This is a genomic window from Paenibacillus lemnae (genome assembly GCF_012933385.1).
Taxonomy (GTDB): domain Bacteria; phylum Bacillota; class Bacilli; order Paenibacillales; family Paenibacillaceae; genus Paenibacillus_AQ; species Paenibacillus_AQ lemnae.
The window spans coordinates 57672-114018 of record NZ_JABBPN010000004.1 but is presented as its reverse complement, the minus strand read 5'-3'; the positions used below and the strand labels follow the sequence as shown (position 1 = coordinate 114018).

Annotated in this window: 63 protein-coding genes, 1 tRNA gene and 1 pseudogene (2 of these 65 only partly in view); 40 read left to right on the top strand and 25 right to left on the bottom strand. The window is 48.2% G+C overall.

Annotated elements, in window-relative coordinates:
- The 3 genes from HII30_RS06560 to HII30_RS06550 form a co-directional block, all read left to right on the top strand.
- Positions 1–496, top strand: the final stretch of a protein-coding gene (locus HII30_RS06560) for a helix-turn-helix domain-containing protein (RefSeq protein ID WP_169504225.1). Its footprint begins 1820 nt before the window's first position; 496 of the gene's 2316 nt are visible here — the last part of the coding sequence; its start codon lies off the left edge, out of view; it ends in the stop codon at positions 494–496.
- Positions 497–593: 97 nt separating this feature from the next.
- A complete protein-coding gene (locus HII30_RS06555; protein ID WP_169504224.1) occupies positions 594–1004 on the top strand; it encodes a hypothetical protein in 411 nt (136 codons plus the stop codon).
- Between the two features lie 184 nt (positions 1005–1188).
- Positions 1189–2799: a Na/Pi cotransporter family protein gene (locus tag HII30_RS06550; RefSeq protein WP_169504223.1), complete on the top strand. Its 1611-nt coding sequence runs from the start codon at positions 1189–1191 to the stop codon at positions 2797–2799.
- Positions 2800–2939: 140 nt separating this feature from the next.
- Here the strand turns inward: HII30_RS06550 and HII30_RS06545 are convergent, their stop codons facing one another.
- Complete coding sequence (locus HII30_RS06545; protein ID WP_169504222.1) at positions 2940–3359, bottom strand: S-layer homology domain-containing protein; 420 nt, start codon at positions 3357–3359, stop codon at positions 2940–2942.
- A 24-nt stretch (positions 3360–3383) separates the two neighbouring features.
- Positions 3384–3485: pseudogene (locus HII30_RS22000) on the bottom strand (hypothetical protein); the annotation flags it as partial.
- A 46-nt stretch (positions 3486–3531) separates the two neighbouring features.
- Between HII30_RS22000 and HII30_RS06535 the strand changes: the two are divergent.
- Positions 3532–4122, top strand: coding sequence for an ArpU family phage packaging/lysis transcriptional regulator (locus HII30_RS06535; protein WP_169504221.1), 591 nt, complete (start codon positions 3532–3534; stop codon positions 4120–4122).
- Here the strand turns inward: HII30_RS06535 and srtB are convergent.
- The gene (srtB, locus tag HII30_RS06530; RefSeq protein ID WP_169504220.1) at positions 4097–4876 is read right to left on the bottom strand and encodes a class B sortase; all 780 of its coding nucleotides are present in this window, start codon (positions 4874–4876) and stop codon (positions 4097–4099) included. The two genes, HII30_RS06535 and srtB, sit on opposite strands and share 26 nt — an antisense overlap.
- A gap of 93 nt (positions 4877–4969) precedes the next feature.
- Positions 4970–5587 carry a fasciclin domain-containing protein gene (locus HII30_RS06525; protein ID WP_169504219.1) on the bottom strand — a complete coding sequence of 206 codons (618 nt, stop codon included), beginning with the start codon at positions 5585–5587 and terminating at the stop codon, positions 4970–4972.
- 268 nt (positions 5588–5855) lie between these two features.
- Here HII30_RS06525 and HII30_RS06520 point away from each other — a divergent pair, with 268 nt between their 5' ends.
- Complete coding sequence (locus HII30_RS06520; protein ID WP_169504218.1) at positions 5856–6479, top strand: FMN-dependent NADH-azoreductase; 624 nt, start codon at positions 5856–5858, stop codon at positions 6477–6479.
- Positions 6480–6542: 63 nt separating this feature from the next.
- Here the strand turns inward: HII30_RS06520 and mgtE are convergent, their stop codons facing one another.
- Complete coding sequence (gene mgtE, locus HII30_RS06515; protein WP_169504217.1) at positions 6543–7898, bottom strand: magnesium transporter; 1356 nt, start codon at positions 7896–7898, stop codon at positions 6543–6545.
- A 133-nt stretch (positions 7899–8031) separates the two neighbouring features.
- Here mgtE and HII30_RS06510 point away from each other — a divergent pair, with 133 nt between their 5' ends.
- The 4 genes from HII30_RS06510 (at position 8032) to HII30_RS06495 (ending at position 12227) form a co-directional block, all read left to right on the top strand.
- Positions 8032–8760 carry an alpha/beta hydrolase gene (locus HII30_RS06510; protein WP_169504216.1) on the top strand — a complete coding sequence of 243 codons (729 nt, stop codon included), beginning with the start codon at positions 8032–8034 and terminating at the stop codon, positions 8758–8760.
- 140 nt (positions 8761–8900) lie between these two features.
- Positions 8901–9365, top strand: coding sequence for a small multi-drug export protein (locus HII30_RS06505; RefSeq protein ID WP_246246159.1), 465 nt, complete (start codon positions 8901–8903; stop codon positions 9363–9365).
- A gap of 517 nt (positions 9366–9882) precedes the next feature.
- Positions 9883–10848 carry a LacI family DNA-binding transcriptional regulator gene (locus HII30_RS06500; protein WP_169504215.1) on the top strand — a complete coding sequence of 322 codons (966 nt, stop codon included), beginning with the start codon at positions 9883–9885 and terminating at the stop codon, positions 10846–10848.
- Between the two features lie 65 nt (positions 10849–10913).
- Complete coding sequence (locus HII30_RS06495; protein ID WP_169504214.1) at positions 10914–12227, top strand: MFS transporter; 1314 nt, start codon at positions 10914–10916, stop codon at positions 12225–12227.
- Position 12228: 1 nt separating this feature from the next.
- Here HII30_RS06495 and HII30_RS06490 read toward each other — a convergent pair whose 3' ends face one another.
- Positions 12229–12810 carry an NAD(P)H-dependent oxidoreductase gene (locus tag HII30_RS06490; protein WP_169504213.1) on the bottom strand — a complete coding sequence of 194 codons (582 nt, stop codon included), beginning with the start codon at positions 12808–12810 and terminating at the stop codon, positions 12229–12231.
- Between the two features lie 144 nt (positions 12811–12954).
- Between HII30_RS06490 and HII30_RS06485 the strand changes: the two genes are divergently transcribed.
- Together HII30_RS06485 and HII30_RS06480 are read left to right on the top strand one after the other, a co-directional pair.
- Positions 12955–13974, top strand: coding sequence for an AraC family transcriptional regulator (locus tag HII30_RS06485; protein ID WP_169504212.1), 1020 nt, complete (start codon positions 12955–12957; stop codon positions 13972–13974).
- Positions 13975–14327: 353 nt separating this feature from the next.
- Positions 14328–15245 (top strand): aldo/keto reductase, encoded by a 918-nt coding sequence (locus HII30_RS06480; protein ID WP_169504211.1) that lies wholly within the window; start codon positions 14328–14330, stop codon positions 15243–15245.
- A gap of 10 nt (positions 15246–15255) precedes the next feature.
- Here HII30_RS06480 and HII30_RS06475 read toward each other — a convergent pair whose 3' ends face one another.
- From HII30_RS06475 to HII30_RS06460, 4 genes are all read right to left on the bottom strand, one after another.
- Positions 15256–15963 (bottom strand): G1 family glutamic endopeptidase, encoded by a 708-nt coding sequence (locus tag HII30_RS06475; protein ID WP_246246158.1) that lies wholly within the window; start codon positions 15961–15963, stop codon positions 15256–15258.
- Between the two features lie 196 nt (positions 15964–16159).
- Positions 16160–17020, bottom strand: coding sequence for a sugar phosphate isomerase/epimerase family protein (locus HII30_RS06470; RefSeq protein ID WP_169504210.1), 861 nt, complete (start codon positions 17018–17020; stop codon positions 16160–16162).
- A gap of 28 nt (positions 17021–17048) precedes the next feature.
- On the bottom strand, positions 17049–17927 hold the full coding sequence (locus tag HII30_RS06465; protein ID WP_169504209.1) for a sugar phosphate isomerase/epimerase family protein: 879 nt from the start codon (positions 17925–17927) through the stop codon (positions 17049–17051).
- Positions 17928–17942: 15 nt separating this feature from the next.
- Positions 17943–19004: a Gfo/Idh/MocA family protein gene (locus tag HII30_RS06460; RefSeq protein WP_169504208.1), complete on the bottom strand. Its 1062-nt coding sequence runs from the start codon at positions 19002–19004 to the stop codon at positions 17943–17945.
- Positions 19005–19135: 131 nt separating this feature from the next.
- Here HII30_RS06460 and HII30_RS06455 point away from each other — a divergent pair, with 131 nt between their 5' ends.
- From HII30_RS06455 to HII30_RS06430, 6 genes are all read left to right on the top strand, one after another.
- A complete protein-coding gene (locus HII30_RS06455) occupies positions 19136–19996 on the top strand; it encodes a helix-turn-helix domain-containing protein (protein ID WP_169504207.1) in 861 nt (286 codons plus the stop codon).
- 202 nt (positions 19997–20198) lie between these two features.
- Positions 20199–21875 carry an FAD-dependent oxidoreductase gene (locus tag HII30_RS06450; RefSeq protein ID WP_169504206.1) on the top strand — a complete coding sequence of 559 codons (1677 nt, stop codon included), beginning with the start codon at positions 20199–20201 and terminating at the stop codon, positions 21873–21875.
- A 162-nt stretch (positions 21876–22037) separates the two neighbouring features.
- Positions 22038–22829 carry an HAD-IIA family hydrolase gene (locus HII30_RS06445; protein WP_169504205.1) on the top strand — a complete coding sequence of 264 codons (792 nt, stop codon included), beginning with the start codon at positions 22038–22040 and terminating at the stop codon, positions 22827–22829.
- Positions 22830–22914: 85 nt separating this feature from the next.
- Positions 22915–23562, top strand: coding sequence for a glycerol-3-phosphate responsive antiterminator (locus HII30_RS06440; protein WP_169504204.1), 648 nt, complete (start codon positions 22915–22917; stop codon positions 23560–23562).
- A 49-nt stretch (positions 23563–23611) separates the two neighbouring features.
- Positions 23612–24301: an MgtC/SapB family protein gene (locus tag HII30_RS06435; RefSeq protein WP_169504203.1), complete on the top strand. Its 690-nt coding sequence runs from the start codon at positions 23612–23614 to the stop codon at positions 24299–24301.
- 115 nt (positions 24302–24416) lie between these two features.
- A tRNA-Leu gene (locus tag HII30_RS06430) sits at positions 24417–24500 on the top strand.
- A 61-nt stretch (positions 24501–24561) separates the two neighbouring features.
- Here HII30_RS06430 and HII30_RS06425 read toward each other — a convergent pair.
- The 3 genes from HII30_RS06425 to HII30_RS06415 all read right to left on the bottom strand — a co-directional run bounded on the left by HII30_RS06425 (position 24562) and on the right by HII30_RS06415 (position 26248).
- A complete protein-coding gene (locus tag HII30_RS06425) occupies positions 24562–25239 on the bottom strand; it encodes a universal stress protein (RefSeq protein ID WP_169504202.1) in 678 nt (225 codons plus the stop codon).
- A 96-nt stretch (positions 25240–25335) separates the two neighbouring features.
- Positions 25336–25521, bottom strand: a complete 186-nt coding sequence (locus HII30_RS06420; protein ID WP_169504201.1) for a hypothetical protein — start codon at positions 25519–25521, stop codon at positions 25336–25338.
- 112 nt (positions 25522–25633) lie between these two features.
- Entirely contained in the window at positions 25634–26248 is a 615-nt protein-coding gene (locus tag HII30_RS06415; RefSeq protein ID WP_169504200.1) for an XRE family transcriptional regulator, read from the bottom strand.
- Between the two features lie 441 nt (positions 26249–26689).
- Here HII30_RS06415 and HII30_RS06410 point away from each other — a divergent pair, with 441 nt between their 5' ends.
- The 5 genes from HII30_RS06410 (at position 26690) to HII30_RS06390 (ending at position 28700) form a co-directional block, all read left to right on the top strand.
- Positions 26690–26935: a YolD-like family protein gene (locus HII30_RS06410; protein ID WP_169504199.1), complete on the top strand. Its 246-nt coding sequence runs from the start codon at positions 26690–26692 to the stop codon at positions 26933–26935.
- 92 nt (positions 26936–27027) lie between these two features.
- A complete protein-coding gene (locus tag HII30_RS06405) occupies positions 27028–27315 on the top strand; it encodes a Dabb family protein (RefSeq protein WP_169504198.1) in 288 nt (95 codons plus the stop codon).
- Between the two features lie 11 nt (positions 27316–27326).
- On the top strand, positions 27327–27746 hold the full coding sequence (locus HII30_RS06400) for a DUF86 domain-containing protein (RefSeq protein WP_169504197.1): 420 nt from the start codon (positions 27327–27329) through the stop codon (positions 27744–27746).
- A 157-nt stretch (positions 27747–27903) separates the two neighbouring features.
- Positions 27904–28356, top strand: coding sequence for a DUF948 domain-containing protein (locus HII30_RS06395; RefSeq protein WP_169504196.1), 453 nt, complete (start codon positions 27904–27906; stop codon positions 28354–28356).
- Positions 28357–28376: 20 nt separating this feature from the next.
- On the top strand, positions 28377–28700 hold the full coding sequence (locus HII30_RS06390; RefSeq protein ID WP_169504195.1) for a YtxH domain-containing protein: 324 nt from the start codon (positions 28377–28379) through the stop codon (positions 28698–28700).
- Here HII30_RS06390 and HII30_RS06385 read toward each other — a convergent pair.
- Complete coding sequence (locus HII30_RS06385) at positions 28697–29776, bottom strand: nitric oxide synthase oxygenase (RefSeq protein ID WP_169504194.1); 1080 nt, start codon at positions 29774–29776, stop codon at positions 28697–28699. The two genes, HII30_RS06390 and HII30_RS06385, sit on opposite strands and share 4 nt — an antisense overlap.
- A gap of 258 nt (positions 29777–30034) precedes the next feature.
- On the opposite strand from HII30_RS06385, the gene racE reads away from it, so the two are divergent.
- The 6 genes from racE to HII30_RS06355 all read left to right on the top strand — a co-directional run bounded on the left by racE (position 30035) and on the right by HII30_RS06355 (position 33667).
- On the top strand, positions 30035–30841 hold the full coding sequence (racE, locus tag HII30_RS06380) for a glutamate racemase (RefSeq protein ID WP_169504193.1): 807 nt from the start codon (positions 30035–30037) through the stop codon (positions 30839–30841).
- A 225-nt stretch (positions 30842–31066) separates the two neighbouring features.
- Positions 31067–32269 (top strand): M14 family metallopeptidase, encoded by a 1203-nt coding sequence (locus HII30_RS06375; RefSeq protein WP_169504192.1) that lies wholly within the window; start codon positions 31067–31069, stop codon positions 32267–32269.
- A gap of 155 nt (positions 32270–32424) precedes the next feature.
- Entirely contained in the window at positions 32425–32703 is a 279-nt protein-coding gene (locus tag HII30_RS06370) for a hypothetical protein (protein ID WP_169504191.1), read from the top strand.
- Positions 32704–32738: 35 nt separating this feature from the next.
- Positions 32739–33041, top strand: a complete 303-nt coding sequence (locus tag HII30_RS06365; RefSeq protein ID WP_169504190.1) for an iron-sulfur cluster assembly accessory protein — start codon at positions 32739–32741, stop codon at positions 33039–33041.
- 27 nt (positions 33042–33068) lie between these two features.
- A complete protein-coding gene (locus HII30_RS06360) occupies positions 33069–33299 on the top strand; it encodes a YuzB family protein (protein ID WP_169504189.1) in 231 nt (76 codons plus the stop codon).
- 101 nt (positions 33300–33400) lie between these two features.
- Positions 33401–33667 (top strand): hypothetical protein, encoded by a 267-nt coding sequence (locus tag HII30_RS06355; protein WP_169504188.1) that lies wholly within the window; start codon positions 33401–33403, stop codon positions 33665–33667.
- Positions 33668–33765: 98 nt separating this feature from the next.
- On the opposite strand, the gene HII30_RS06350 is transcribed toward HII30_RS06355, so the two are convergent.
- Complete coding sequence (locus HII30_RS06350) at positions 33766–35769, bottom strand: LTA synthase family protein (protein WP_169504187.1); 2004 nt, start codon at positions 35767–35769, stop codon at positions 33766–33768.
- Between the two features lie 59 nt (positions 35770–35828).
- Positions 35829–36989, bottom strand: coding sequence for a THUMP domain-containing class I SAM-dependent RNA methyltransferase (locus HII30_RS06345; RefSeq protein ID WP_169504186.1), 1161 nt, complete (start codon positions 36987–36989; stop codon positions 35829–35831).
- A gap of 148 nt (positions 36990–37137) precedes the next feature.
- On the opposite strand from HII30_RS06345, the gene HII30_RS06340 reads away from it, so the two are divergent.
- On the top strand, positions 37138–37770 hold the full coding sequence (locus HII30_RS06340) for an O-methyltransferase (RefSeq protein ID WP_169504185.1): 633 nt from the start codon (positions 37138–37140) through the stop codon (positions 37768–37770).
- Positions 37771–37843: 73 nt separating this feature from the next.
- Here HII30_RS06340 and HII30_RS06335 read toward each other — a convergent pair whose 3' ends face one another.
- A complete protein-coding gene (locus tag HII30_RS06335; protein ID WP_169504184.1) occupies positions 37844–39055 on the bottom strand; it encodes an MFS transporter in 1212 nt (403 codons plus the stop codon).
- A 240-nt stretch (positions 39056–39295) separates the two neighbouring features.
- Here HII30_RS06335 and hemE point away from each other — a divergent pair, with 240 nt between their 5' ends.
- The 7 genes from hemE to HII30_RS21780 all read left to right on the top strand — a co-directional run bounded on the left by hemE (position 39296) and on the right by HII30_RS21780 (position 46114).
- Positions 39296–40339, top strand: a complete 1044-nt coding sequence (gene hemE / locus HII30_RS06330; protein ID WP_169504183.1) for a uroporphyrinogen decarboxylase — start codon at positions 39296–39298, stop codon at positions 40337–40339.
- Between the two features lie 38 nt (positions 40340–40377).
- The gene (gene hemH, locus HII30_RS06325; protein WP_169504354.1) at positions 40378–41316 is read left to right on the top strand and encodes a ferrochelatase; all 939 of its coding nucleotides are present in this window, start codon (positions 40378–40380) and stop codon (positions 41314–41316) included.
- Between the two features lie 275 nt (positions 41317–41591).
- Positions 41592–42371 carry a glycerophosphodiester phosphodiesterase gene (locus HII30_RS06320; RefSeq protein WP_169504182.1) on the top strand — a complete coding sequence of 260 codons (780 nt, stop codon included), beginning with the start codon at positions 41592–41594 and terminating at the stop codon, positions 42369–42371.
- The gene (locus HII30_RS06315; RefSeq protein WP_169504181.1) at positions 42368–42991 is read left to right on the top strand and encodes a fumarylacetoacetate hydrolase family protein; all 624 of its coding nucleotides are present in this window, start codon (positions 42368–42370) and stop codon (positions 42989–42991) included. Before HII30_RS06320 ends, HII30_RS06315 begins: the two co-directional genes overlap by 4 nt.
- Before the next feature lie 23 nt (positions 42992–43014).
- Entirely contained in the window at positions 43015–43815 is an 801-nt protein-coding gene (locus tag HII30_RS06310) for a DUF92 domain-containing protein (protein ID WP_169504180.1), read from the top strand.
- A 29-nt stretch (positions 43816–43844) separates the two neighbouring features.
- A complete protein-coding gene (locus HII30_RS06305) occupies positions 43845–45788 on the top strand; it encodes an ABC-F family ATP-binding cassette domain-containing protein (RefSeq protein ID WP_169504179.1) in 1944 nt (647 codons plus the stop codon).
- A 194-nt stretch (positions 45789–45982) separates the two neighbouring features.
- A complete protein-coding gene (locus HII30_RS21780) occupies positions 45983–46114 on the top strand; it encodes a hypothetical protein (RefSeq protein WP_281363442.1) in 132 nt (43 codons plus the stop codon).
- Between the two features lie 42 nt (positions 46115–46156).
- On the opposite strand, the gene HII30_RS06300 is transcribed toward HII30_RS21780, so the two are convergent.
- From HII30_RS06300 to HII30_RS06280, 5 genes are all read right to left on the bottom strand, one after another.
- Positions 46157–47191, bottom strand: a complete 1035-nt coding sequence (locus HII30_RS06300; protein ID WP_169504178.1) for a M20/M25/M40 family metallo-hydrolase — start codon at positions 47189–47191, stop codon at positions 46157–46159.
- 56 nt (positions 47192–47247) lie between these two features.
- Positions 47248–47634 (bottom strand): LapA family protein, encoded by a 387-nt coding sequence (locus HII30_RS06295; protein WP_169504177.1) that lies wholly within the window; start codon positions 47632–47634, stop codon positions 47248–47250.
- Between the two features lie 84 nt (positions 47635–47718).
- Positions 47719–49509, bottom strand: a complete 1791-nt coding sequence (pepF, locus tag HII30_RS06290; RefSeq protein WP_169504176.1) for an oligoendopeptidase F — start codon at positions 49507–49509, stop codon at positions 47719–47721.
- Between the two features lie 200 nt (positions 49510–49709).
- Positions 49710–49892 carry a hypothetical protein gene (locus tag HII30_RS06285; protein ID WP_169504175.1) on the bottom strand — a complete coding sequence of 61 codons (183 nt, stop codon included), beginning with the start codon at positions 49890–49892 and terminating at the stop codon, positions 49710–49712.
- A 5-nt stretch (positions 49893–49897) separates the two neighbouring features.
- A complete protein-coding gene (locus HII30_RS06280) occupies positions 49898–50131 on the bottom strand; it encodes a hypothetical protein (protein WP_169504174.1) in 234 nt (77 codons plus the stop codon).
- A 182-nt stretch (positions 50132–50313) separates the two neighbouring features.
- Between HII30_RS06280 and HII30_RS06275 the strand changes: the two genes are divergently transcribed.
- A complete protein-coding gene (locus HII30_RS06275) occupies positions 50314–50511 on the top strand; it encodes a cold shock domain-containing protein (RefSeq protein ID WP_169504173.1) in 198 nt (65 codons plus the stop codon).
- Positions 50512–51040: 529 nt separating this feature from the next.
- Here HII30_RS06275 and HII30_RS06270 read toward each other — a convergent pair.
- On the bottom strand, positions 51041–52201 hold the full coding sequence (locus HII30_RS06270) for an MFS transporter (RefSeq protein WP_246246157.1): 1161 nt from the start codon (positions 52199–52201) through the stop codon (positions 51041–51043).
- Between the two features lie 208 nt (positions 52202–52409).
- On the opposite strand from HII30_RS06270, the gene HII30_RS06265 reads away from it, so the two are divergent.
- From HII30_RS06265 to HII30_RS06255, 3 genes are read left to right on the top strand one after another with little or no spacing between them, the layout of a single operon-like run.
- Positions 52410–53492, top strand: a complete 1083-nt coding sequence (locus HII30_RS06265; RefSeq protein WP_169504172.1) for a tetraprenyl-beta-curcumene synthase family protein — start codon at positions 52410–52412, stop codon at positions 53490–53492.
- 21 nt (positions 53493–53513) lie between these two features.
- A complete protein-coding gene (gene pfkA / locus HII30_RS06260) occupies positions 53514–54485 on the top strand; it encodes a 6-phosphofructokinase (RefSeq protein ID WP_169504171.1) in 972 nt (323 codons plus the stop codon).
- Positions 54486–54502: 17 nt separating this feature from the next.
- A complete protein-coding gene (locus HII30_RS06255; protein ID WP_169504170.1) occupies positions 54503–54715 on the top strand; it encodes a DUF3906 family protein in 213 nt (70 codons plus the stop codon).
- A gap of 95 nt (positions 54716–54810) precedes the next feature.
- Here the strand turns inward: HII30_RS06255 and HII30_RS06250 are convergent, their stop codons facing one another.
- Together HII30_RS06250 and HII30_RS06245 are read right to left on the bottom strand one after the other, a co-directional pair.
- Positions 54811–56178 carry an MATE family efflux transporter gene (locus HII30_RS06250; protein ID WP_169504169.1) on the bottom strand — a complete coding sequence of 456 codons (1368 nt, stop codon included), beginning with the start codon at positions 56176–56178 and terminating at the stop codon, positions 54811–54813.
- Positions 56179–56257: 79 nt separating this feature from the next.
- A protein-coding gene (locus tag HII30_RS06245) for a putative glycoside hydrolase (protein WP_169504168.1) crosses the window boundary here: on the bottom strand, positions 56258–56347 show its 3' portion. The gene runs 1056 nt beyond the window's last position; the window shows 90 of its 1146 coding nt (coding positions 1057–1146); its start codon lies beyond the right edge, outside the window; its stop codon occupies positions 56258–56260.

The following is a 56347-nucleotide window of genomic DNA, read 5'->3' as shown; positions in this document are numbered from 1 at the left end:
AGCCACAGCGGCAGCTGAGATCGGTGTGGATCCAGGCCACCTCTTTCCTGAGCAGTCGCTTTATGAAAAACTCAACCAGTACGAGCGGTTAGAGCAGCTGGAGCATTACACCGCTGACACTATGAACAGTATCATCGAACTGATCCGGCAGAAGCGAAGCGGCCGTGAACGCAGTGAGGTCATTGACAAGGTGCTCCTTTACTTGCAGCAGTATTACATGCGCAACGATCTGTCTCTGAACCTGCTGGCCAGCGAGTTCGGCATCAGTGTGTCTCATTTGAGCAAACTGTTCAAGGAACAGACCGAATGTAATTTTATTGATTATTTAATGGAACTTAGGATGAATAAGGCTAAGGAACTGCTGTCCGGGAGCGAGGAGAAAATAAGAAGCATTGCAGATATGGTCGGATACTCCAATGTCAACAGTTTCGTAAGAATTTTCAAAAAAATAACAGGACTGACACCGACCGAATACAGGGCACGAAATAATTATTAATGTATAGTGTTTATACAAACATTATACAGGGTAATGGTAGTGGAGAAAGATGTATCTTTACATCTTAGAAATTCATGTCATGACAGGAGCTGATGATATGTCATCAACGAGAATTTTGGACAAAAACTACCGCATTATTGAAATTGTATGGGATCAAAAAGCGAAACCTGAAGATTTTCACAGAATCACAAGGGAAATTGAACAGTTGGCCAAACAGCTGAATGGAGCATTTGACGTTATTGTGGATATGCGAAACGTTAAAGCATTCATGCCAGAATCCCAAGCCGAACTTGTTGTACATCAAAAAGATGTCATGGGCTTTGGCATGCAGCGTGCTGCGGTCATCGTGGACGGAGCCATTACGAAAATGCAGTTGAAGCGTTCAGCCAAACAAGCAGAACATCATACGGAGACGCATTGGAACAGCTATGAAGAGGCTCTGAATTTCCTGAAAAGCAATCCACTTGATACATATAATGAAGTGCCCGATTACCATTACAGCCGATAAGAATCTCGATAATGATAAGATCTTAAGCCTGCTGATCTAAAATATCAGCGGCTTTTTTCATATTATGATGAAGCAGATTTGGTATCAAACAATATGTAAAAACTTAAGTAATTTATCTTCCCACTCGAATATGCTAAATTAGATGAGGCTAACTAAACCATCAACTAGAGGGGGATCTATAAAATTGGACTGGCAGGAGATATTGTTCAAATTTGTAGGGGGTCTCGGGATATTTCTCTTCGGGATTAAATACATGTCAGACGGTCTTCAAAAATCGGCTGGAGACAAAATGCGAGGGATTCTGGAGAAGTATACATCCAATCCAATTCTGGGCGTGCTTGTCGGCATTGTTGTGACCATATTGATTCAAACTTCCACCGGTACAACGGTCATGGCGATCGGCCTTGTGAATGCAGGACTCATGACGTTAAGACAAGCCATCGGCGTAGTCATGGGAGCCAACATTGGAACGACTATGACGGCCTTTATCGTGGGAATCAAGATTGAAGAATACGCACTGCCGATTATTGCCATAGGTGCTTTTTTTCTGTTCTTTTTGAGCAAGAAAAAATACCAGTATTTTGGACAAATCGTCTTCGGCTTCGGAACCTTGTTTCTCGGTCTCTCGACAATGGGAGGAGGCTTAAAGCCTCTTCGCGAACTGCCGGCATTTACGGATTTCATGGTTGATTTGTCACACCAGCCGGTACTTGGGCTGATCGTCGGGACAGTGTTCACAATGATTGTGCAGAGCTCCAGCGCCACCATCGGTATTCTGCAGACGATTGCGGACGAAGGAATGATCAATCTGAAGGCAGCCTTGCCAATCTTGTTCGGAGATAATATAGGCACGACAATTACTGCTGTGCTGGCATCCATCGGGGCTTCAGTAGCAGCCAAGCGGACCGCGCTTGTACACGTTATTTTTAATGTTGTCGGTGCCACCCTCTTTACACTGCTGTTAGTACCTGTTTTAAACCTTGTGCTCTGGCTTGGTGAAGATGTCAACATCCGGATGCAGATTGCTTATGCTCACGGGATGTTTAATACGCTGAATACGCTGATCTTCCTGCCGCTTATACCTGTGCTTGCCTGGATTGTGACAAAATTGATTCGGGGGAAAACAGAGGAACTTCAGTTTAAAGCGATTTACCTGGATGATCGCCTTCTTGCAACACCAGCCATGGCTCTTAGCCAAGCGCAGCATGAAATCGTAAGAATGGGTCAGTTTGCACATCAGTCTCTTCAGGATGCAACCGCTTGTTTTATTAACAAAGATAACAAATCAGCCGAAACGGCACTTCAGAAGGAAGAGCTTGTGAATGAACTGAATCGTAAAATTACCGATTATATTATGAAAATTCATCAAAAAGGTTTGTCTCCCGGCGAATCCGAGAAGGCTACGGGCTGGTTCCAAACGGTCAGTGATCTGGAGCGGATCGGCGATCATGCGGAAAATATTGTGGAGCTTGCAGAATTCCGGATGACGAACAAGCTGGATCTGTCTGCCGATGCGGAAGGTGAACTGAAAGAAATGATGAGTGTGGCGGATCAGGCTGTGACCAAAGCGCTGATTGCGCTAGAGCATCATGATACAGAGGCCGCGACAGAGGTATTATCCCTCGAAGCCAGACTGGACGAGCTGGAGGCAGAATACCGCAAGAATCACATTCAGCGTTTGAACCAGAATATGTGCTCCGGAGGTACAGGAACGATTTATCTGGATCTCTTGACCAATCTGGAACGGATCGGCGATCACAGTAAAAATATCGCACAGTTTATTTTGTGGAAGTAGAATATACTCCTTTCATAATGCCGCCCGCAGCTTTTGCTCGGGCGGTTTTGTGCTGCCAGAACGCAGAAGAAAAGCCCGGTCAGCTTCGTTGAGAAGTGAAAGGGCTTAATAGAATAGAATGATCCAGAGGACGATGTGGTTTAATTTATAAACTCCAGATGCTGCAGCATCCGTCTCAGAATGACCGCACATTGAGCACGAGTAGCCAGTCCTTTGGGAACAAAGCTTGCAGCTGTGATGCCTGTAATAATATGACTATTCAGCAGCAGGGCTGCTGGTTCTTCTGACCATGCTGACAGGTCCATGCGGTCAGAGAACCGGTTAAGAGCTGACAGATCAGAACTGCTGGATTTTCCGGCGAAGTGCATGGCACGGGCAATCATGGATACCATTTGTTCACGTGTGACTGGAGCGTTCGGCCTGAACGTCCCATCCGCAAAGCCTTGAACAAGTCCTGCTTGCTGTGCAGCTGCTGCAGACTCAGCGTACCAGGCTGTGGAAGGAGCATCAGTAAATACAAGATCCGTCGTTGTTCCGGTGGTGAGACCGAGTGACCGCACAAGGATGGCTGTGAACTCGGCACGCGTAATCTGATGATCCGGAGAAAAGGTCTGAGGCGATATCCCCTCCAGAATGAGCTTATTTCCCAGAAGATCAATATCTTTCTGTGCCCAGTGATCCTGAATATCTGAACAATCACTCTACAGCCCTGAGGAATTGGGTGCTCTATTGATGCAGCAGTGGCTTATCCTGATGACAAGCGGTTTGAGGGGGATGATGGTCACTTCTGATCCACAGTTGAATTCATTGCTGCCGGTTCTTGGGTTTAAAAAGATAGGGCATTTTAATTCTGGCCGCACTCAGGACGAGGAATTGACCGGTTGGGAACTGGATTTTCGGCAGACGTCTTTTCACGAGTGGATACAGATCATTATTCGGCAAACAGATCGGCCGTATGAGAGTCTGGCTGGAGCAACTCGTAGGCCGTATGTGAATGTGATCGACTTAAATGAAATGAAGCAGATTCTTTTACATCTGTTTGATACGGTTAAGCTTGAGCAGCTCGCTGTCGTGAAGAGGATGGACAGGTCAGGAAATGAACTGCAAAGAATGATACACGAGATTTTAATAGAGTCCTGCCCCAAGGAGCCGCTGTCAGCGCTGGAACAGCAGATTCTTAAAGAAAGTTATTTACAGCGAGGGAAAAATAAAAATCAGCTCTCACAGGACTTTCATATGAGCAGAACCACATTTTACCGTCATTCTCAGTCCGCATTACGTCATTTGGGGTATGTCCTTACCCAATTTTGCGGGCATGAATGACGAGCCTGGCATCTTCAAAGTCATACGCGCAGGTCGAGAGCGTCAATATTTGATCATCTTCACGAAGACTGACACCGGACGGAAATATAGATTTTTCCTGCAGCGTTGCAGCAAAGCTTCTAAAATCACGATTTGATCTGAAATGGGTCTGAATATAATAGAAGCTGGTGTCTGTTACATATACGGAGAATATTTCCCAACGGGATTCTTCATACAGTGTATTAAATGTAAAAACAGGATTACTGCGATAGAACGACTCATCCCGATATTTCTTGAGCTCTGTGAAGATCGTCCCGTCTTTTGTATAATGTCCATACAAGATAGTATGCCTGTCGGAAGCATCCGGGGCATTCCGGTAGTCCATAAATACCGAACCATTTTCATTTTTTTCCTTTTTTATACTGTGAGTGAGATAGTAGTCATTGTCCGTTGTTTGAGCAGCAGCATATTGAATGTTCGTGCCTGGTACATCCAGCCATCCAACAATCTCTTTATTCATCTCAAGAAGCGGGCTGAAACCAGGGAGAAGCAAAGGCTCATCACGTTTGGGCCGGTCTGCAGCCGGGGCAGATGAAATGGAAGGAGTCGGATTAGGAGCTTTCTGTGCCCGGTCATGTGCATCATAACGCTGCCGGATTTGTTCATGCTCTTTGGCAGCCTGCCGGCTCTCGTGCACATCATCAGCAATGGTATATATTGAAGCAAGAAATACGAAGCCGCAGATTGCTAGCAGCATTTTGCTGAGTCTACTCATCATCCTCCTCCCCTTGTTTATTTAATGTGATGTATTGAAATGAAGAAGGACCCAAGGACGGGCCCTTCAATCGCTGAAGATCGGTAGATGTAATTATGCGTTTTGTTTTCTTCTTGCTGCTAAGAAAATATAGGCACCAGCGGCGAGGGAACCGAAAGCAAGAACGATTGGAGTAGTCATTCCTTCAGCAGTACCGGTTTGAGGAATTGGTGCCATTTCAGCATCTGCAGGTGGCAGCAGAACAGTATCGATCACATGGATGACACCATTGGATGCTTCCACATCAGGAGTTACAATATTGGAGTCATTGATCATAGGTGAATCCAGAGAGATGACCGCTTGATCGCCATTCATCATGGTCACTTCCATACCATCAACGAGATCCGAAGATAATACCTTTCCTTCAGCAACATGATATAGGAGAATATCAGACAAATCTTCACGGGCCAGAAGCTCTTCTGCAGTTACGCCAAGCTCTGAGAGCAAGGCTGTGAATGCCTCATCGGTCGGAGCAAAAACAGTATAAGGACCTTCACCTTTTAACGCTTCAACAAGACCAGCTTCTTGAACAGCAGCTACCAGAGTATTGAAGTTACCGGCGGAGACGGCTGTGTCAACGATGTCAGTATCACCTTCGGCTGCATGAACACCAGCAGTAGTACCCAGCATAAGTGTGACCGTCAACATGAGAGCAGAGAACTTCTTTTTCATCTTCAATATTCCTCCTTGTTTTTGGTTGTATATGTTTTGTATAAAGAATGTATAACTTTGTAGAAGGTTTGTAAAGCTTTTTTTAAAAAAAAGCATATATTCTATATTTTTATTGAATTTCGTATCGATTTTGTATAATGTTTGGAGGATTTGGTTGTCAGATTCGGGTCTCAAGACATCATAATTTTAGGGTTGATAAAACCACGACTACTTTATATAATTAAGAAGCTTACTAAAAGTTAAAAAGAGACATATTGGAGGGAATCTTATGAGTACTGTATTATTTATCAAAGCAAATGATCGTGGGGAAGCAGCGGTCAGCGTCAAGCTGTATCAGGCTTTTCTGGACAGCTATAAAGAAAGTCACCCGGAAGATACCGTCATTGAACTGGACCTGTTCCAGGAAGAACTGCCATACATGAATGCCGATATGATCAACGGTAACTTTAAAGCTGCGCGCGGCATGGATTTGACTCCAGGAGAACAGGCAGCAGTAGCCGTGTCTGATAAATATGTAAATCAGTTTCTGGAAGCGGACAAGGTTGTTTTTGGTTTTCCGCTGTGGAACCTGACCATCCCGGCCGTGCTGCATACTTATATTGATTACATCTATCAAGCAGGTAAAACTTTTAAATACACGGAAACGGGTCTTGTTGGTCTGGTACCGGATAAAAAAGTAGCGCTGATCAACGCCCGCGGCGGCATTTACTCTGAAGGCCCTGCGGCTGCAAGCGAAATGTCTCTGAATTATGTCCGCAACGTCATGTCACTTTTCGGCATTCATAACTTTGAACTGATCGTTGTGGAAGGTCATAACCAGCTGCCGGATCAGGCTGAAGCCCTCATCGCTGATGGCGTTGAGCGTGCGAAGAAAGCTGCTGTTAACTTCTAATTAGATCATTACTACAAAACGCCAAACCCGGATTCTTGCAAAGGGTTTGGCGTTTTGTATGGTCTACAGATATGTAAGAAACGCAGTGGCGATTCCGAAATATATAAACAGGGATATAATATCGTTTATGGTTGTAATCAGAGGACCAGACGCGACAGCAGGATCAACCTTGAACTTGTACAGGAGCAGTGGTATAACCGTGCCGGCCATGGTTCCGACAATAAGTGTGGCTACAAGCGAACTGCCGATAACCAGACCTAAATAAAAGTTTTGCTGCCATACATAAGCGATGATGGTGATTAATATCCCACAGATCACACCGATGATGAGACCAACCTTCAGTTCCCTCAGCAGCAGTCTGGAGACGATAGACTTGTTCAGCGGCTTCGCGCTAAGACCCCGGACAATGACAGCCAGAGATTGAGTGCCCGTGTTTCCTGTCATTCCGGCGATCATGGGCATAAAGAAAGCCAGCGCGACGATGCGATCCAGCGTCTCCTCAAAACGGGAGATAATCGTTCCTGATACCAGTCCGATGAATAGAAGAAGAATGAGCCAAGGCAATCTTCGATAGGCTGCAGCGGCTGCAGGTGTATTAAAGTCGATCGATTTTCCGCTGGTGGCGTTCATTTTACGAATATCTTCTTCTGCTTCCTCAATCACGACATCCAGGATATCATCTACTGTAATAATACCCACCAGTGTCTGATCATCTTCTACGACCGGTATGGCAAGGAAATCATAAGTCTGGATAAGGAGTGCCACTTCTTCCTGATCCGCGTGCACGGGAACAGACAGGACTCTGGTATGCATAATGTCTACAATCATTTCTTCCGGTTCAGCCAAAATAAGAGAGCGGTAAGAAACGACGCCAACCAGCTTGCGATCTTCGTTAATGACGTATAGATAATTTATCGTTTCTGCAATGGCTGCATAACTTCTCAGTTTCTGTACAACATCGGCAACCGTATGATGTTCCCGAATCCAGACATAACGGTTCGTCATGATCCGGCCAGCCGTTTCAGGAGGATACTTCATAATGTTTTGTACGAATTGCGATTCTTCACCGCGCATGCCTTGAAGGAACTCGCTCTTTTGCTCTGGGGACAAATCATCAAGCAAAGCAGCGAGGTCGTCGTTATCCATCATATCCATGACGAGTGCTGTTCTTTCTTTGCTGAGCCGGGTCAAGACTTCTAATTGTTCCAGATGCACCATCTCTTGAATCATGTCGGCAAGCTGCTCATCGGGGAGATAGTCCAGCAGTCTGGATTGTTCCTCCTGTTCCAGCCCGGTAAAAATGATGCTAAGGTCATAGGGCCTGAAATGGCGGACAAATCGGCGAAACTCAGCTTGATTTTTAGTAACAAGCCCTTTTCTAAATTCCCGCAGCCATTCGTCCCGAGTTTGTTCTGTCATGCTGCGCTCCCCCTTTCTTGGTGTGCTGTTTAACTTTATTCATTCACCAAAAAGCGATCTTATAAAACAGACAGCAAGCAGGTCAGATTCGTTTGTATGAAACGATTTTACATAACGTATATAGGAGTGGATCATGTTGAAACCTTCCGTTAAGAAAAAATGGAAATGGGCGGTCATCATCATAGCCGTCATAATATTTGCAGCAGCTGCAGCATTTTTTATTTATGTGTCCGATTATTATCGTGGGAATGCTGAAGCACAATACGTCATTGAGCAGAGTGAGCGAGTAGAGGTTCAGGATGATATGTGGGTGTTTCGTCCAGAGAGCGGAAAATCTACGGATACAGGATTTATCTTTTATCCAGGAGGTAAAGTGGAGGCCATTGCATATGCGCCGCTGCTTCAGCAGCTTTCGGATCAGGGTGTGACGAGTGTTCTGGTGAAGATGCCTTTTAACCTCGCCGTTTTTGATCAAAATGCCGCTGAGAACGTGTATGATCTGCTTCCAGATATCCAAACCTGGTACATCGGCGGACATTCGCTGGGCGGAGCCATGGCGAGCAGTTATGTGAACAAGCATCCTGACCAGGCATCCGGTCTGATTATGCTTGGAGCGTATCCGGTTGGCGACAGCAGTCCGATCCCAAGTCTGGCCATTTACGGCAGTGAAGACGGGCTTCTGGATCATAGCAAGTTGGAGGGCACAGAGAATCAGCACGTCATTGAAGGCGGAAACCATGCCTACTTCGGCAGCTACGGAGAGCAGAAAGGCGATGGCACTGCAGCTATTTCACCAGAAGAGCAGCAGGCACAGACCGTGAAGGTGATCAGTTCCTTCATTTTGCAGCAGGAACAGAAATAAGCCTGAAAATCAGGCTTATTCGGATGGAATCCAAATAGCTGTACACCTGCTTTTATATTATTCAAAACTCCACTCAACATAGATCGTTTTTCTTCAGTAGGTTACAATGAAAGAAGTATGGGATCGGGAGGCGTTACATGATGAGTGTGTTATCAGAAATGTGGCAGTATATGGTGGTGTTTCTGCTTGGATCGATTCCATGGTTCGAGATTGCAACCGTCATCCCTTTGAGTATTCTGGCGGGGTTGAATCCCGTGTTGGTCGGCCTGCTTGCCTTCCTCGGTAATTTGCTGACCGTGTATCTTCTCGTTATATTCTTTGATAAAGTCCGGCAGTGGCGCAGTGCCAAGAAAGGTCAGAGTACGCAAAACTCGAAGCGGCGTGAACGGGGAACCGCAGTTTGGAACAAGTATGGCCTACCCGGTCTGTCTCTGCTTGGTCCGCTGATCATCGGCTCGCACATTGCTATATTTATAGGTATTCTGCTGGGTGCGAAAAAGCATCTTGCACTGCTGTGGATGACGGTAAGCCTTGCTATCTGGAGTGTGATTTTCACCATTTTATCGGTGTATGGTGTGGACTGGTTCCAGTCACTGCGAGGATAATACAGGTTTCGCAATGGATAGGGCTGCTCTTCTAGCAGCTTTTTTTGCTTGACAGGACAGACCAGCAGATCGTAAACTTTTCTCAAGCATTCACTTAAACGTATAAGTTTTATCATTAATCGTTTAAGTAATAGTATGAGTTTGATAAATGCAGATGAAAAAATGACAATCATCACCATTTCAAACGTGCATTCGAGATACTTGAACAATACCAGGGATGTATTTGTCTGGTTCCCTCCATCCTATGATGACGAAGTGAACTTCCATGGGGGGCCTGGTTACCTATCATCTGGGATCAAGAAATCCGCACGTCTATTCCAAGCTGGGCCTCACGGCGAAAACCTTCCTTACCGTGTGATCAAGTGGGATCAGGATATGAAGCTGGAATGCAGTGTGAAGGGATGGTCATCCTGACTGTCAGGTGCCTGGACGCTTCTTGTAGCGGCACGGGCGAAGGATATGATATCATCACTCCAAGCAGGGGAAGTACCTTTAGCATGTGATGAGGAGCCGGACAATGAGAAAAGCAACCATGAAAGATATCGCGCGTGAAGCCGGAGTATCGGTAGCCACCGTAAGTTATATTTTAAATAAGGTTAACAATCAGACCATTACCGAGGAAACCCGGCGCAGGGTGCTGGATGCAGCAGGAAAACTCAACTATGTTCCCAGCCTGACTGCTCGCTCGCTGGTGAAAGGAAAGTCCGGCATGCTGGGGCTTCTCTATAACCGGAGCGGCAAGGACGGTTTCTGGAAGCAGCTGTATTACGGCTATCTCAGTGAACGTATGGAAGACCTCTGCAAGCGGAAAGGATACCATTTGCTGGTGCTGGGTCTGGATGCTGACCAGCCGAATCTGGATATTGTTCAGCAGCGGGAGATTGACGGCGTTCTTCTGGTTGATGTTAAAAAAGAAGTGTTTCTGGATATATCCGTTCATTTTGATCGGGGTGTTCCTGTCGTGCTGATGGACAGTATGATTGATGATCCTTTATTTCATAAAATCATATTTGATTTTAAAACAGCATTTGAATCCTGGAGAAACAGGAACTCTCAATCAGGAGAGAAAGGCTTCCTGGTAATGAGCTCATATGTGAATGAGGGTATGGCCGAGGAAATCCGGCTGGCCGCGTCGATGGATCCGGATAAGGTATTTATTCTGGATGCCGATAACCAGAAAGAGTTGAATGACTTTCTTCAACAAAACCAAGGGAATCCCGGGGTCATTATCAATGAGTTTGCAGCGCTGCAGGTGTCTCGTGTGAGCCATCATAACAGTCATGACCTGACCGTTTTCTGTACGAGCGGATGTCCGGATGTGCTGCCGCCAGGTATGAAGACCTTGATGATGGAACACCCGCAGAAACACGTAGAGTCCGCTTTTCAAATCATGGAGTACTATATCAAATCGCGAAGAAAAGCAAGCGATCGCCTGGATGATGGCGGTCCATTTGAACAATATGTATCTATATCATTGGGCTGAGCCGACTGCTGTCGGCTTCTTTTATCGGTTAAACTTAAACGATTAAGCGAAAAGGGGAATGCGTCATGCAGAGTGAGTTAGGGCAGCAGCGACTGGAGAGCAGATCGCCATCCGTCCAGGGAAACTCTCTGAGGAGAAACAAACCATTTATGCTGCTGCTGACAGGATATACGTTAAGTGTGGCAGGGAATGGTTTTCATTCGATCGCGTTAAGTCTCTGGATTCTGGAGACTACAGGAAGTGCAAGAATGATGTCAGTCGTCATGGGCATCTATATGATCAGCTCTTTGTTGTTTGGTGCCGTCGCCGGCACCGTGGCAGATCGAAGCAACCGGATTACATTAATGACCACGGCTGATATCCTGCGGGCCCTGTTTACCATCGGGGTAGCTCTCTGTATCGGTTTGTCACCGGATTCCACAATGATTGTATTTGCACTTGTTGCCTTTACCGCCATCTCAGGCTTGTTTCATTCACCGGCGATGCAGGCGTCTATGGTGAAATTTGCCGGTACGGAGCAGATTCAGCGGTCCACCAGCCTGGTCAACATTATGGAGAATATCGCAAGAGTCAGCGGTTTGGCCCTGGGCGGTATTGCAATTACCTGGTTTGGCGGTGTCGCGGCTATTTTGGTAGACGGTTGTACATTCCTGATATCGGCACTGCTTATTTTTCTTGCAGGCCGAACGCTGAATGGCGCAAATGAAACAGTGGTACATGATGAAGTCTCTGAATCTTCCATAGAAGATGAGCAGCCAGCAGCAGAGCGCAGTAAATTTCTCTCCGATATCTGGAGCGGGATTTTATTTATCAAGAATGATCCGGTAGCCCGGGCCGTAATTATTTTGTCGCCATCCTTGATGCTGTTCTTTACCTCCTGCCTGATGCTGATTCAGGTGGTGGCTGTGAAGGTGTGGCAGGTGAATCCAGCCTCCTTTGGATTGATTGAAGCCTCTTTTCCGGTGGGCTATCTCGCAGGGTCTTTTCTGATTCTAACCCTGGATCACCGTCTGCAAAGACGCGGATGGTTCATCTTTGCCGGTATTTTTTTACTGGGGCCGACCTTCGTTCTGATGACCTTCAGCCGCCATCTTTTCCTATCTATAGGACTGATCTTTCTGGCTGGATTTATGTTTGCCTTTGCAACACTGCTGGTACAGATCATGCTTCGCCTTCGTGTGAAAACCGAAATGCTGGGCCGTGCCTTCGGCATCATTGGATCGCTGACAAGTGTGGTCCCGCCAGGCGGACTTGCGGTATCTGCGTATTGTGCGGATTATTTCGGACCTGCCTCGACGCTGATGGTCATCGGTGTGCTGTTGTCCGTTATCGGAATATTCACCTTTTTGTTTCTGAAACCGATTCGGGATTTCAATTAGGTTATTTAGCTGTTGCTCCAAGCCGCCCGATACGCTCCAGCCAAGCACTGCGCTGTTTCTCGGTTGACGGTTTGACCGGACCAATCTCGGTGATACGAACCGGATTTATGCCGCAAAATTGTAAAACATTGTTTTTCATGACCCGATAGCCCGCCTGTCTGTATACCAGACGGTTGTACCATGCAGGGGTGTCTGTCGTGATGATCAGCCGTGCGGATTTGCCGGCCAGAAGTTTATCCCATAGCTGAGAATGCTCCCGGTATTTAAACGCATAACCGGGCAGAAATACACGATCAATAAACCCTTTCATGATGGCGGGCATGGAACCCCACCAGGTCGGGTACACCCATACGAGATGATCAGCCCATGTGATCTGCTGCTGGGCATGAATCAGATCCACCTCCAGCTCAGTCCGCTGACGGTATCCAAACTGCAGGTTTGGATTGAAGTCTAGCTTGCCCAGATTCAATCTCCTCACCTCGATCCCTGCATTTCTCGAGCCGCTTTCATAAGCATCTCCAAGCGCTGTACAGAAGCTTTGTTCATCCGGATGTCCATTAATAATCAAAATATTGGTTTTCATATTCCCGCTCCTTCTATGATCCCGTTCAGGTATATAATGAAAGGGTTATGATATCTGAAACCAGCATATCGAAGGATCGGAGAGAATGAAATGATGGAACACGCAGCGAAATTGAGATTTTGCGCAGACGGGGGGAGAAGGCATTTGGACAGTCAGGGCATTGCTGTCTCGATGGTATATCCGGTTATGAAGGCTCTTGTTCACAAGGGATATGATGTAGAAGAATTTTTCGAGTTTGCGGGATTTGATGGGGAGGTCTTGCAAAATATGGAGGGAAGGCTGGACCGGTCTGATTTCGAAAAGCTGGTCACTGCAGCTGCCGCATACACGGGTGATGATCACTTCGGCCTGCATCAGGGCCAGATTATGGATTTCGAAGATATGGGGATTCTCGGTTATGTTATGCTGCATTCAAAGACCATTTCTGATGCCCTGAAATCTTATCAGCGGTACAACATGCTGCTGTGCAGCGGGTTTAATTTGGATTGGGAAGTGAGCGGCGAAAACTTGATGCTTCGACTTTTTCTTCAGTCCCCTGGAGGAACCCTGTCCAGGCATTGTGCTGAGGATATGGCCGGTTCTCTGTTCCACATGATATCCAGGCTGAGCAACCGGTCCATCTCTCTGCGGGACGTTTGGTTTTGCCATGAACAGCCGTCTGATATTGAGCCATATATGGGCATATTCGGACGGTATCCGGTATTCGGGACCGAATATCATGCATTATTTATGGATAAAGAAATTTTAAGTTACCCGGTCTTGTATTCCGATCCCAAGCTGCTTCAGATGTTCGAGAACATGGCGGAAGCCAGCCGCGGTGAACTTAATCATCAAAGACCATTTACAGAGCAGGTGTCCCTATGGATGAAGAAGTGTATCCCCTCGTATCTTCCAACTCTGCAGCAGACGGCTCAGCACTTTGCAATCAGTATGAGAACGCTGCAGCTGCGTTTGAGGGAGGAAGGAACCTCATTCCATGAACTGTCGGCAGCCGTCCGAAAAGAACTGGCAATCAGCTATTTGAAGGAGAGAGGGTATGCTGTTGGAGATATCGCTTACTTGCTTCATTTTTCCGAACCCAGTGCCTTTCATAATGCGTTCAAAAAGTGGACTGGAATGACACCGGGTCAATTTCGTGCAGCAGATAATCCTGTATATGATTGAGAACCATCTTCCGATCGCTGTTATCCCCGGATTGTTCGAATGTTTCTATTAAGGGTTAATCCGGTGATAGCTTATGCTTCTGATGCTAGCTTTCCTACGGAAAGCTTTGAGCGGACCGCTTCGCTTCTCCAGATTGGTTCTCACTCTTTCTATAATTGAGATAAAAACATTCCGATGAAATAATAATTCCTAGCATTTTGGAGGCAATAACGAATAACGGTCATAAGAACACTTGCCATCACAGTCATTCAGAATGGTAAAGTTTAACTTCAACGGTTTGCAAACGATTACAATATTAAGTAGTATATAGGCGTTACGAAATGAAATCATACTACACTTGAGGAGTGAGACAGATGAAATACAGAAGATTAGGCAGTACGGAGCTTAAAGTATCCGTTGTAGGTGTGGGTACCTGGCAGTTTGGCGGAGACTGGGGAAAGAATTTTGATCAGCAGGAAGTTGATGCTATTCTTGGCCGTTCCAAAGAGCTCGGCATCAATCTGATTGATACGGCAGAGTGCTACGGACCGCATCATATGTCCGAGAAATTTATAGGAGATTTTCTGGCAAGAGATAAGAGAGAGGACTGGGTCGTCGCGTCCAAATTTGGACATCAGTGGCATGACCACTGGGAGAACGCATGGGACGTTAACCAGATCCAGGTCCAGCTGGAAGAATCTTTGAAAGCGTTACAGACTGATTATATCGATCTCTATCAGTTCCACTCCGGATCCGATGAGGTATTTAATAACGATGCCTTGTGGACGATGCTGGACAAGCAGATGCAGGCTGGAAAAATACGTAATTTAGGCATTTCAATCGGCAGTAACCAGAACATTTACCAGACGAATAAAGCAAATGAGGTGAATGCTAAAGCTATACAGGTGGTGTATAACCGCCTGGATCAGGCGCCGGAAGAAGAAGTGCTTCCTTCCTGCCAGAGACAGGATCTTGGTGTCCTTGCCCGAGTCCCTCTTGCAAGTGGATATCTGAGCGGAAAATACAAGCCGGGAGCGGTGTTCAGCGATAATGTGCGCAAAGGACATGACCGGGAAGAGATTGATGCCAAGCTTCGTCTGGTGGAGGAGATCAAGCAGAAGGAAGTGCCGGGCGGCACAGGCATGGCAGAGTGGGCTCTGGCCTGGTGTCTGCAGCACCCGGCTGTCAGCTGTGTCATTCCTGGATGTAAAAGTGTAGAGCAGGTCGAAGACAACGCCAAGGCTGTGGAACTCGATCTCGTAAATGATTCTCATCCCGCTGCTTGGCGTTAAGCGCGGCGGTTTATCGAACAGGTATGCTGGTTCTTCGCACTACAAAGGCGTCTCCAGCACCAAGCGGCCGGGAAGGAACGGAGACGATGCGGTTGTTCTGAACCATGACAACAGCTTGAGCAGGCTTGAATCTCGGATTTTTCTTGTTTACTCTGCAGTTTCTAAAGGTCACCGGTGAGAATTTGGCAAGATCTGTCGTAATGTTATTAATAGAAGGCGCCTCGACAATCCATTCTGCTGACGAACCCGGGCCAGCGTAGCGCTGCAGTGTTTGGAACACCCAATTTTGCGTCAAGTTGCGAAGGGTGATCAGCCATTTTTGCGAAGAACGTTTCACGATAACAGCAGCCATTTGATCCCCAGGCCGAACCGGCTTGGGGATTCTTGTTTCTGCAGCCGGAAGAATCTCCCACCAGGCATAGTATTCGGGTTTTCCATGGACAAAATCATGAGCGGTACCGGTTTGGATCAGGCTGGTATTGCGGAATCCGTCAATGCCGATCCATGCAGAAGAATACGTGTCCCGAGATGTAGGTCTAACGAATGGAACGGTCCATGAGCCTTGAATACGTGTGAAAGCTCCTTTCTTGCCCGGTATCGCGTATCCGCTCCAATTGCTTGATAAAGTGACTGTATTTACACGACGTGTTCCATTTACCGGTTTTGATAGGATACAAGGCTTTTGCATCATCACTTCTCTATGAACTCCCATGTTCATCTTCACACCGCCTTTGCCAGAATACTATATTAGATGTGGTAGACAAGATTGTGCTTGGGTCGAGAAGGAAAAAGTAACAGTCAAGCAATGGAGTGGAGGCAGGCTGAGGGACAGCATACAAACAAGGGGCTGTACTGCCAGATCAACTCTGGCGGTACAGCCCCTTCATATTGTAAGGTTTCATGCTGCTAAAGTTTTATACTTCATCCCAAATGCGCTTTACATTGTCGAAGGCAATTTTGGTGCCTTTTGTACATTCTTCCATGCCTTCATATTCAATCGAAAGGAAGCCGTTATAGCCGGAAGATTTCACGCTGCGAATGATTTCATACATATCAAGGTCTCCATGGCCCGCAATCGCTCCGCGAAGATAGCTGCCTCCGGAGCTTTTAAACCAGCCTTCACCCGGATTGCGGGTAGACGGACGGATGTAGAAATCTTTTATATGAACCATGGATGCATAAGGCAGATTTTTCTTGACTGCAGAGAGCGGATCCTCATCCACACAGACGAAGTTGCCGACATCCAGGGTTGTTTTAAAGTTCGGCCGGTCGACCGCATGAATGACGCTCTGAACCCGGTCGCTGGCTTGAACATAGTATCCGTGATTTTCAAGACTCGTCGTAATATCAAACTGCTTCGCATGATCAGCGATGCGGCGGCAGGCAGCTGCGACCTTCTCCAGATCCTGATTGAAATTGGCGATGGAGGTGTCCGGGCGTGAGGCCACATCATGACGCATCAGCTTGGCGCCTAGACGGTGTACACGATCCACCTCTGCGATCACCCTTGCAATCTCTGCCTCATACTGTTCATCCGTTTCCGTAATAAAGTTGGCGCCGATAGCATAGTTGGAAATTTCAATGCCGGCCGATTTCGCCTTGTCAATGATCTGCTGCTCCAAATCCGGCTGGTCTTGAAAATTGTAACCGAGTCCTGGAACGATTTCGATATGTTCGCCCCCGATTTCAGCAACCCAGTCGATGACCTCCAAAATATTCATCCGTCCTGCATTCATAGCTTGAAACAAGCTGTATGAGCTGACTCCTAATTTCATGTGATGTTCTCCTCTCCGGATCAGGCAGTTATGCCTTGAAAGTTTTAATGAATTGTACGGCTTTGCGGATATCAGCTTCCGGCTGCTTATCGACTTCACGTTCAATGGTGAGATAACCGTTATAGCCGATCTCCTGAAGTGCAGCGAAGTACGCCGGGAAATCCACATCACCTTCGCCCAGTGCCAGTTCTTCAAAAGCGGCACCGGAAGAAGCCATCTCCGCGATTTTCTCATGATCCATGGCACCGTATCCGAGGAACCCGTATACGTCCCGCGGATCGACCGGACGCAGACGTCTGCCGTCTTTCACATGAGTGTGTACGAGATAATCCTTTAACAGCTTGACGCCTGCTACAGGATCGTCTCCAGTCACCATGACCATGTTTGCCGGATCAAAGTTGACGGATACGCCGTTCGTGCTCAGACTGTCCAGGAAGCTTTTCAGATGAGAGGCCGGCTCAGGTCCGGTTTCAATCGCAAAATAGGCATTCATGCTTTTGGCATACACGCCAAGCTCTTCACAAGCCTGCTGCATGGCACCATAGATCCGTCCGTTCTTATCATCGGGAACAATGCCAATGTGGGTGGTCACGACCGAACTGCCGAGCTCAAGCGCCAAATCCAGGATTCGCTTGGATTTCTCCACCTTACCGGGATTAGCTTCTCCATCCTGAAAGCCATGGCCAGCCAGATCGCCGCATAAAGCGGAAATTTCAAGTCCCAGTCCATCGATATAATCTCGAAGTTCCTTGCGGTTAGCGGGGGTCAGATTGGCAGGGTCCATCTCGCCGGAAACGGCATAAATCTGTACGCCGTCCGCACCAACCTCCTTGGCCTTGATCAGACCTTCACGAACACCGACGCCGAAGCTGTCTACAATAACACCGATCTTGTTGTTCAATGGCATGATTAGAGCTCCCCCTTAATCGAAGTGAATCTCGCGGCCTTCGGCAGCGGATTGGTAGACTGCATTCAGAATTTTGATCATCTCAACACCATCTTCGACCGGACTGTTCGTTTCAGTCAAGCCGAGACAGCTGTCCACGAAATGATTGATTTCGTTGTTAAACGCACCCTGGAATTCAAAGCCCGGAGAAGTGATTTGAGGATCAATATTGATCATTGTGTTGTGGCGTTCTGTCACGATGGCAAGTTTAGGCTCAATCTCTGCACCGCCTTTGTCACCGTAGATGTTCACTTGTGCCGAGTTGTCTTTTGCATGAAGCGTGAAGCTCACATCGACCATAAGGGATGCACCATTCTCGAAACGAATCAGCGCATTGGCCATGTCTTCGACAGTGTTGAGGGAAGCATCATAGTCAGCCGCTTTATAAAAGTCCAGATTCTCGATGTTGGAACGGTTGCCCAGCTTGTTGTATGTATTGCCGCTGACAGACTTCACCTTCGGCTTGCCCATGAGATACCAGCACAGGTCGATAACATGAACACCGATATCAATCAGCGGACCTCCGCCAGAGCGTTCTTTGTCAGCGAACCAGCCGCCAGGATTGCCAAGACGACGAATGAGACTAGCCTTTGCAAAATAAATCTGGCCTAAATCATCGGCATCGATGAATTTTTTTAGTACCCCGATGCTGGACGCGTGACGGCGCACATAGCCAACCTGCAGAAACTTTCCGGATTCCCGGACAGCCTGCTCAACCTGCAGTGCTTCATCCACCGTTTTGCAAAGCGGCTTCTCACAAAGAACGTTCTTTCCGGCACGCAGTGCGGCAATGCTGATTTCGGCATGAGAATTGTTCCAGGTACAAATGCTGACTGCTTCCACTTCGGAATTGCCGAGCAGTTTATTATAATCGGTATACACGTTTGGAATGTTGAATTTTTCAGCCTTTTGACGGGCTCTTTCTTCATTGAGGTCACAGATGGCCACCAACTGTACCTTTGGATTTGCTTTATAGGCCTGCAGGTGGGATTCGGAGATAGAGCCGCTTCCGATCAATCCAATTTTAACAATGCTCATCGGTACCTAACATCCTTTCATGATGTGCGCTGTGACAGGTGATCATTTCATAGAGTCATAGGCGCAGATATGTTATATTTGTTCAAACACTAATAACTTAGCACAGTTATTTTTGAGGGAGAATGTTCAGGATGACAAAATACATGGACTATATGATCAGTTCTCATCCCATCCGGGTGTTCAATCCCAAGATGGATTCCAGCAAACAAAAAATCAAGTCCCTGATGATGGTTAATGGCGGTCATCTGCCGGGAAGAACACCCCAGCGTCACCAGGCTGAGTTCCGCCACTGGGCGTTTGTGATGATTACAGGCGGCTCAGGCTATTACCAGGTGGATGATGGAGAGCCTCAAAAAGTGGAGGGAGGAAGCTGGTTTTGCCTGTTTCCGGGAGCCGTTTTCAACTACGGACCATATGAAGAAGGATACTGGGATGAATATTATTTCACCGTAGCCGGACACCGGATCGAAGAATGGCTGGAGAACTGGCTTCATCTTCCGGGTACTGTTAAGCATGCGGAATTCGATGATTCTCTGATACACCGGATGGAGCTGATGTTCAAGCTGATGGACAGCGGCGTTCCCAGCAACATGGACCGGGCGGTACTGATGCTCGAAGGCTTTTTATACGATTTGGTATGCCAGTCTGATCAGAGCGAAGAGAGCAATCGGGAGAGCTTTGCGCTGAAAGTCATCGGCGATATATCCCAGTCACTGCATTTGCGTCAGGAAGCGGCGGAGATGGCAGCCAGGCACCATATTTCCGTATCTACCCTGCGGAGAATCGTATATGAGTATACCGGCTATCCTTTAAACGAATTTCTTCACCGGCTTCGTGCTTCAGAGGCCCGAAATATACTGCTGAACACAGAGATGACTGTGAAAGAAGTAGGAGAAGCGCTGGGGTACAAGGATACTTTCTATTTTTCAAGAGTGTTCAAAAAAATAACGGGAATTTCGCCCCGAAGCTACCGAAATCAAGTGGGGCAATAATACAATGCGCTCCATGCAGCAGGTGGACTTCTATTCCTTATAGGCATATAATGGCTGTAATATGACTTAGCACAAAGTGGCGGAGATGACGGAGACCTCTTGGGCTGGTACATACTGTGTTTGCAGTGTGTATCCAGCTGAGGGGGTTTTTTTGTATCCAAAAACGTTATCTTCTCCCCGTGCCGGAAAAGGAGGAAGGTCAGTGGGAACCAGATTTTCAGCACAGGACCGAACATTATGGCTTGAGGAGATGTCTGAACAGAAGCTGGACCTCCTCGTTATTGGAAGCGGAGTAACCGCTGCATGTACAGCATGGGATGCCAGTACCCGCGGTATGACAACCGGTTTGATTGCAGAAGAGGATTTTGCCGTGGAGTATGACGGGCGGCCGCCGGAACTGCTTCATGGCAGTTTGCGTTATATGAAGCAGGAAGATTTCCGAACAGTTCGCGATTCCTCCGCCGAGATGAAATTTCTGCAGCATGCGGCTCCTCACCTGCTGGATCCGGTTCCGGTGCTTGTTCCTGTCTATACCAAAGGGTTTCGGAATTACTGGGCAAATACAGCTGGGTTAAATATGTACGATCGGCTGGCCCGGGTCAAAAGCAGCGAGCGCCGGAGGATGATACGAAGAGATGAAGCATTAGACATGGAGCCGCTCCTGAAGAAAAAAGGATTAATATGTGCGGAATTTTACAATGATTACATGATCAGTGAAGCCCGTTTGGCTGTGGAACTGCTGAAAAGCGCCAGGGATCACGGAGCCATGATCATAAACTATGCCGAGGTGAATCAGTGGCTTTCGTGGGGAGGCAAGCTTTCCGGCGTAACCGTCACCGACCGTCTAAGCGGAAAATCTTATGCCATATCTGCTTCACACATTATCGATGCCAGGGAGTCACATCCGGAAGAAGGACGGGGTGGTGACGGTTCTGAATGGAATCAAGCAGCTTATGCCTGTCGATCTGTGCATATGGTGTTAGACAGCCGGCAGCTGCCGGTTCATCAAGCGTGTTATTACAAGATGCCGGATCAGGATATGCTAAGTGTCATCCCTCGATCCGGGAAAGTGATTGTCAGTACCCAGGTCACCTCCGATGTTTCGAATAGTAGTGAATATCCTGGATTATCCGAAGCGGAACTGCAGATGCTCATCAATAAAGTTCATCATGCCTTTAAGGATATTCAACTTCAATCTTCCGAAGTGGAATCCTGCTGGGCAGCAGTCAGAAACGTCAGGAGCTCCCCCGTTGACGAAGGTTCAGGCAAGGGGAGAGATATCTTAACGTCAGAAGACAACAGCAGGATTATTGTGTCGTGTGACCGTGCAGCAGGTTTTCGCAAACATGCAGAGGCGGCGGTCAATCTAGTTGCAGAACGCCTTCAGGAAGAAAACAGAACGATTTATCCGCCTTGTACCACCGACAGACGAAGCCTAAGTGGAAGTATACCGGAAGGCAGTCTGCATGCAGATTATTATGCCTTTAAAAAAGCGGTCATTAAGCAGGGTCGCAGGCTTGGTATCCATATTGATGTGAGTCTGGAGCTGCTGGGCCGCTATGGTTCTGGTACAGAAGAACTTTTCCGAAATATGGAACGAGAAGGTTCAGTTAAATCGGCAGAACAACGCCTCCTTGAGGCAGAGCTTCACTATGCCGTACATCATGAAATGACGACATCGGCAGCTGATTTTCTGCTTCGCAGAAGTCTCTGGATGCGATATAACCGGCATAAGGCAGAACAGCTGATGAATAGCATTTTACAGAGGATGCGTGAGCTGTTGGATTGGGATCAAGATGAGCTGCACCGGCAGAGGGAACTCCTGCAGAATAGCATGCAAATGCTTTGGATGGAGAAAAAAGTGTTGTCAAAGCCTTAAACAGCAGGTAGTATACAGGTATAAGTTTTAGAGCGGGTAGAGATGATGAGAAGCCCTTCGAACTAAAACGCTTTCTTTGTGATGGAAAGCGTTTTAGCGTCGGAGGTCTTCTCTTTTTTTTATCCCTTGCTGTATGATAATGTCTGGTAAAGGAGAGAAGGAATGGATTTATTTGCAGGGTACATCTTTGACCTTGACGGCACAATTTATTTGGGTGACCATCCCATCGAAGGAGCTGTAGAGACCATACGTTATCTACAGTCACTGGACAAGAAACTGTTATTTCTGACGAACAAGACCATCGACTCCCGCGAGAATTATTTGAAAAAGCTGCAAGGTTTTGGTCTGGATCTGGAGCTTGTGCATATTCTGAACCCGGCGCTGGTCACGATTCATTATCTTCAAAAAAATCATCCTGATGCACACGTTTATGTGATCGGTGAGGATGTACTAAAAGACGAATTTCTCCGAAGCGGGATACAGTTTGCATCTTCACCTGAAGAAACAGATGTCGTTGTCGTATCGTGGGACCGGAACTTTCACTATAAACATCTGAATTTTGCGTTCCGGGCTATCAAGCAAGGAGCCGCTGTGATTGCAACGCATCCTGACCGGACATGTCCGATGCCGGAGGGTGAAGTGCCGGATGTGGCAGGCATGATCGGGGCAATCGAAGGAACTACAGGCATTACAGTGGATATCATTATGGGGAAGCCTTCTGTGCATACTGTGCTGGCTGCTTTGGATATTCTTCAGGTTCAGGCGGAAGATTGTCTCATGTCGGGGGACCGGCTGGAAACGGATATTCTGATGGGCGTCAATGCGGGAATGAATACGGCGCTGGTGCTGACCGGGGTGACTCGCGCCGAGGAAGTGCAGCATGCTTCTGTTCGTCCGGATTTTGTAATGACTTCGGTTCACGATATTTATCTGCAAAGCCATCAGCTGTCTTGACATGAAATACGGATAAGATCATTGTGGAAAACAAATACGCCGTTTCAACAGGAGAACTGGAGAAGTTGATTCCGGCGATGAGGTGATGAAGATGAAAAACAGTGTTAAACATAATGTTAACGGTGCTCAGAGAATTTCTTACTGCCTGAAACGCAGACCGATTATCACATCTTTGATGAATGCAGAGGAACTGCCTTCAGTGCTGGAGTCGGAATCCAATATCGTATTTATTCTGAAAACAGATATTTTTGTCATTGAATCCATTGTGGAGCAGATCCGGGAGGCCGGAAAGCTTTCCTTTGTTCACTTTGATCTGATCGAAGGGATTGGCAAAGACAAGACGGCAGTGGCGTATTTGGCAGAGAAGGTGGGCATAGACGGCATTGTGACGACAAAAAACACAGCAATTATCGAAGCCAAGAAACAGGGTTTGCTGACGATTCAAAGATTGTTCGTCTTCGATTCTGTTTCCCTGGATAATGGCATTAAAATGACCAAAGCCTCGGATCCCGATGCGATTGAAGTGCTGCCCGGCATGGTATGCAGACGCATTATGGACCGTATCCGCACAGAGGTGGATGTTCCGGTCATCGCAGGCGGATTAATGGTGGATTTTGAAGATTTTGATACAGCCTTAAAAAGCGGGGTCATTGGAATCTCCACATCCAGCAAAGAATTGTGGCGCTGGCAGGATGAGCAGACCATGAGCAGTCCATCTAAAGCATCTATGTAAGGAGGGGATCCATCTGTATACAGAACTTATTCATCTGGATACCGGCACGATGCTGATCAGATTACTGCTGGCAGCGCTTCTGGGCGGTCTGATCGGCTGGGAACGGGAACGGCGGAACAAGCAGGCGGGACTCAAGACACATCTTCTTGTAGCGGTAGGATCAACACTCATTATGCTGACCTCCATATACGGTTTTGATAACGCTCTCATTAACCATCCCAATGCCCGTTTCGATCCGGCAAGGCTGTCGGCCCAAGTTGTAAGCGGCATCGGCTTTTTGGGAGCGGGAGCGATTTTGCGAAGATCCAATCATATCATTTCCGGCTTGACGACCGCGGCAACACTTTGGGTAGCTGCTGGCATTGGTTTAAGCGTAGGATCCGGATTTTATGGTCCTGCAGTTCTCACGACTTCGATTGTATTGATCAGCACGCTGGTGCTGAATCGACTGGAGTCTAAATTTCTGTTCATTCGAAAATCAGGCCAACTGAAAATTACGATAGAAACCGCGGATCGTCCGGTGGAAGTAGGCACTATTACAGCACTGCTGCACAAAGCCAATATGTCTGTGGATCAGATGATTGTTAAAGATGATATTCAGGAAGGCGATACCTCCAAAATTTCTATGGAATTTCGTGTGTATTCCCACAACAGCAAGGGAATCGATACCTTGTTCGAACGTTTGTGGAAAGTGGACGGCATACGGCAGGTGCATATGAAATGGAGAGAAAAAGATTGATGTAATACATGTAGAAAAAAACTCTTGCACTGAATTTATGAATCAGATATACTCTTAATTACGGTGATTGAAACCACCTGATATCTTCATCTTTATTGAAGAAGATACATAGTATGCGGTCGTGGCGGAATTGGCAGACGCGCACGGTTCAGGTCCGTGTGGGCTAACCCCCGTGGAGGTTCGAGTCCTCTCGACCGCATTCCTTTTAATAAAAAACCTCTTGGATTTGTCTGTAATGACAATTCAAGAGGTTTTTTATGTCATGGGGAGAAAGTTTCCGATAGTTTACGAGTTACCGTACCATCGAATATTTGATATTTGGTGACTTTGCCGGGTTCAGTCACTTTGAATACACCATTGTTAAAGTCCGTGTAAATGCTTTGAAAAAACAGTCCTTGTACAGCATCCTTCGCGGGAGGATCAAATTGTAATATGTCTTGTTCTCCATCTTTCACGAGATAGGCTTGAACTCCGGGCTCGTAATCCTCCTGCTGCAGCGGAATTTCACGTTGAACTGCTACAACATGAATGTCCACATGTTCAATTTCACGGAGAATGCCGTTGATGATTGAATCTCCTGCGATTTCTTCCCACCGGCTTCGGGCAGATTGTCCGATGACAATCTGGGTCACCTGCTTCTCCTTTGCAGCTTCTGCTATCGTTTTGGCTACATTGCGAGAACGATTCTTTGCAACGAGAAATTCGGCTTGAATTTTCTTTGACAATGACTCCCATAGAGACATGTTGGTTTCCCTGGCTTCACTGTACTGGTTATCATCCTGGGCATCAACGGTTAGAATTGTGAGTGAAGCTTGAAAGGCATTAGCCAGTTCCCATCCTCGCCGGATCAGTCTTTCAGAGTTGGGTCCGTATGACACACAGACGAGTATGCTCTCCTGGCGAGGGCTTGGATTTAAGCGGTTTTGATCATCCTGCATGCGGGTTCATCTCCTTTCGAATAAAAGATAGGATTACCTCAAATGAACCATCTTGAATCTGTTGTAACTTGCTTGAGTTAAGTTTGTTTGCGGCGTTTACGATATCTTCTGTGAACGGCGGCTCCATAAAGCATATCCCAGTCCGGCTGACATGCCAAGCATGCCAAATATGCTGACGCTCCATACCAAATCATAGGACTGCCAGTTCCAAAGAAATCCGATGCCGCTTCCGAATGTTGTACCGGCCAGCAGCCCGAGAGATAGTCCAATATCCTTCTCCATCTTACCGTTCTCTCCTTTGCAGGGATGTTGAACATTGTATTCCCTTACCTTGCCCCAATTATAACAAAAAGCTCCAGCATGCAGCACGAAGCGGCATCCTGGAGCTTATAATTTATGACTGAGCTTTGATCTGATGATCTGTTTTTAAAATACAGTCTGCAAACAAAACAGATCGTGGAATCCTGAAGAAGGATTCGGCTTTTTCCTGAAAAGCATTGGAAGGCAGAGTTCCCTGATGCAGCCACTTCCGGAGTGTGCCCGGATGAACGCCGATCCAGCGGCTGACATCACTTACAGACAGGTCGTGGACCATGCACAAGCCGGTCAAAATCCGGTTGCTGACGGGCGAACGTGTCAGTGTCCTTTTCATAAAGCGTGAAGGTTCCGGCTGGCAGATTAATGGCGACTTCTCGAGAAGTTCCTCGCGAAACAGAATATGACGAGGGTAACCAAGAAAATTGCACGCTTTTTCCAAGTTGTTTTTGCCGGGAATACGACCCTCATAGACCCATGCGCTCACACTTCGTGAGGAGACGCCAAGCTCCTCCGCCAGTTGGGACAGCTTGATATCGTTGGCCATCAGGATGGCAAGCAGTACGCGGTTGCGAATCTGACAACGGGTGGGTTTACGGAAACGTTTTACGCGTACGCCTTTCCCCAGATATTTTCGGTTGATCAGGGACCACGCCTCGATTGAATGTTTTTCTTGCTGTGGTTGTGTAGGCATAATTCCTCCGACTTTTTTTACCACAATACTACATTATTCGACAATGTACTTTCAATAGGCACTCCTTATCATTTGTTTCCAATGCAGTTATTTGTTATTGCATGGATGTGTAGTCCAAAATAGGCAGATGGATTTAAAGTTCGTTTATATATATTATAGTGAAAGGTTTATACTCGTATTCAAAAAAACAACGATTAAAATCCGTATAAAATTAAAGTTATAAGTGTTTATCATTCGTTAGTGACAACTTTTTAATAACGGACACAAAGAATACACATGCTTATCAAATTCCGGCTCGATAAGTAAAAAAGACTGCATTTATTGTCGAAATTATTGTACGCGATACCGGAGTAGCGTATCATGTTTAAAGCGATGATTAAAAAATGATATCAGAATGATACGTTTAATTAAGAGTGCACACCTATACAGGAGGATTACTGCGTGGCTAAATCAAAAGTACCAAAGAGACCTACCAGAGACGAGTTTGTGCTTGAAGAGCTCGGAAATCAGCTTACAGAAGCCTATAATGAGAAGTCAGAGATTGTGCTCTCAGTTTGGGCTTGGGAAGAAACCGTGACGGGAATGATCGTCACCATGGACCCAAGAACAGGCAGGGTACACTTACAAACCGATGAGGGGCTGATTAAGGTTCCCTTTATGGATATTATGCAGGTGAATTATCCTTAAGGATTCAAGCCGTTCCTAGCAATTTCTTTTTTTTCTCGAGAGAGGTATGATAGAACAGATCGTTAAATCAATCCGTAACGGAGGAATGACTTTTGATTAAACACATCGTATTTTTCAAACTTAAAGAGCCTACTGAAGAAAACATTGACCGTACGGTACAAGTATTAAAAAATATGGAAGGACAGATTCCACAGCTTCTTTCCCTGGAAGTCGGAGCCGATGTCATCCGTTCAGAGCGTTCGTATGACCTGGCTTTGATCGTTGAGGTGGAGTCCCTTGAAGAATTGCAGGCTTATCAGGTTCATCCGGTGCACCAGGAAGTGATTAAATACATCAACGAAGTGAAGGATCACACCCTCGCCGTTGATTTCGAGAAGTAGGCGGTGATCTTTTGTATTATGTAAATCAGGAACAGATTGAACGAAGACTGAACGCGATACCGGACATTGCCGCAGGCTTGCGACATGCTGAAGCTTCATGGGATGGGGGCGTCGGATGCGGTTTTATTCAAGAACGTGCGCTCCATTTGGGGATTGAAGTGGTTACAGATGTCGGAAGCTATCTGATTGACGGTTTTATTATGCGCGATGCCAGCAGTTATGAAGATATCTTGGACATTATCCACGAAGAAAAGGTGATGTCCGCTGCAAATCATGAAGTGCTTACCCGGCTGGTCCGGCTCCGCAAACCGCTGGTTCAGGAGTACTTTGACTGGGAGCGCCAAAGTCTTCACCCGCTGACGGTCGAGCTGCCCGTCGTATTGGAGACATTCGCAGCCGAGGTTAGAGACTATCTGAAACGGGAACTGTAAGCGGCTGTTGAGAGAACAATATTCTAAAGTCTTGACGCAAGGAAACTGGCGTCAAGGCTTTTTTGCATTTGCAGTGTCAGGTCAAGCCCGCCCTGCTTATAATGCAGTATGCGACTAGGCATTAGCCCGGTCAGCCGGATGCAGGGGAGTGAGAAGTATGACAGAATGGAGCACGGCAGTGATCCTGATCAGTGTTCTGGTTATGGCAGCGGCGGTAACCGGCTTGTGTCTGACATGCTGGCGCATGGTTATGAAAGCGCAAGCCGCACTTGTCAATATGGAAGCCGATTACAAGCAGCTGTCCAAACAAGCCGTCCAGGTGCTGGAGCAGGTTTCACTGACCTTGGAGACGGTGCAGCGTCCGCTTGCAGCCGGGGAATTCATTGCGTCTCATGTTCAGGAAGTCGTTCAGGCAGCTTCCAGGACAGCGGAAGCCATGTCCGCCGTCAGCCAAACCGCAGCCAAGGCAGCTGTGGAACATCTGGAGCGCGCCAGGCTGGACAATGAACGAACCATGGGCGAGGTGTTTCGCTGGGTTGATGCGGGAATGACATTTTGGCATGCATGGAATCAACGCTCACCGAAGTCCGGCGGCGGGCGAGCCGAGTAATCGAAGAGGAGAGATGGGACATGAAAGAAAGAAACAAAGGACTGTTATGGGGAGCATTGATCGGAAGTATTGCGGGTTCTGTAACGGCGCTTCTGCTGGCACCAAAGTCTGGACGTGAACTGCGCAGTGATATTGCTGCTGGAGCGCGTCAGGTCGGCGAGAAGGTACAGGAAGCCGCTGAACGGGTTGGCGAGCAGGGCGTGAATCTGATCGGGGTCATGACAGACCGTGCTGAGGGAGTTATTTCAGACATTCAATCCTGGCGCCAGCAGAAAGAAAGCTGGCTTGCGGATGAAGCCGCCGCTGCCCGCGTATCTTCTGCTGAAGCTGCTGATCAGGATTAATCTTTATACCGGAAGGCCGGACTAAGCATTTCATTGTCGTAGGATGAATGAAAAATGTGGGTAGCTGCCGGAGACATAGGTGGAATAAGCCAGCTCCAATCGCCTGTCACGTTCCGGCCGGAACGGTATTCCCGGTCTTCAAAAGACCGGAACTGCATCGCTGCCGTATGATGATCAACGATGCTGACACCGGCTTGCTTGAAAGAATAAAGCACAGCCGTATTTAACTCAAGCAGGGCACGGTCACGCCAAAGGCTGCTTTCCCGGCTGCGGTCTAATCCAAGATGATCTGCAATGACCGGCAGCTTGTTGAAGCGGAAGCTGTCTGCCAGGTTTCTTGACCCAATTTCTGTGCCCATGTACCATCCGTTAAAAGGAGCAGCAGGGTAAGTTATACCTCCAATTTCGAGATTCATATCGGATATGATCGGAACCGCGTACCATTGCAGCTGCATGCTTTCAAAATCAGGAATGTGAGGGTGCGCCAGGGAGATTTGAAGGATGGATTCCTCGGGAATCGGAAACCATGCCGGCCGGCGGTCTCCCTGTTGTATGACAAGAGGCAGGATATCATACTCACCGCCAGTCCCGCTCCATCCTAATGATTGGCACAGGGAAGTGAACTCAAGGGAAGCGGGGTCTCCGGTAATGCCATCTCTTCCTTCATATCCGGCATATCGGATAAGCTGGTGATTCCTAATTACCAGATGCTCCTTCTGGGGATGCTTCGGACCAAACACAGTAATGGTCGGGATAATTTTCCCGCTATTAGTGGCTTTATTCACATGTTGGATCAGCAGCCGGGCAGCTTGCCCGGCTGTTTCGGCATGCCTTGCGTCGGTTACCCGCAGCTTATCCCAGAACAGTCTGCCGATGCATCGGTTGCTGTTCCGCCAGGCCATTTTGGCACCATGCTCCAGTTCCTCGTATGTATGTACATAAGTCCCGCTGTCCATGATTTCGGCAGTGATTTCGTCTATTCTGTGCTGAATGTCATCTGACGTTTTGTCAAGCTCGGTATAACACTGCAGGATAAACCGTTCAGCACTTTGTTTTAATTCCAGGTTGACTGACATGATTTACGCTCCACCTGTCTTTCTTTTGTCCATCAAGATTGTTTACTAAATTACAGTATAAGCTAAAAATGCACAGCTTCTGAGAGAATAGACCTAACGAATTTGTGGACATTTCACGTATAGTGAAGGTATACCGGCTGTTGCCCAAGTTGAAGAAGGGAATAAATTGGGGTAAGATTTAGGTACGTTTCTCAGTGAAACGACATATGGTAACACTGTTAGTATATGAATTTATGACAAGAAGGAAGCGGTGTGTTCGTGCAGCAAGCAATCGCAATACTAGACTCGGGTGTCGGCGGCTTGACCGTTGCCAAAGAAGTGATGAGGCAGCTCCCCAGAGAGAAGGTCATTTACTTCGGAGATACCGCCCGTGCACCCTACGGACCCCGTACGCCGGAAGAAGTCCGCGACTTTACAGAACAAATTGTAGACTATTTGCTTCAGTATAATCCTAAAATGATCGTCATTGCCTGCAATACGGCGACCGCGGCGGCGCTTGATTATATTTCAGACAAGGTAAGTATTCCCGTCATTGGCGTCATTCATCCCGGTGCCCGTGCAGCAATCAGTGCTACCAAGACCGGGCATGTCGGTGTCATCGGTACGGTCGGCACCGTCAGCAGCGGTGCATATACAGCTGCTTTGAAACAGCTGTCTCCATTTGTAGAGGTTCAGAGCCGGGCCTGTCCGACTCTGGTACCTCTAGTAGAGCAAGGCTTGTTCCGAACGGCGAAATCTTTTGATATTGTTCGCGAAGCGCTTCACGGGATGAGGCCGGAAGAGATTGATTGTCTTATTTTAGGATGCACTCATTATCCGTTTCTCATGGATACCATTCAGCAGGTTATGGGGCCTAGAGTCAAGCTGATCAGCTCAGCCGACGAGACAGCCAGAGAAATCAGTACGATTTTATACGACAAGGGACAGCTTGCGAGCAGCGAGGATCTGCCCGTGCACCAGTTTTTCTGTACAGGTGACTCTGTCATGTTTCAAAGTATTGCCACAGAATGGCTGGGGGAACATATCAAGCGGACGCCAGTCGTATGGCAGATTACGAAGCTGTAGCTCCTTTAAACGAATTAGGGAAGCATAAAGGCATGGTGGAGTCAGGGAGATCATCCCGGCACTGCCATGTCTTTGCTTTTCGGCAAAGACGAGCGGCGAGGTAGCAGCGCTTGCAAGTTCGGAGCGTCTTACAAAGGACACATGTGGTACAACCCGGTCTACATATATATCTAGCGTAATGGAAAAATGCAAGGCAGACCTCAGCTGCCGGAAAGGACAACATCCATGCGTCAGTATATTGTAAATCCCGGGGATACCCTATTACGCATAGCGGTCCGATTCGGACTGGCCAAGGAGCAGCTGCTGACAGCCAATCCTTGGGCAGCCCATCAGTCATATCTCAAGCCGGGACAGATCCTATTCCTGCCTGCAGCGTTTCGGAGAAGATATATCATCATGGAGGGGGACACGCCGGATTCTGTAGCCCATGCTTTTGGTTTCAAGCCCACTGCGCTTGAGGAAATTAATCCGGGATTGTCCTTATACCGCTTTACGCCAGGAAATACAATCGCTCTCCCGCCTGCAGATCCAAAATACAAAATCAACCTGCAGGGAGAATACGGGCCGGATGAACTCTTACAGCATCTGCAGCAGCTGAAAAAAGAATATCCATTTCTTGAAACGTCTGAAATTGGATATAGTGTGCTCGGTAAACCGATTCAGGCAGTTAAAATAGGGACCGGTCAGCGAACCCTGCACGTTCATGCTGCCCTGCATGCGAACGAATGGATGACCACCCCGTGCCTGCTGCGTTTTCTGGAACAATACGCTGCCGCCTGGAGCACAGGCACCTGTCTCTACGGTCATGATGTAAGCTCATGGTACCGGCAGTATTCTCTCTGGCTTGTGCCTATGGTTAATCCGGATGGTGTTGAGCTTGTACAATTAGGTGCTGATCCAAGACACAGCATGTACGACAATCTGTCATCGTGGAACGGAGACCGCGAGGACTTTCGGCGCTGGAAGGCTAATATCCGAGGAGTGGATCTCGGGGATCAGTTCCCTGCTCACTGGGATGAAGAAGTACGGCGCAGAGGGAAAAGCGCTCCTTGCCCTCAGGATTATCCCGGCCATGCTCCGCTCTGTGAGCCGGAAGCGCAGGCGCTTGCAGAACACACGATCAACATTCAGCCTGAACGTGTCATCTCACTGCACAGTCAGGGGCAGGAAATATACTGGAATTACAGAGATTTTGAGCCAGAGGAAAGTGAAGGCTGGGCGATCCGGCTGGGCCAGGCTGCAAGCTATAGGCCAGTCAAGCTGTCCGGCAGCGATGCAGGATACAAAGACTGGTTCATACAGCAGTTCCGCAAACCGGGATTTACAGTAGAAATCGGACGAGGCATCAATCCGCTGCCACTGGACGATTTTGAGGATACAGCGTACGAAACGGGTATGATATTAGCTGCTTTTATGTCCCTTTCGTGAAAATGCATGAAACGTTTTCTGTAATATCGCGTAAACTATACGTGACCGCTGCCGGTTTGAAGGTTGATAAGCTTGCGGCGGTCCTCTGATTATCGGGTAATGATATACATCACATCTGGAAAGACATAATACGCTCCTGAAAGGAGAACAACAAAATGAAATGGAGAAGACTGCTGTCACTTCGCCGCTGGTCCCATGTCCTGAAAAAAGTATCGGGCTACCTTACTTCCCCGCGCGTTGAAATGAGGGACAAGCTGCTCTTCGTGATCCCTGCTGCGCTGTACTGGGTGCTGCCGGATCTGATGCCATTTGTTCCTATAGATGATATCGGGGTCACCATGCTCCTCATGAACTTTTTTGTGGGCCGGGTGGAACGCAAATATCCGGAACTGGCCTTGCGAAAACAACCGGTCAGGAATACAATTAAACATTGAATGAATGACTTCACTTCACAGGAGATGAACAAATCATGAAATGCAAAATTACTCGCAATGCGGCGAAAGTGATAAAGAGAGAATTGGATAAGGAAGAGAACCAGGGCAAGAAGCTTCGCGTTATTATCACACATGCCCACGGCGATCATGCTCATTACGGTCTGGATTTGGACACGCCTGGAGAACAGGATGAGGTCGTGGCCACAGATAAAGAGATCGATGTGATTCTGGAAGCTGGACAAGACCTGCTGGATGGTGTCAAGATCGATTACCTGTACCTTCCTGAAGAAGGTTTTGTCATCACCAATCCGTCCAAAGGAAATCACGGCGACCATTAGGTCGATCCGTCAAGAGGCTTTAACACCATGACAAACGATATACGTGTCTGTGAAAAATGTAAGGGAACATCGCTAAAAACCGTCATTCCCAAGTTGAAGAAGCTTGCGCCGGATGCCGACATCAAAGTCGGCTGCAAATCCTACTGCGGCCCCTGCAAGAAGAGGGCCTTCGTCTATGTCAACGGACGCTATATCAGCGCACCTACAGAAGATGAAGCATTGGCAAAAGCGCAGGCGTTCATTAAGCAGCCATCCTGATTTCCAGTGTTTTACCCGTCTTTCGTGTGAATAGTAACGGTGTAAGGAATCCATCCTATACAAGCACCAGGTCACTTCACTCATCGAAGGGAGACGGTACAATGAACAGTCATGATTCCAGTCTTCAAAGAAATAATGCGGCCAACAGTGCGCTGGATTCTATCGAAAAGCTTCACCGTTCGGTATCCTCAGCGCTGTCCCATCCTACGGAGAAGCTGATTGCCCAGGCTCAAAACTCGCTGACCCATACAGAACAAGCGGTTTTTCAGGCTGAACAGCATGCCAATCGTAATGCAGTGGAATTGGCCGAGGAGCTGCTCGGTGAAGAGAAGAGCCGACTGTCCAGGCTGTCTTCCAAGAGAAAGTAAGCAGGTCCTGTGCCACAAAAAAGCGTCCCCCGGTTTTGATACCGGCGGGACGCTTTTTGTGTGGAAAACGGTGCTGCTTCAGCAGGATAAGCAATCTCTTATTCCTGGCTATCCTGTAAAGCGGATTCCCTGAATGCTGCAAGCAAATCATAAGTAACGACCTGATCCGAAATGTTCAGCATCTGCCTGCTCTTTTCATGTCCTGCAGCACAGGCTAAGGTGTCGGTGGGCTGCCGATCCTTGAGGCTGTAGCAGGCACCTGATTCGAAGCTCCCTGTTTCGGAAGGAATAAAGAATACCTGATCATCTGAGAATGCACCGCTGCGCAGAGGGACAAGCCTGTTCTTCTTGGATGTTAAACTGCTGCCCATCAGGTCATACGGCTCGGTTGAAATCCCCAGCAAGTGATAGAGGGTAGGGGCCGTATGCATCATACCCGCAGGTTCTTCATAAGTCCCTGCCAACCCGTCATCCGGCAGATGAATCAGCATCGGAACCTGATGCATGATCTGCTCCATATCCAGATCGGACAGTGGGCGTCCATAAAACTGCTCATAAAAGGCTCGGTCCGTAATCGAGTTATCGTGGTCGCCATATATGACCAATATGGAGTTGTCCCACAGCCCCTGAGCCTTCAACTGATCCATCATTTGACCCAGCGCCTTATCAGCATAGTGGACAGACTGCAGATAGTCCCCGAATATATTGCCGCTAAATGCTCCGGCATCCAGCTCCCGGTATTCCTGGGGGAGACTATAGGGATGATGGCTGCTTAGCGTGATGAGGAACGAGTAGAAGGGCTGTGGAGTCTCCTTCATGTAATCCAGTGATTGTCGGAAGAAGGAGGCATCGCTGATCGACCAGCCGATTTTCTCGTCCTGTTCAAAATCCTTTTTACTGTAAAAACGGTCATACTCCATTTCCGTGTACACGACCTGCCGGTTCCAGAAGCTGCTGTCATAAGAGTGATATACATTGGCGGCATATCCGTTCTTCTTCAGGATAGATGGCATGCTGTCATAGGTATGAGAAGGGAAGCGGGTGAATACCGATCCGGCTGGCAGAGGGAGCAGTGATGTCTGTGTCACAAAATCTGCATCTGAGGTCCGGCCCAGCGCGGTTTGATGATAGAAATTGGAAAAGTACATGCTTTTGTCCATCAGTGCGTTCAGATTTGGTGTAATTGGCTGCCCATTCAGTTCTTTACCTATGACAAAATTCATGAGTGCCTCAACCTGAACGATGATCACATTAATGTCTTTGAATCTGCCGAACGTGTCATCTTTGTCCAGCGCGATGCGTTCCTTCCGCTTGTCATCAAACCAGGCCTGCACCTGGTCAATCTCACTTTGTGGAAAGGAGGGGCGGATGCCAAAATGATCTTTGGCATACCGATAGGTATCATATCCGTGAAACCCGATCAGACCGGTGACATTGTACAAGGAGAGGTTCCACCAGTTTCCATCAAATAGACCGATGGCCCATGTCTTGGACTGCCATTTAATCGGCAGAAAGGTCAGAAGGGATCCCATCACCAGAGCAAAAAGGCCAATTGCCAGGCGCTTTTTGAACGGTTTTTTATGCTGGGTTTGGGCTGAATACATCGATGTTCCAATCCCAGAATGCTTACTTCGCCGACTCCGGATCAGAAGGGATACACTCCAGGGGATGACGACAATCCAGTCTAGAAAGAACCACAAATCCTGGATATGAATCAAGGAGCGAATGCTGTCTCCGAGCGAGCCGACCTGACCTGCCTGCATCAGAATCGGAACGGTAATGAAATCTTCAAAGTACCGGTAAAATACAAGATCCGCATATATGATTCCTGTCACCAGCAAATTCAGTGCAGCCAACGAAGCGATCGTCCCCTTCCTGGGCAGCCATAATGTCCAGAAGGATACCAGCAGCAGGCTGCCGATGGTCACAATATAATCCACCGGATTCATATCAATATTGACCACGTTCAGGCTGTAGTGAAAGACGACGAGTTTGAAAAGCATAATCAATATAAACAACAGATATGTGGAAAACGGGGTTCTAAACCACCTGCCCAGTTTTTTTCGCAGTCCCGGCTGCTGTCTGGTGTCATAGAACTGCATAAAGCCTGCCTCCTTATCCATTTACATGAAAGAGCCGCCTGTGGCGGCGGCTCATCTTCTTAATCCTTGAGTGCTTCTGCCGCACGAGGGCGTGGTGGAAGCGGGCCAAGATACTGGTAATATTGACACTCGATCCGGCCGTTGAACAGCTTGCGCCGTTTATCTGCCTTGCGTCCAAAATAATGCTCGAACTGCTTCGATGGACTTAAAGCAAAGAAAGACCAGGAAGGCAGCTGTGCAGACATCCGTCCGAACTGGCGTACAAGACGCTCTACTTCTTCCTTCTCACTCAGACGCTCACCGTATGGCGGATTCGTGATGATGCAGCCAAACTCTCCTTCAGGAAGCGCTTTGGAAGCAGGGAGAACGCGGAAGTCGATTTCTCTGGCGAGACCGGCGCTTTTGGCGGCGGCTTTTGCCACTTCGATCGCTTTCGGGTCAATATCACTGCCTGCCAGTTGGAGAGGCGTATCATCTTTAACTGAATCAAAGGCTTCCTCCCTTGCTTCATTCCAGCGTTCGCTGCCGATGATATCCCAGTGTTCGGAAGGGAATGAACGGCGAAGGCCGGGCGCAATGTTCCAGGCTATCATGGCTGCCTCAATCAGAATGGTGCCGGATCCGCAGCATGGATCGTACAGCGGACGGTGCCCGCCCCAGCGGCTCAGTTGAATCAGGGCAGATGCCATGGTTTCTTTTAATGGAGCTTCAGTAACCATTTTGCGGTAACCCCGCTTGTGCAGGGCGGCTCCTGTCGTATCCAGGGTCAGTAAGGCCCGGTCATTCATCAGGCTGACCTCGATCCGGTACAGCGGACCGTCTTCCGGGAACCATTCCGTATGATACGAAAGCTTCAATTTTTCGACGATCGCTTTTTTTACGATGCCTTGGGAAGCCGGAACACTGCTAAGCTGGGATTTCTGGGAACGGCCTTCCACGGGGAATTCCCCGTCAGCAGGAATCCACTGCTCCCAAGGCAGCGCTTTGGTGCCCTCAAACAGTTCATCGAAGGTTCGGGCGTCAAACTCTCCCATTTTGACCAGAATACGATCCGAGGTTCGCAGCCAGAAATTGCATCGGCAGATATCAATCAGGTCTCCAGCGAACGTGACTCTCCCGTTCTCGGTCTGAAGATCGGTATAGCCCAGTTCCTTTAACTCACGGGCGACAACGGCTTCGAGCCCCATGGGCGCAGTCGCGATTAATTGTAATTGTGGCATGAACGTGATTCAACTCCATATCTAGGTATAAGCAATAGTATAGGCAATAGTATAGGGTATTGTACAAGGCAAGACAATTATCTTATCATATAGCGGAACAGAAACATTTCCGGTATACGATCAGATGTACGTTATGGGAGGAACATGAATGGATCATTCACAAGAAGATTATGTAAACCGCTTGTTCGCGGAAGACGATACACTGCTGCAGGTCAGAGCCAACATTGTGAAGCTTGGCATGAGAGATATTTCGGTAGCACCTGCATACGGCCGGCTCCTAACCCTGCTTGTTCAAACTTCGAGAGCAAGAGAAGTCCTCGAAATCGGAGCATTAGGAGGATACAGCGGAATTTGTTTATGCCGCGGCCTGGAAGAGGGAGGGCGTCTCACTTCTCTGGAACTGAAGGAAGATTATGCTGCGCTTGCCGGCACACATATTTCAGAAGCGGGTTATGGAGACAAGGTTGAATTCCGAACCGGGCCGGCCGCAGACAGTCTGGAGCAGTTGAAGAAGGACGGGCGCAGGTTTGACTTTTTCTTCATTGATGCAGATAAAGAAAATTATCCGGTATACCTGGAATATGCGATTCAGCTGGCGAACCCGGGAGCTTTGATCGCAGGTGACAACTGTTTTCTCAGAGGACGTACCCTCGATCTGGACAAGAATGGGCCATCGGTTCAGGCTGTTCGCCGATTTAATGAGATTATCGCATCAGACCCCCGTTTAGTCAGTACGATGCTGCCTTCTTATGACGGTTTAGTGCTCGCCAGAGTGAAATAATGTCTCACAACAGCAAAATAGGGCCGCTCCTTTAAGATCCAAGATCTTTGGGAACGGCCCTTCAGCACTTTTGTCACCTGAATTTTATCGCACGCCCGCCACCGTAAAGCTTCAGCCTCACCCAGACCATATTGATCAGAAGCAGACTGCCAGAGACGATAAACAAACCTTCGATGCCGATGAAACCGGCCATAAAGCCGCCAATGACAGCACCAAGCATGTTGCCGAGCGCTAGAGCGCTGGTATTAAAACCGAATGCCCGGCTTTCCATCCCATCTGGTGTATAAGAACGGATCAAGGCGTTTACGCTGGGAAGCAGCCCGCCCATAAAGACGCCCATCATGAAGCGGATGATTACCAGCTGCCAGACATCGGTCACAAAAGCTTGCGGGATCAGCGTCAAGCCGGTTCCGATGAGAGCAAATGTCAGAACCCGGTTCGCCCCGACCTTGTCACTCAGACGGCCAAGAAGCGGGGAAGCAATCATGTTGGACAATCCGGTTACTGCAATAACCATACCGGCCCATAACGCAATATCGACGCTCGTGCCATGCAGCTTCTGCACATAAAGCGGCAGCAGGGACATGGGGCTGATCATGGCAAATTGCAGAAGAAAAGTAACGGTAAACAATGCCGGCAGCTGGGGTGTATGGTTCAGCTCTTTTAAGCCGGCCAGAACGGACGCCTGCGGTACTGCCATGGCTTCCTCGCGGTCAAAGGTTTCCTTGACGAGAAACAAAGCAAGCAAGGATGCAGCGAAAATCAACGTCCCTGTAATGAAGAAAATCGGACGGAAGCCGACCCAGTCTGCCATAAGACCGCCGATCAGAGGCCCGAGTATGGTTCCGGCGACCTGGCCGGACTGCATCGTCCCCATTGCGAAACCCATACGGTTCTTTGGCGTCGTGCCGGACACCAGCGAGATTGCCGCTGGATTAAAACCGGAGATGGTACCGTTCAGCAGTCTGAGTACAAGCAGATGCCACGGGTGAGTAGCAAAGCCCATACAGGCGATGACAAGGGCCATTCCGAAGCCGGAACGAAGCAGCATCAGCTTGCGGCCGTATTTATCGGCAACCTTGCCCCAGATGGGCTGGAAAATAAAAGAGGTCAAAAAATTGGCGGCAAAAATAAAGCCTGCCCAGATTCCGATCTCACGCGTGCCGGTAACCCCCAGGTCCTGTGCAAGGTACAGGGTCAGGAAGGGAGTGATCATCGTCATCCCTGCATTAACCAGGAACTGTCCGAACCAAAGTACAATGAGATTTACTTTCCACGGAGACAACGGCCTTCACTTCCTTTCTAAGGTGTCCGGTCTAAATAGAGCGTGAATACATAAATACGCAAAAAATTGCCATTCTTTCACTATACCATATTTGACGTATGCCTGCGCCTCCGGCAGTGTCACAGGATTGTCATGTGATCTTCATGTGATGCCGGGGTCAGGAGGTTGTTACGACCATTTAAAAAGGGCATAATAACATATACAGGTAACTTTTCTTATAGACGATTTGGAGGCCTAATCATGACTTACAATGATCAGTTTATCCGAGCTTGCCGAAAGCAGGAAGTAAGCCGGATCCCCGTCTGGTACATGCGGCAGGCTGGCCGCTACGATCCGGAATACCGTAAAATTAAAGAAAAATATTCACTGCTCGAAATTTGCAAACAGCCTGAACTGGCTGCAGAGGTTACATTGATGCCTGTCCGCAAGCTGGGAGTGGATGCTGCGATCCTGTACTCGGATATTATGAATCCGGTTGCTTCGATCGGCATCGATTTTGATATTGTGAAAAATATCGGTCCGGTCATTGATAATCCCATTTCAACAGCTGCCGATGTTGAGAGGCTGACTCCGATTGATGTGGAAGGCGATCTTGGACACGTCCTTGAGACGATACGGATTTTGGACCGGGAGCTGGACGTTCCGTTAATTACCTTTGCCGGTGCTCCATTTACCATTGCCAGCTATTTGATTGAAGGAAGGCCTTCCAGGAATTACATAAAGACCAAGGGAATGATGTACAGTGAACCGAAGGTGTGGTATGCACTCATGGACAAACTGGGTGACATGGTCATCACGTATCTGCGGGCTCATACCAACAACGGCGGCAAGGCATTCCAGCTGTTTGACAGCTGGGCCGGCGCGCTGTCACCCAAAGACTTTGAAATCTATGTCCTGCCTACCATTACCCGTATTTTTGCCGAACTGCAGGATTTGGATGTACCGAAAATTTATTTTCCTGGTGTCAGCTCCGGTGAGCTTCTTCCCGTCCTGTCTCATCTGCAGGCCGATGTGATCGGCCTGGACTGGAGAGTCTCCATCGCGGAAGGGCGCCGGCGCCTGAATGGCAAATACGCCGTACAGGGAAACCTCGATCCTACTGTGCTGACAGGACCGATGGAGGTTATCAAGCAGTATGCCAAGGAAATCATCGATCAAGGCATTCAGGAACCGGGGTATATATTCAATCTGGGTCACGGTTTGTTCCCCGAAGCGTCTCTGGACAAGCTGAGGGAGCTGACGGAATATATTCATATCTATTCCGAGCAGGCGCTTAAAGCGTAAATTGACAGGAAAATAATGAATAACCAGAGGTGAATGGAATGAAAATTGGTGTACTGGTCATGTCCTATGGAACGCCGCAGAGCATGGAAGATGTTGAAGCATATTACACACATATCCGGCGGGGGAACAAGCCTACGGAAGAGCAGCTGAAAGAACTGACTGATCGCTATGATGCGATTGTAGGCGGTGTCTTTCCGCTGCGGGAGAATACAGACCGTCAGGTATCGACACTGCAGGAGACACTCAACCGCGATTCCCGCGCACAAGGTGTGGAGTTTGTATGTTATCAGGGACTGAAGCATGCGTCACCGTTTATTGAAGATGGCGTAGAACAGATGGTGAAGGACGGCATTACCCAGGCGGTAGGCATCGTTCTGGCACCTCATTACTCTACGATGAGTGTAGGCACCTATATCAAGCGGGCTCAGGAGAAAGCGGAGGAGACCGGCCTCAAGATTGCATTTGTGGAAAGTTATCATATGCATCCGGTATTCATTGATCTGCTTGCGAGCCGTGTCAGCGCAGTGCTGGATCAATTTCAGGAAGCAGGAGCTTTGCGCGAGAATGTGCGTGTCTTGTTCAGCGCACACAGTCTGCCGGAGCGTATTTTGTCGATGGGGGATCCTTATCAGGATCAGCTTTTGGAAACCTCGAAAGCTGTTGCTGAGAAAGCAGGCATCGGGAAGTGGCAGTTTACCTGGCAGAGCGCAGGACGTACGCATGAGCCTTGGCTCGGACCGGACATTCTGGACACGCTGCAGGATTTGAAACAGGAGCAGGTCGAGGATATCCTGGTGGCACCGATCGGGTTTGTGTCTGATCATTTGGAAGTGCTCTATGATTTGGACATTGAAGCCGTGTCGACAGCCAAAGAAATGGACATGCGGCTGATGCGGACACAATCTCTGAACAGTGACCCGAAGTACATGGAAACACTGGCCGACTGCGTGATCACACTTTGGCAGCAGAACAAGTAATAAAACAGATAGTAAGGACTGAGCCCTCCGGAATGCCGGGGGGTTCTACTTTTGCACAAATTCTTGGTATAATATGAGAAGTTGAGCCGGTGAGGTATATCATACCGGAGAAAAAGGGGTGACACGATGTACCCGTCCAGAACCGAGAGGAAAAAAGTGAAGGACCAGCAAAAGCAAAGCCGGTGGCTTACTTTTTGGAGTATTGCGAATATTTCACTTATCGCTGTAGTTGCCGGTCTGCTTGTCTATTATCTGAACAACCAGGAGGTCCTACCATGAACAATTTATGTGTGGCTCACCGTGGTTTTTCAGCCAAGGCACCTGAAAACACCCGGGCAGCCTTCAAAATGGCAATGGATGTTCCATATGTCAACTGGCTGGAGATTGATGTTCAGCTGACAAGGGATGGTGTGCCTGTTGTTATCCATGATTTTAGTGTGGACCGGACGACAACCGGCAAAGGCAAGGTTAAGGATCTGACCTGGCAGGAAATACGCGCGATGGACGCCGGGATTTGGAAAGGCAAAGAGTTTCAGGGGGAGCAGGTTCCATCGCTGGATGAAGTGCTGCAGCTGGTCAAGGGACGCCTCAAGCTGAACATTGAGCTGAAAACGAGTGGAGAGATGTATCCGGGCCTGGAGGAAAAAGTGCTGGATCGCATCCGTGCCCATAACATGCTGCCAGAAGTTGTACTGACGTCCTTTGAACCGAAAGCACTTCTTCGTGCCAAGGAACTGGAACCCCGTGTGAACGTTGGACTTATAATAGATGCCCATCCCAGGGACCTGTTGTCCCGTCTGAAAAAGATGGGATGTACATTTTTATCCATCGGCTACTCGCATCTGGATGCTGCCTTTGCATCAGAGCTGCACAGAAACGGCATTACACCGATGGCCTGGACGGTGGATGACCGCCGCAGCATGGCTGCTCTGGCCCGAATGCATCCGGAAATTATGATATGTACGAACAGGCCGGATACGTGGGGACAGCTTTTTCTGAATTTGATTGCTCCACGCATTCCGTTCTGGCGGAAATGGAAAGGGTGGTTTCGATGATTGAACCAGTGAGGAATGTATATTGTGTAGGTCGGAACTACAGACTGCATGCAGCAGAGTTAGGCAATGCAGTTCCGGAAGAGCCGATGATATTTCTGAAGCCTACGCACGCCGTGGCTCTTATGGATGGAAGCAGACTGGCGCTGCCGCAGGACCGCGGAAGCCTTCATTTTGAAGGTGAAATTGTGATCCGTATCGCCAAAAGTTATGAAGCAGGCATGAGTGTGGATGAGCTGGTGGATGCCATGAGTCTGGGTATTGATTTTACCCTCCGCGATGTGCAGAGTGTTATTAAAGAGAAAGGCCATCCATGGACTGCCGCCAAAGGGTTTAAAAATGCTGCACCGCTTGCTCCCTGGATTCCTTTCCCGGGAAATAAAGCAGTAAAAGAAACGCCTTTTACCGTGCTTAAGAATGGCAGTCAGGTACAATGGGGGAAAGCCTCAGACATGATTTTTTCTCTGCAGGAGATTGTAGATTATGTAGGCCGGCATTATGGTCTTGCTGAGGGTGATATTATATTTACAGGCACGCCTGAGGGTGTAGGACCCGCAGAAGCGGGCGACAATTTTGAGCTGTTCTGGAATGAGAAGTCTATGGGCTCCTGTATGATCGGATAGCCCATGATGCGGGGGTTAAGAGATTGGATTGGCTGATTGGAGCCGCCGGGGCTTTTGCAGCATCCGGGTCGGCATATCGTAAAAGGTCGCTCTCCCTTTCCGGAGCCGCGGCCGCCTTCGTTATGGGAACGGTCTACTACGGAGCAGGGAACCTGTTTTGGTTCGGGACCCTGCTTCTTTTTTTCATAACTTCAACCATGCTCTCCAGGTACAAGCAGGAGCGGAAGAAGGATCTGGAAGCAGCCTATGATAAAACCGGCCGCCGCGATGCCGGTCAAGTGTTTGCTAATGGCGGCATCGGGATGCTGCTATGTCTTGTGAATGCCTGGTATCCGAGTGACATATGGCGTTTATTGTTCATCGGTGTAATGGCTACCGTGACGGCAGATACCTGGGCAACAGAGATCGGCAGCTTAAGCCGTAAGGCACCCCGAAGCATACTGAACGGCCAGGTCCTGTCTCCAGGAGCCTCAGGCGGGGTCTCCTGGCTGGGTTCCGGAGCTGCAGCCGCAGGAGGCCTGATAATTGGTACAGGAGCAGGTTTGCTGGCTTATGTCTCAGGCCAAGAGCCTCAATATCTTATGTATATCGCAGCAGGACTTTCTGGGGGATTGGTCGGAGCATTCAGTGATTCTCTGCTGGGCGCATCCTTGCAGCGTATGCAGCGCTGCAGCATTTGCGGAAGAAGCGTGGAAGCCGCTTCACATTGCGGAAGCCCCACTGCCGCGGACCGGGGGCTGCGCTGGATGAACAATGATATGGTGAATCTGATCAGCTCTCTTGCTGGAGGGGGAGCGGCGCTGCTTATGGCTTTCATGTTTTAAAAATTCTTGGACAAGTAGGTAATGTATTTATGAATATAATGACGGTTGAACAGCTCTCCAAAAGCTATGGCGATAAAATATTGTTTCAAGACGTTTCCTTTGGCATGGACGCACAGGACAAGGTCGGGATTATTGGAGTTAATGGAACGGGTAAATCCACTTTTATGCGTGTGATCGCAGGGCTGGAGCCGCCGGATACCGGGAAAATTTCGGTAGGAAATCGGGTCACCATTCAATATTTGGCCCAAAATCCGGATTTTGATCCGGAGCATACGGTGCTGCAGCATATTTTTTCCGGAGACCTGCCCGAAATGAAGGCCGTGCGTGATTACACAGAAATTATGGAACAGCTGGAGATTAACCCGGACAGTAAGGAACTGCAGGAAAGGCTGCTCAAGCTGAACCAGAATATGGATGCACTGCAGGCCTGGCAGCTGGAGAGTGACGCCAAAGCGGTCTTGTCCAAACTGGGCATTCGCAGCTATGAAGCCAAGATGGGTTCGCTCTCCGGGGGACAGCGTAAAAGGGTAGCGCTCGCGGCTGTATTAATTCAGCCGTCCGATTTGTTGATTCTGGACGAGCCGACGAACCATATTGACAATGAATCGGTCGCTTGGCTTGAGCAGTATCTGCTGAAGCGCCGCGGTGCCCTGCTGATGATCACGCATGACCGGTATTTTCTGGACCGTGTGGCGAATGTCATGCTGGAGCTGGATCATGGACGTCTGTTCCGCTATGAGGCGAACTACAGCCGTTTTCTGGAGCTGAAGGCAGATCGGGAAGAAAGAGAAGCCGCAGCAGAGCAGAAACGGCAAAACCTGTTTCGAAGCGAGCTGGCCTGGATGCGCCGGGGGGCGAAGGCACGGACGACGAAACAGAAAGCCCGGATTGAGCGCTTCGAAACGCTGAAAGAACAGGAAGTGAACCATGCGGCTGGTGAACTGGATGTGTCGGTCGCTTCCACCCGGCTGGGACGAAAAATACTGGAGATTGAGCATTTGCACAAAAAAGCCGGAGACAAAGTGCTGATACACGACCTGAATTATATAGCGGTCCCGGAAGACCGGATCGGGATTGTCGGGCCGAACGGAAGCGGCAAATCAACCCTTCTAAATCTGATTGCCGGCAAGCTTGAACCAGACAGCGGAGAGGTGATGACGGGCCAAACGGTCAAGATCGGGTACTTCACCCAGGAGCATCAGGATATGGATCCCAATCAGCGGGTCATCGAGTATATCAAGGATGAAGCAGAGGTCGTAAAAACGGCGGATGGCTCATCGATCTCAGCCGCGCAGATGCTGGAGAGGTTCTTGTTTACACCTACCGCCCAGTGGACGCCGATCGCCAAGCTTTCCGGCGGGGAGAAGCGCCGGTTGTACCTGCTGCGCGTATTGATGAGTGCCCCTAATGTTCTGCTGCTGGATGAGCCGACGAATGATCTGGATATTCAGACGCTGTCGGTGCTGGAGCAGTATCTGGATGAATTTCCTGGTGTCGTGATTCTGGTTTCTCATGATCGCTTTTTCCTTGATCGTACAGCAGACAAGATCATGGCCTTTGAAGGTCAGGGGCAGGTTCGTGTGCATGTAGGCTCCTACAGCGAATATGCGGAATGGATGAGCCGAAATGCAGGCGGACTATCTTCCGGAGCAGAGGAGCCGCGTACGCGTGAAGCTGCTGTTAAGACGGCCGATACAGGCTCCAGCGATAATCGGCGTGAAGCCCGCAAGGAGAAACTGAAATTCAGCTACAGTGAACAGAAGGAATATGAGCAGATTGACGAAAATATTGAAGCAGCAGAGCTCAAGCTGGTACAGATTCAGAAGGATATGGAGGCATCCGCAAGCGATTCTGCAAAACTGCAGGAATTGATGCAGGAGCTCAAGGATGGCGAGGCTGAATTGGAGCATCTCATGGAGCGTTGGACGTATCTAAATGAGCTGGCGGAGAAGATTGAACAGAACAAAAGCTGAAGTTGAATAAGGAGCCGTCCCCAGAGTATAGTTTTCGCTTCCTCGCTACTCATAGCGTGATAAATAGACTGCGATTATATGGAGAGGCAGGCATGATAAGCTGGTAAGGAGTGTAGCGAAGAGCCGAGTTTGCTACGTGGTGACAGCTCTTTCATCTATTTTTAATCAAAAAGGTCGAAGGCAGACTCCTGCATTTGGAGTTCCTGTCTTCGACCTTTTATCTGTTTTTAGATGAATATGCACGAAGCAGCGGAGAGAACGAAACGATTCTGGACCAGCGGCAGCGATCGGAAGATGGTTCTCAATCGAAGTGGACCAGCAGGTAATTTATAAATTCATTTTATATATAATGTTTAGTCCCTGATTTGTTATTTCACGTAAGCAGCAAGCAGTTTCACGGTATTGATTACAGCCTGCTTATGCGTTCTTTCCATGGCATGCGAAGCATGCACACCAGGCCCAATCAAAGCTGCGCGGATGTTGCTTCCGGCGGAGAGGGCTGCGGATGCATCGGATCCGTAGTGCGGATATACATCTACAGCATAAGGAATTCCTTCTTCTTCAGCTAGCTGAATCAGCCGTCCGGTCATGTCATAATCATACGGACCACTGGAATCCTTGGCGCAGATAGAGACGTCGGTTTCCTTGCAGCTGAGGTCATCTCCAATGCAGCCCATATCAACAGCGATCAATTCCTTAATATCATCAGGCAGATAGGCTGCTCCGTGCCCGACCTCTTCGTAGTTGGAGATCAACACCTTGATACTGCTGCGCGGCTTCCATTGTTCACGCTGCATGCTCTCCAGCAGACCGAAAAGCGCGGCTACGCTGGCTTTATCATCCAGATGCCGGGATTTGATGTAACCGCTGGGCGTGATTTCGCAGCGGGCTTCGAAGGATACGTAATCACCCACCGATATACCGAGCTTCTTCACGTCCTCTGCCTGCTCGATATGCTCATCAATACGGACTTCCATATGGTGTTCCTCACGGCCGAACGTGCGGGCGTCACTGTATACGTGAACGGACGGCTTTGTGCTCATAATTGTACCTGTGTAGGTTTTCCCGCTGCGGGTGTGGATGACACAGTATTCGTTCTCAATGCTGTTCATCATATAGCCGCCAATTCTGGTGAGGCGAAGTGTTCCCTCAGGCTTGATAGCCCGCACCATGGCTCCGAGTGTGTCCACATGACCGCTGAGACCGATTGTTCGTGTTGTATCTTGGCCAGGAACGGAGAGAATAGCGCCTCCCTTTTCATTCCGGGTCACATGGACCCCGAGCAGGGCGGCTTCCTTCTCAATCATGCTCATGATCCCGTTCGTGAAGCCCGTCGGGCTGGGCGTGTTCAGCAGCTTTTGCAGCAGGTTTAATATATAGTCTTCATTCGGTTGTATGCTCACTATCAAAACTCCTTGCATATAGATTAAAAGTAAGATTGTTTATATCATGCCTTCATTTACAGTTTGTCCTTCTGAAGCTCGTGAGCAGGCTCCTGTGGAGCTTGCGGGTCCGCGGATGTATCTGCCGGAAGAACGGGTTCATTGGAATGGTTTGCTTCATCCAGTGAGACTGCTTCGGGTGTATAGCCGGTAACCTCCTGGACCTGAGCCAGCTGGGCTGTCAGTGATTTGATCTGTTTCTGCATCTGATATTGACGATAAATTCCGTAAGATCCTACAATAATGCCTCCCAGCAGTGTACAGCCGATAATCAAGAGGATCAGAGGGACGGTCACCATGCCGAAAAGCAGATTAACCGATACAGGATCAACATTAATAACGGCAAAGACGGCTGTAAGCAGTGCAAACACAAGACCTAAAATAAGAGACCACTGCATCTTCATGAGGATTCCTCCTTGGATATGAGTATAAATCCCTTGCCCGCCGGGCAAGGGATTTATACGAACTGTGATAGCTGCGGCTATCATTTATTTCGTCAACTGTTCCATTTGTGAAATGATGTCTTCAAAGACACTCATGGCTTCACGGATCGGTTCTGGAGAAGACATATCCACACCGGCTTTTTTCAAAATATTAATGGAGAAGTCGCTGCCGCCGCTCTTCAGGAACGAGATATAGCGGTCTACGGCTGGCTGGCCTTCCTCCAGGATCTGTTTCGAGAAGCTGGTCGCAGCCGAGAAACCGGTCGCATACTTGTAAACATAGAAGCTGTTGTAGAAATGCGGGATCCGGGCCCACTCCATGCTGATGTCCTTATCTACAGTCATATCATTTCCGTGATATTTAACATTAAGTTCATAATAAATATCTGAAAGATCCTGCGGCGTCAAGGAGTCGCCCGCTTCCGCACGTTCATGAACGAGCTTCTCGAATTCGGCAAACATGGTTTGGCGGAAGACCGTTGTACGGAACTGATCAGCATAATAGGTCAGCAGGTACATTTTTTCCTTCGGATCTGTGGACTTCTTAAGCAGATAATCCATGACCAGAGCTTCGTTGGTTGTGGAAGCCACTTCTGCGAGGAAAATCGTATACTGTGCATCACGATATTTCAGCGCGTTGTCCGAATAGAATGAATGCAGCGCATGCCCCATTTCGTGAGCCAGGGTGAACATGCTGTTCAGATTGTCTTTGTGATTCAGCAGTACATAAGGGTGGGTGCCGTATGCTCCCCAGCTGTATGCTCCTGTACGCTTGTTCTCGTTCTCATAGACATCGATCCATCCTTGATCATAGCCATCCTGTAAATGGCCAAGATACTCTTCACCCAGCGGCTGGAGACCTTCCTTAACCTGCTGTTTCGCTTCCTCGTAGGTGATGTCAAGCTTGTATTCTTCCACCAGCGGGGCAAACAGATCATACATATGAAGTTCATCCACACCCAGAAGCTTCTTGCGAAGTTTCATGTAACGGTGAAGCAGGGGCAGGCTCTCATGAATCGTATCGATGAGGTTTGTATAAACTTCCTTTGGAATGTTATCGCCGTATAGGGCCATCTCCAAAACCGATGGATATTTGCGTACCCGGGAATAGAAGATGTTCTTGTTAACATTGGAGCTCAGTGTTGCCGCAATGGTATTCTTCTGCTTGCTGTAGGTTTCATAGACAGCTTTAAAAGCGGCTTCCCGCACTTGGCGGTTAGGGCTCTCAAGGAATTGAATATAGCTTCCGTGCGTGAGCTCTACTTCCTTGCCGTTCTCGTCCTTGATCTTCGGAAACTTCATATCTGCATTGTTCAGCATGCCGAAAATCGTCTGTGGTGCTGAAGACAGATTGCCGACCTGCGCCAGCAGAGCTTCCTCTGCCTTGGACAAAATATGTGCTTTCTCACGCTTCATTTCAGTCAAAGTGAAATTGTATTCTGACAACGCCGGGTTCGCGATCAGTTCATCCAGTTGGCTGTCAGACATTGCCAAAATCTCCGGTGTGATGAAAGAAAGAGCTTCACCGACTTCAACGCTCAGCTTCTTGGCCTTCTGGGTTAAAGCCTGGTATGTAGGATCCGCTGTATCCTCATCGTGATGCATATGGGCATAAACAAACAGCCGTTCCGTGTGCTGGCCGATTTCGTCTTCAAGCTCAAAACATTGTTTTACCGTTTCTGCGTTATCGAGCTTGCCTTGAAAATCCTTTGCTGTTTTAATGAGGCGGTGTACCTCTTGGTACGTGCTGTCCCAGGCCTTCTGATTCTCAAACATATCTTCCAGCTTCCATTTATGCTCGGCAGGGACTTCATTTCGTTTCAATAATTTTTCCATGGAAATCCTCCTAATCTGATGATCGTATGATTTCATCCGGGCTGACTCTCCTGAAACCTCAGGATGTCGTACAGGGAGCGGCAGCAGACAGAGTACCAATGTAAGGCTTATCGCTTTTGCATACTTCAAAGGCTTCAACCTCCTGGGGTTTATAGCATCGAGCGATAGTATGCCTTGCTGCGCAGTATTTCATCCCGTGTTTAAGAGGAACCCAGATTAAAAAAACTGTATACAATAAGGAAAAAGGCAAACAGGACCATGGCAATCGAAGTAATAGCCATTCCTTTTCGGAGACTCACAGGAATCCGGTCTTTATACATGATCATGATTGCCCCCAGACTGAAGGCCAGAATAATGAAGATGACAGCATTTGTGTAATCCATCCCGTTCAGACCTGTTTAAAGCTCTGAATCAGCTCTTCCCATTCATCTTCGCGACCTTCAAAATCTTCTTTGGGGAAGCGGTGATGCACCCACTGCATCAAGGCAGGGCGGCTCATAAAAGTGTGGGTTTCCTCACCCCATTGGTCGGATATTTCCCGGAGTACCAGATAACGGCCTTGAACTTCGACGGTCATCATATTCCATTTGTCTTTTTTGTATATTTCATGTTTTTTGATCATATGCACTTCTCCGTTTTTTTATTGGTCTTTTGGGTAAATGATACCGCAACGGCCATCCTAAAAGCAAATAAGAACATGGTATAATTTTGTGTGGGTGCACGAAACGGATTGCATTGTCGAAGCACATGAGATATAATATGGGTATTCGCCATAGATGGCGGTATTTTTAGGAGGTTGTTCATTTGAAAGGTACAGTTAAATGGTTTAATGCAGAAAAAGGTTACGGCTTCATTTCAGTTGAAGGCGGCGAGGACGTATTCGTACATTTCTCCGCAATTCAAGGAGATGGCTTTAAGTCCCTGGAAGAAGGTCAAGCGGTTGAATTCGAAATCACTGACGGAAACCGTGGTCCTCAAGCAGCCAACGTAATCAAACTGTAAGTGAACTCCGGCAACGGGGATCTTATAGATAAACCATTTTTGATGGCATATTGATTCATGAAGGCGATCACGACACAGTTCCTTAACAGGAACTGTGTCTTTTTAATTTTCACACACCTTATTTTTCTGATTTAAAGACGCTGCGGGTACGAATCATCCCTCCCATCGCTCTTGTGCTCTAATTTCCTGAATGAGTTTGTTTAAGGTAGAAATTAGAGCACAAAGGCGAACGCTCTCACTTGTACGGAATCGATTCGTCCCCTCCGCTACTTCGTGCAGATCCACCCATAAATCCCGAAAACAAAAAGACCGCCCTTAGGTAAAATGATGGTATCAGCCACCACTTACGACAGGAACGGTTTCTTTGAGCGAAGCGGTCGCCTTAAAGTTTTCCGTAAAAAAGCTATCCCCAGATTTATGCTTATGTGAATAATAATTCGAAAAATTCGGGGATAACAGCGATTGGAAGATGGTTCTCAATCGGAGTGAACCTTTGTGTAATTTATAACTTTTTTATATTGATAACATGTTAATCACGATGAAATATGTGACGCCACATAAAACCTGCAGCAGCAAGACCGGCCAGGGCGGCAGCAAGATAATAAAAGGTGACTCTGCCCGCGCTTTCGAATAATCCTCCGCCAAACGTGCCGCTGATCAGGCCGGACGCACTGGACCAAAATACGGTGAATAATGCCATCCCGGTCGCTTGATAGTCTGTAGGGACAAGCCGCGAGATATAACGGACAGCTGTCACATAAAACACCCCGAACGTTACACTGTGAAGTGCTTGTACGGCAAGTACACTCATAGGATCACTGACAATGCCCATGAGCACAAAGCGAACAGCATACATCAGGCTGGCAAACGCAAGCAGCGGCAGCTCCTTGATTTTGTCTCCGTATTTACTAAGTAAAAAAAATATCGGAATCTCGCTGACTGCCGACAGCATTAAAGACCAGCCAATCAGGCCTTCATCAGCACCAAGCTGCGCCATGGTTAAGGTGAGAAAAGCTTCGTTCATCCGGTGTCCAAGCGCCAGGGCAAAGACACAGATGAAAAACCAGAATATTTCCTTGGAGCGAAGCATTTTCACGAGGCCGGAAAGCTCCATCCCGCCGCTGCGTTTGACTACACCGTCGCGGAGCAGTAGGGAGAGTATGAGTGTGACGGTTCCGATAGCAATACCGATCACAACAGCCCGGTTCGCACCGGCCAGACTGATGACATAGCCGATTCCCAGGGCAAACAGGGCAAAGCCGATCGATCCGAAGACACGGATGACGGTGAAGCTGCGGTTATACCGCTTAGCGGTTTGAATTGCCATCGTATCTGCGAGCGGGTAGACGGGATAGTAGAAGAAGTAAAACAGACTGATGATCATGAATACCGCACCGAACGAGTTGGCCTGTGTTAGAAAAAGAAGCAGGGTAAGCTGGCCGCCGATTAACAGCATCATGATTTTTTTGATCGTTCTGTATTTATCGCTGGCATAACTCCAGATCATGTTGGAAAACATGGAAATCAGCGGTCCGACGGCGTATAAATAACCGACTTGTGTGCTGCTGAATCCGAGTTCTTTATAATATAGAGGAAAATAAGAAATAATTAATGCCGTAGTTCCAAAAATCGTAAACATAAACGCCCGAAGCCAATTCTGGTCTGGTCTGGGCGGTGCAGCAGATTTCATAGCATGAGGACTCCCATCTGTGTTGAGCGAATAACTTGTAGCAATCAGCAGGGTCAAGTATATCATATGCTGCCCCGATTCAGGGGGAATGATTTCAGGTCAGAGCATTCAAATGAGATAAGTCATTTGTACAAAAGGGTTGATCATATTATAATAGGTTGTGATTTGGATAGGTATAAAAAAGACAACCATGTGGAGGCAGAGTTCATTGAATAATCAAGAGCTAAGCCGTAAAGTTCCGCGAGGTCCTGTCGGTCTCATGAGTAGGGTATATAAATACATTCTCCCAGAAGTGGCAGCCGAGCTGGATCAATGGCGGCGGGACGCCGAACAAATACCCGATGAGGAACTTCGAAATCAGGCGCTTGCGAGCATTGATACTAAAAGGTTTCATTGTCAGGGCGGAGCGGTGTACGCAGCTGCGAACCTGCCGGAAAAACATGTACTGATCCCACTGATCGTCGCTTTTCAGACTATCAGTGATTATTTGGATAACCTGTGTGACCGCAGTACATCATTGGATCCGAAGGACTTCAGGCAGCTGCACCAATCCATGCTGGATGCAGTGATCCCGGATAAAGAACTTGAAGATTATTATGCTTACCGCTCACAGAAGGAAGACGGCGGTTATCTTGTCCGTCTGGTTATGACCTGCCGGAACTGCATTGGACAGCTTCAGGGATACGATCCAGCACAGCCTTACATAAAAGATCTGGTTTCTCTGTATACAGACCTGCAGGTGCATAAGCATATCCATCCCGACCTTCGGGAATCCGCCTTGCTGGAATGGTGGTCGCTTCATGCACATCGGACACCTCATTTGAGATGGAATGAATTTGCAGCTGCAACAGGCTCGACACTGGGTATGTTCATGTTGTTTCTGGCAGCCTCAGATCCATTCCTGGATGACCAGGATGCGTCTGCTATTCATGCGTCTTACTTCCCCAATGTATGCAGTCTCCACATTATGCTGGATTATCTGATTGATCAGGACGAGGATAAAGCGGGAGGCGATCTGAATTTTTGTAACTATTATGAAGACGCCGAAACGATGCTGGACCGTCTGACTTCCATTGTTGAATGGGCACGAAAAGATGTGGCGGCCATTCCTTCAACGGAATTCCATCGCATGATTATTGAAGGACTTCTGGCTTTATATTTATCCGATCCTAAAGTCAGCGAGCAGGAGTTAGTTCGCACCGTGTCCAAACGGCTGATGAAAAGAAGTCCGATGACCCGTATTTTCTTTCTGATGAACAGCCGGTGGATTCGCAAGCATAAAAATGATTGACCAATTGAGGAGGAATTCGACATGGCAGAAGTTAAAAAAATCGCTGTGCTTACCAGCGGAGGCGATTCCCAAGGTATGAACGCTGCACTGCGTTCTGTAGTACGAAGCGGACTGTTTTACGGTCTGGAGGTATATGGAATTCAGCGCGGATATCAAGGTTTGTTGAATAATGAAATCAACCAAATGGATCTGCGGAGCGTAGGAGACATTATTCAGCGTGGAGGAACCATCCTTCAATCGGCCCGCTGTCCGGAGTTTATGACTCCAGAAGGTCAGCAAAAGGGGGCCGATATTCTGAATCAACACGGTATTGATGGCCTGGTTGTCATTGGCGGAGACGGCTCCTATCAAGGTGCCAATAAATTGAGCAAGCTGGGCATCAAAACAATGGGACTTCCCGGGACTATCGACAATGACATCTCATTTACCGATTATACGATCGGTTTCAATACAGCCGTGAGCGTTGTCGTTGATGCGGTGAACAAGCTGCGTGATACCATGTCCTCTCACGCCCGTTCTTCTGTTGTAGAGGTCATGGGACGCCACTGTGGAGACATTGCCCTGCACGCAGGCCTGGCTTCGGGAGCAGAAACCATTCTGGTACCGGAAGTTCCCTACAATATGGATGAGATCGCTGACCGTATGAAGGAGAACTTCGATAAAGGCAAGCGCCACAGTATTGTCATCGTCGCTGAAGGGGTGGGACGCGGTGAAGACGTGGCTCAGGGTCTGAAAGAACGTCATGCATCCATTGATGCACGGGTTACGGTGCTGGGTCATATCCAGCGCGGCGGTACGCCGACTCCGTTCGACCGCAATCTCGCGAGCCGTCTCGGTGATTTCGCAGTACGCAGTCTGATTGAGGGTCAGTCGGACAAAGGATGCGGCATCATTAACGGTGAGCTGGTATTGACCGATATTGATAAAGTCGTAAACACCAAAAAAGATTTCGATATGGATATGTACGAGCTGGCACTTCGCTTGTCCCAATAATATATGAGGTGAACGGAATGTATTTATATCGGATGGAAGTGACCTGTGATCAGGGGAATCTGGTTGTCATTACAGCAGCCGAGAATGAAGAGGGGGCTTTCAAAGCGGTTGACGAGCATGTAGAGCGTCACTTTCTTGCGATGCCCGACATTCAGGAAGTAACCATGCTGGAGAAAAAACGGATGGTTTCCGGGACCGCTTATGTTATCGAAACCGGTCAGGAAAGCTGAAGGTATGAAGTGAAGTGGAAATGAAACAAGCCCTGTTGTGCGGTGAATGCTGCACAACAGGGCTTTTTGACTTGCCAAGTATCGTTGATTTTGATCTAGGACAACTTCATATGTTCCGCTGCCGCATATTTTCGCTGAACTTTGAGAAGTCTCAGCATCAGCAGCAGTGCACCAACAGCTAAACCGGTAATCAGGCCGATCCAGTATCCAAAAGCTCCCCAAGCTGTGAACACAGCAAGTATATATCCGACAGGCAGACCGATCACCCAATAGGAGAGGAAGGCCAGCATAAAAGCGACATTGACATCCTTATAACCGCGAAGCGCACCTTGAGTCGGTGTTGCGATCGCATCTGAAATTTGAAAAAATATAGCAAATATAAGGAAATGAGAGGTCAGTTCTACAACGACAGGTTCATTGGAATATAAACCAGCCACTTGTTTTCCTGCCATCAGCAGAATGACGGCTGTTATGAGTGAGAGCAGTACAGCAAAACTGATGCCCAGCTTGGCGTAAGCTCTGGCGTCTTTCATTCGGCTAGAACCGGCTTCATATCCGATGATAATCGTGAGGCTCATGCAAATGCTCAGCGGCAGCATATACAGGGTCGTAGCAAAGTTCAGGGCTGCCTGATGAGCAGCAATTGTGGTGGTATCATAGCTGCTCATCAACAAGGTTACGGCAGCAAACACCGCCGTTTCAAAAAAGATGGAAAACCCGATCGGTATTCCGATCTTCGACAATTCCTTCCAGGCACCCATGGATATGCCTCGCAGCTGCCGAAGCAGCTGAAAGTCCGAGAAAGGGTGCACAAAGTGAATGATAAATAATGTGATCAGAAAAACAACCCAATACGTAATGGCAGATGCCACACCTGCACCGATTCCACCGAGTTTGGGGAAACTGCCCAAACCATAAATGAATAAGGCATTAAGTGCAACATTGACCGGCAGGGAGATCAACGTAACAGCCATCGATATTCGGGTTTGTCCCAGAGCATCAATAAAGCTGCGTAGAACAGTATAAGCAAATAATGGAACAATACCTGCAGAAATAGACAGCAAATATCCTTGAGCTACGTTACGGACTGTGGGTTCCAGACTCATGCTGTTTAAAATGAGCGGGACGCTCACAAATCCGAGAATGAGCACGCCGAGAGCTAGCACAATTGAAAACCAGACAGCCTGAACGACGTGAAATGTCACTTTCTGTTCCTGCCGGGCGCCCATCAGTTGGGAGACAATGGGGGTGACCGCCATCAGAATTCCGCTGAGTCCAGTCTGAACCGGAATCCAGAGGCTTGTGGCAATAGCGACACCGGCAAGGTGTGCAGAGCTGAATTTACCCGACATGTTGGAATCAAAGAAGGACATGGCTGACAATGCCAGCTGCGTGATCAGGATGGGGAGCAGTATCACGAGGAACTGCTTGAATTTTTGCGCATAAGTATGTGTTGGATTCATTTTTTACAGGCCTTTTCTGTCAAATTGAAGACCCGGCTGCTTTGGCCGGGCCTTCATGTTAAGTATGCATGATAGCGGCTTACTTATACTGTACTCCTTTAGTGTAACGGTTAGAGGCATTCCAGAGCAAATATTCATGGACATCCATTTCTTTAAGTGCACGAATCTG

Coding starts and splice junctions, on each gene's coding strand:
- HII30_RS06360 (WP_169504189.1), top strand. CDS start 33,069: ATGACAAACGATATACGTGTCTGTGAAAAATGTAAGGGAACATCGCTA.
- HII30_RS06355 (WP_169504188.1), top strand. CDS start 33,401: ATGAACAGTCATGATTCCAGTCTTCAAAGAAATAATGCGGCCAACAGT.
- HII30_RS06365 (WP_169504190.1), top strand. CDS start 32,739: ATGAAATGCAAAATTACTCGCAATGCGGCGAAAGTGATAAAGAGAGAA.
- HII30_RS06555 (WP_169504224.1), top strand. CDS start 594: ATGTCATCAACGAGAATTTTGGACAAAAACTACCGCATTATTGAAATT.
- HII30_RS06390 (WP_169504195.1), top strand. CDS start 28,377: ATGAAAGAAAGAAACAAAGGACTGTTATGGGGAGCATTGATCGGAAGT.
- HII30_RS06415 (WP_169504200.1), bottom strand. CDS start 26,248: ATGCCTACACAACCACAGCAAGAAAAACATTCAATCGAGGCGTGGTCC.
- srtB (WP_169504220.1), bottom strand. CDS start 4,876: ATGAGTAGACTCAGCAAAATGCTGCTAGCAATCTGCGGCTTCGTATTT.
- HII30_RS06285 (WP_169504175.1), bottom strand. CDS start 49,892: ATGGATTACACAAATGCTGTCATCTTCATTATTCTGGCCTTCAGTCTG.
- pfkA (WP_169504171.1), top strand. CDS start 53,514: ATGGCAGAAGTTAAAAAAATCGCTGTGCTTACCAGCGGAGGCGATTCC.
- HII30_RS06435 (WP_169504203.1), top strand. CDS start 23,612: ATGCTGATCAGATTACTGCTGGCAGCGCTTCTGGGCGGTCTGATCGGC.
- HII30_RS06395 (WP_169504196.1), top strand. CDS start 27,904: ATGACAGAATGGAGCACGGCAGTGATCCTGATCAGTGTTCTGGTTATG.
- HII30_RS06445 (WP_169504205.1), top strand. CDS start 22,038: ATGGATTTATTTGCAGGGTACATCTTTGACCTTGACGGCACAATTTAT.
- HII30_RS06345 (WP_169504186.1), bottom strand. CDS start 36,989: ATGCCACAATTACAATTAATCGCGACTGCGCCCATGGGGCTCGAAGCC.
- HII30_RS06460 (WP_169504208.1), bottom strand. CDS start 19,004: ATGAGCATTGTTAAAATTGGATTGATCGGAAGCGGCTCTATCTCCGAA.
- HII30_RS06500 (WP_169504215.1), top strand. CDS start 9,883: ATGAGAAAAGCAACCATGAAAGATATCGCGCGTGAAGCCGGAGTATCG.
- HII30_RS06425 (WP_169504202.1), bottom strand. CDS start 25,239: ATGCAGGATGATCAAAACCGCTTAAATCCAAGCCCTCGCCAGGAGAGC.
- HII30_RS06420 (WP_169504201.1), bottom strand. CDS start 25,521: ATGGAGAAGGATATTGGACTATCTCTCGGGCTGCTGGCCGGTACAACA.
- mgtE (WP_169504217.1), bottom strand. CDS start 7,898: ATGACAGAACAAACTCGGGACGAATGGCTGCGGGAATTTAGAAAAGGG.
- HII30_RS06375 (WP_169504192.1), top strand. CDS start 31,067: ATGCGTCAGTATATTGTAAATCCCGGGGATACCCTATTACGCATAGCG.
- HII30_RS06340 (WP_169504185.1), top strand. CDS start 37,138: ATGGATCATTCACAAGAAGATTATGTAAACCGCTTGTTCGCGGAAGAC.
- HII30_RS06305 (WP_169504179.1), top strand. CDS start 43,845: ATGAATATAATGACGGTTGAACAGCTCTCCAAAAGCTATGGCGATAAA.
- HII30_RS06495 (WP_169504214.1), top strand. CDS start 10,914: ATGCAGAGTGAGTTAGGGCAGCAGCGACTGGAGAGCAGATCGCCATCC.
- pepF (WP_169504176.1), bottom strand. CDS start 49,509: ATGGAAAAATTATTGAAACGAAATGAAGTCCCTGCCGAGCATAAATGG.
- HII30_RS06535 (WP_169504221.1), top strand. CDS start 3,532: ATGCAGCAGTGGCTTATCCTGATGACAAGCGGTTTGAGGGGGATGATG.
- HII30_RS06475 (WP_246246158.1), bottom strand. CDS start 15,963: ATGAACATGGGAGTTCATAGAGAAGTGATGATGCAAAAGCCTTGTATC.
- hemE (WP_169504183.1), top strand. CDS start 39,296: ATGACTTACAATGATCAGTTTATCCGAGCTTGCCGAAAGCAGGAAGTA.
- HII30_RS06520 (WP_169504218.1), top strand. CDS start 5,856: ATGAGTACTGTATTATTTATCAAAGCAAATGATCGTGGGGAAGCAGCG.
- HII30_RS06270 (WP_246246157.1), bottom strand. CDS start 52,201: ATGAAATCTGCTGCACCGCCCAGACCAGACCAGAATTGGCTTCGGGCG.
- HII30_RS06315 (WP_169504181.1), top strand. CDS start 42,368: ATGATTGAACCAGTGAGGAATGTATATTGTGTAGGTCGGAACTACAGA.
- HII30_RS06440 (WP_169504204.1), top strand. CDS start 22,915: ATGAAGATGAAAAACAGTGTTAAACATAATGTTAACGGTGCTCAGAGA.
- HII30_RS06490 (WP_169504213.1), bottom strand. CDS start 12,810: ATGAAAACCAATATTTTGATTATTAATGGACATCCGGATGAACAAAGC.
- HII30_RS06525 (WP_169504219.1), bottom strand. CDS start 5,587: ATGAAAAAGAAGTTCTCTGCTCTCATGTTGACGGTCACACTTATGCTG.
- hemH (WP_169504354.1), top strand. CDS start 40,378: ATGAAAATTGGTGTACTGGTCATGTCCTATGGAACGCCGCAGAGCATG.
- HII30_RS06250 (WP_169504169.1), bottom strand. CDS start 56,178: ATGAATCCAACACATACTTATGCGCAAAAATTCAAGCAGTTCCTCGTG.
- HII30_RS06480 (WP_169504211.1), top strand. CDS start 14,328: ATGAAATACAGAAGATTAGGCAGTACGGAGCTTAAAGTATCCGTTGTA.
- HII30_RS06320 (WP_169504182.1), top strand. CDS start 41,592: ATGAACAATTTATGTGTGGCTCACCGTGGTTTTTCAGCCAAGGCACCT.
- HII30_RS06255 (WP_169504170.1), top strand. CDS start 54,503: ATGTATTTATATCGGATGGAAGTGACCTGTGATCAGGGGAATCTGGTT.
- HII30_RS06350 (WP_169504187.1), bottom strand. CDS start 35,769: ATGCAGTTCTATGACACCAGACAGCAGCCGGGACTGCGAAAAAAACTG.
- HII30_RS06280 (WP_169504174.1), bottom strand. CDS start 50,131: ATGATCAAAAAACATGAAATATACAAAAAAGACAAATGGAATATGATG.
- HII30_RS06505 (WP_246246159.1), top strand. CDS start 8,901: ATGAGTGTGTTATCAGAAATGTGGCAGTATATGGTGGTGTTTCTGCTT.
- HII30_RS06370 (WP_169504191.1), top strand. CDS start 32,425: ATGAAATGGAGAAGACTGCTGTCACTTCGCCGCTGGTCCCATGTCCTG.
- HII30_RS06385 (WP_169504194.1), bottom strand. CDS start 29,776: ATGTCAGTCAACCTGGAATTAAAACAAAGTGCTGAACGGTTTATCCTG.
- HII30_RS06455 (WP_169504207.1), top strand. CDS start 19,136: ATGACAAAATACATGGACTATATGATCAGTTCTCATCCCATCCGGGTG.
- HII30_RS06470 (WP_169504210.1), bottom strand. CDS start 17,020: ATGAAATTAGGAGTCAGCTCATACAGCTTGTTTCAAGCTATGAATGCA.
- HII30_RS06465 (WP_169504209.1), bottom strand. CDS start 17,927: ATGCCATTGAACAACAAGATCGGTGTTATTGTAGACAGCTTCGGCGTC.
- HII30_RS06510 (WP_169504216.1), top strand. CDS start 8,032: ATGTTGAAACCTTCCGTTAAGAAAAAATGGAAATGGGCGGTCATCATC.
- HII30_RS06295 (WP_169504177.1), bottom strand. CDS start 47,634: ATGAAGATGCAGTGGTCTCTTATTTTAGGTCTTGTGTTTGCACTGCTT.